The 55,008-nt window shown below is 75.3% G+C and carries 54 protein-coding genes (2 of these 54 running past the window's edge); 29 read left to right on the top strand and 25 right to left on the bottom strand.

From position 1 onward, the window contains the following. Window positions 1-376, bottom strand: the 5' portion of a protein-coding gene (locus tag ACIQUR_RS30110) for a hypothetical protein (protein WP_403670957.1). 65 nt of this gene lie to the left of the window's left edge; the window shows 376 of its 441 coding nt (coding positions 1-376); its start codon is at window positions 374-376; the stop codon falls past the left edge of the window. Between the two features lie 136 nt (window positions 377-512). Further along, window positions 513-992 (bottom strand): cupin domain-containing protein, encoded by a 480-nt coding sequence (locus ACIQUR_RS30105; RefSeq protein ID WP_403670953.1) that lies wholly within the window; start codon window positions 990-992, stop codon window positions 513-515. A 179-nt stretch (window positions 993-1,171) separates the two neighbouring features. Between ACIQUR_RS30105 and ACIQUR_RS30100 the strand changes: the two genes are divergently transcribed. Beyond that, the gene (locus ACIQUR_RS30100; protein ID WP_403670950.1) at window positions 1,172-2,128 is read left to right on the top strand and encodes a GlxA family transcriptional regulator; all 957 of its coding nucleotides are present in this window, start codon (window positions 1,172-1,174) and stop codon (window positions 2,126-2,128) included. 141 nt (window positions 2,129-2,269) lie between these two features. Then, window positions 2,270-3,268 carry a type I glyceraldehyde-3-phosphate dehydrogenase gene (gene gap / locus ACIQUR_RS30095; protein WP_403670947.1) on the top strand — a complete coding sequence of 333 codons (999 nt, stop codon included), beginning with the start codon at window positions 2,270-2,272 and terminating at the stop codon, window positions 3,266-3,268. Window positions 3,269-3,411: 143 nt separating this feature from the next. Here the strand turns inward: gap and ACIQUR_RS30090 are convergent, their stop codons facing one another. Beyond that, on the bottom strand, window positions 3,412-3,648 hold the full coding sequence (locus ACIQUR_RS30090) for a hypothetical protein (RefSeq protein WP_403670944.1): 237 nt from the start codon (window positions 3,646-3,648) through the stop codon (window positions 3,412-3,414). A gap of 145 nt (window positions 3,649-3,793) precedes the next feature. On the opposite strand from ACIQUR_RS30090, the gene ACIQUR_RS30085 reads away from it, so the two are divergent. After that, on the top strand, window positions 3,794-3,988 hold the full coding sequence (locus ACIQUR_RS30085; RefSeq protein WP_403670941.1) for a hypothetical protein: 195 nt from the start codon (window positions 3,794-3,796) through the stop codon (window positions 3,986-3,988). Between the two features lie 67 nt (window positions 3,989-4,055). Here ACIQUR_RS30085 and ACIQUR_RS30080 read toward each other — a convergent pair whose 3' ends face one another. Further along, window positions 4,056-5,105 (bottom strand): helix-turn-helix transcriptional regulator, encoded by a 1,050-nt coding sequence (locus ACIQUR_RS30080; protein WP_403670938.1) that lies wholly within the window; start codon window positions 5,103-5,105, stop codon window positions 4,056-4,058. Between the two features lie 80 nt (window positions 5,106-5,185). Between ACIQUR_RS30080 and ACIQUR_RS30075 the strand changes: the two genes are divergently transcribed. Beyond that, window positions 5,186-5,635, top strand: a complete 450-nt coding sequence (locus tag ACIQUR_RS30075) for a DUF3224 domain-containing protein (RefSeq protein WP_403670935.1) — start codon at window positions 5,186-5,188, stop codon at window positions 5,633-5,635. A gap of 399 nt (window positions 5,636-6,034) precedes the next feature. Here ACIQUR_RS30075 and ACIQUR_RS30070 read toward each other — a convergent pair whose 3' ends face one another. Beyond that, a complete protein-coding gene (locus ACIQUR_RS30070; protein WP_403670933.1) occupies window positions 6,035-6,715 on the bottom strand; it encodes a maleylpyruvate isomerase family mycothiol-dependent enzyme in 681 nt (226 codons plus the stop codon). A gap of 80 nt (window positions 6,716-6,795) precedes the next feature. Between ACIQUR_RS30070 and ACIQUR_RS30065 the strand changes: the two genes are divergently transcribed. Next, a complete protein-coding gene (locus ACIQUR_RS30065; RefSeq protein ID WP_403670929.1) occupies window positions 6,796-7,236 on the top strand; it encodes a MarR family winged helix-turn-helix transcriptional regulator in 441 nt (146 codons plus the stop codon). A 77-nt stretch (window positions 7,237-7,313) separates the two neighbouring features. On the opposite strand, the gene ACIQUR_RS30060 is transcribed toward ACIQUR_RS30065, so the two are convergent. After that, window positions 7,314-8,162, bottom strand: a complete 849-nt coding sequence (locus tag ACIQUR_RS30060; protein WP_403670927.1) for an SDR family NAD(P)-dependent oxidoreductase — start codon at window positions 8,160-8,162, stop codon at window positions 7,314-7,316. A gap of 104 nt (window positions 8,163-8,266) precedes the next feature. Between ACIQUR_RS30060 and ACIQUR_RS30055 the strand changes: the two genes are divergently transcribed. From ACIQUR_RS30055 to ACIQUR_RS30045, 3 genes are all read left to right on the top strand, one after another. Continuing rightward, window positions 8,267-8,902, top strand: coding sequence for a CGNR zinc finger domain-containing protein (locus ACIQUR_RS30055; RefSeq protein ID WP_403670924.1), 636 nt, complete (start codon window positions 8,267-8,269; stop codon window positions 8,900-8,902). A gap of 65 nt (window positions 8,903-8,967) precedes the next feature. Next, on the top strand, window positions 8,968-10,083 hold the full coding sequence (locus ACIQUR_RS30050; protein ID WP_403670921.1) for an LLM class flavin-dependent oxidoreductase: 1,116 nt from the start codon (window positions 8,968-8,970) through the stop codon (window positions 10,081-10,083). Next, window positions 10,080-10,757 (top strand): CE1759 family FMN reductase, encoded by a 678-nt coding sequence (locus ACIQUR_RS30045; protein ID WP_403670918.1) that lies wholly within the window; start codon window positions 10,080-10,082, stop codon window positions 10,755-10,757. Before ACIQUR_RS30050 ends, ACIQUR_RS30045 begins: the two co-directional genes overlap by 4 nt. Here ACIQUR_RS30045 and ACIQUR_RS30040 read toward each other — a convergent pair. Next, entirely contained in the window at window positions 10,681-11,709 is a 1,029-nt protein-coding gene (locus ACIQUR_RS30040) for a LysR family transcriptional regulator ArgP (RefSeq protein ID WP_403670915.1), read from the bottom strand. The two genes, ACIQUR_RS30045 and ACIQUR_RS30040, sit on opposite strands and share 77 nt — an antisense overlap. A gap of 68 nt (window positions 11,710-11,777) precedes the next feature. Here ACIQUR_RS30040 and ACIQUR_RS30035 point away from each other — a divergent pair, with 68 nt between their 5' ends. Beyond that, window positions 11,778-12,401 (top strand): LysE/ArgO family amino acid transporter, encoded by a 624-nt coding sequence (locus tag ACIQUR_RS30035; protein ID WP_403670912.1) that lies wholly within the window; start codon window positions 11,778-11,780, stop codon window positions 12,399-12,401. 28 nt (window positions 12,402-12,429) lie between these two features. Here the strand turns inward: ACIQUR_RS30035 and ACIQUR_RS30030 are convergent, their stop codons facing one another. The 5 genes from ACIQUR_RS30030 to ACIQUR_RS30010 form a co-directional block, all read right to left on the bottom strand. Beyond that, a complete protein-coding gene (locus tag ACIQUR_RS30030) occupies window positions 12,430-13,611 on the bottom strand; it encodes a hypothetical protein (protein ID WP_403670909.1) in 1,182 nt (393 codons plus the stop codon). A 155-nt stretch (window positions 13,612-13,766) separates the two neighbouring features. Further along, window positions 13,767-14,417, bottom strand: a complete 651-nt coding sequence (locus ACIQUR_RS30025) for a hypothetical protein (protein WP_403670907.1) — start codon at window positions 14,415-14,417, stop codon at window positions 13,767-13,769. 127 nt (window positions 14,418-14,544) lie between these two features. Next, complete coding sequence (locus ACIQUR_RS30020) at window positions 14,545-15,903, bottom strand: MFS transporter (protein ID WP_403670904.1); 1,359 nt, start codon at window positions 15,901-15,903, stop codon at window positions 14,545-14,547. A 249-nt stretch (window positions 15,904-16,152) separates the two neighbouring features. After that, window positions 16,153-17,193, bottom strand: coding sequence for a vWA domain-containing protein (locus ACIQUR_RS30015; RefSeq protein WP_403670902.1), 1,041 nt, complete (start codon window positions 17,191-17,193; stop codon window positions 16,153-16,155). A 36-nt stretch (window positions 17,194-17,229) separates the two neighbouring features. After that, window positions 17,230-18,186, bottom strand: a complete 957-nt coding sequence (locus tag ACIQUR_RS30010) for an MBL fold metallo-hydrolase (RefSeq protein ID WP_403670899.1) — start codon at window positions 18,184-18,186, stop codon at window positions 17,230-17,232. 101 nt (window positions 18,187-18,287) lie between these two features. On the opposite strand from ACIQUR_RS30010, the gene ACIQUR_RS30005 reads away from it, so the two are divergent. From ACIQUR_RS30005 to ACIQUR_RS29995, 3 genes are all read left to right on the top strand, one after another. Then, window positions 18,288-19,247 carry an AraC family transcriptional regulator gene (locus ACIQUR_RS30005; RefSeq protein WP_403670896.1) on the top strand — a complete coding sequence of 320 codons (960 nt, stop codon included), beginning with the start codon at window positions 18,288-18,290 and terminating at the stop codon, window positions 19,245-19,247. 156 nt (window positions 19,248-19,403) lie between these two features. Then, on the top strand, window positions 19,404-21,050 hold the full coding sequence (locus ACIQUR_RS30000) for an alpha/beta hydrolase (protein WP_403670893.1): 1,647 nt from the start codon (window positions 19,404-19,406) through the stop codon (window positions 21,048-21,050). Window positions 21,051-21,202: 152 nt separating this feature from the next. Beyond that, on the top strand, window positions 21,203-21,664 hold the full coding sequence (locus ACIQUR_RS29995; protein WP_403670890.1) for a protein kilB: 462 nt from the start codon (window positions 21,203-21,205) through the stop codon (window positions 21,662-21,664). Between the two features lie 29 nt (window positions 21,665-21,693). Here the strand turns inward: ACIQUR_RS29995 and ACIQUR_RS29990 are convergent, their stop codons facing one another. The 3 genes from ACIQUR_RS29990 to ACIQUR_RS29980 all read right to left on the bottom strand — a co-directional run bounded on the left by ACIQUR_RS29990 (window position 21,694) and on the right by ACIQUR_RS29980 (window position 24,211). Continuing rightward, on the bottom strand, window positions 21,694-22,770 hold the full coding sequence (locus ACIQUR_RS29990; protein ID WP_403670887.1) for a sensor histidine kinase: 1,077 nt from the start codon (window positions 22,768-22,770) through the stop codon (window positions 21,694-21,696). Then, a complete protein-coding gene (locus ACIQUR_RS29985; RefSeq protein WP_403670883.1) occupies window positions 22,763-23,473 on the bottom strand; it encodes a response regulator transcription factor in 711 nt (236 codons plus the stop codon). The genes ACIQUR_RS29990 and ACIQUR_RS29985 overlap by 8 nt, the downstream gene beginning before the upstream one ends. A gap of 69 nt (window positions 23,474-23,542) precedes the next feature. Then, window positions 23,543-24,211, bottom strand: coding sequence for a VanZ family protein (locus ACIQUR_RS29980; protein WP_403670881.1), 669 nt, complete (start codon window positions 24,209-24,211; stop codon window positions 23,543-23,545). Between the two features lie 391 nt (window positions 24,212-24,602). Between ACIQUR_RS29980 and ACIQUR_RS29975 the strand changes: the two genes are divergently transcribed. The 4 genes from ACIQUR_RS29975 to ACIQUR_RS29960 are packed head-to-tail and all read left to right on the top strand — an operon-like array spanning window position 24,603 to window position 32,360. Further along, window positions 24,603-28,910 carry a HAMP domain-containing protein gene (locus ACIQUR_RS29975; protein WP_403670878.1) on the top strand — a complete coding sequence of 1,436 codons (4,308 nt, stop codon included), beginning with the start codon at window positions 24,603-24,605 and terminating at the stop codon, window positions 28,908-28,910. Window positions 28,911-28,957: 47 nt separating this feature from the next. After that, window positions 28,958-31,447, top strand: coding sequence for a SpoIIE family protein phosphatase (locus ACIQUR_RS29970; protein ID WP_403670876.1), 2,490 nt, complete (start codon window positions 28,958-28,960; stop codon window positions 31,445-31,447). A gap of 14 nt (window positions 31,448-31,461) precedes the next feature. After that, window positions 31,462-31,854: an STAS domain-containing protein gene (locus ACIQUR_RS29965; protein WP_403670874.1), complete on the top strand. Its 393-nt coding sequence runs from the start codon at window positions 31,462-31,464 to the stop codon at window positions 31,852-31,854. Next, the gene (locus ACIQUR_RS29960; RefSeq protein ID WP_403670871.1) at window positions 31,851-32,360 is read left to right on the top strand and encodes an ATP-binding protein; all 510 of its coding nucleotides are present in this window, start codon (window positions 31,851-31,853) and stop codon (window positions 32,358-32,360) included. Before ACIQUR_RS29965 ends, ACIQUR_RS29960 begins: the two co-directional genes overlap by 4 nt. Before the next feature lie 75 nt (window positions 32,361-32,435). On the opposite strand, the gene ACIQUR_RS29955 is transcribed toward ACIQUR_RS29960, so the two are convergent. The 5 genes from ACIQUR_RS29955 to ACIQUR_RS29935 form a co-directional block, all read right to left on the bottom strand. Then, on the bottom strand, window positions 32,436-32,906 hold the full coding sequence (locus tag ACIQUR_RS29955) for an ATP-binding protein (protein WP_403670868.1): 471 nt from the start codon (window positions 32,904-32,906) through the stop codon (window positions 32,436-32,438). Window positions 32,907-33,088: 182 nt separating this feature from the next. Beyond that, window positions 33,089-33,244 carry a hypothetical protein gene (locus ACIQUR_RS29950; protein WP_403670865.1) on the bottom strand — a complete coding sequence of 52 codons (156 nt, stop codon included), beginning with the start codon at window positions 33,242-33,244 and terminating at the stop codon, window positions 33,089-33,091. Between the two features lie 149 nt (window positions 33,245-33,393). Further along, window positions 33,394-35,877, bottom strand: coding sequence for a SpoIIE family protein phosphatase (locus ACIQUR_RS29945; RefSeq protein WP_403670862.1), 2,484 nt, complete (start codon window positions 35,875-35,877; stop codon window positions 33,394-33,396). 133 nt (window positions 35,878-36,010) lie between these two features. Beyond that, a complete protein-coding gene (locus ACIQUR_RS29940) occupies window positions 36,011-36,427 on the bottom strand; it encodes a CBS domain-containing protein (protein WP_403670859.1) in 417 nt (138 codons plus the stop codon). 599 nt (window positions 36,428-37,026) lie between these two features. Next, window positions 37,027-37,332 carry a hypothetical protein gene (locus ACIQUR_RS29935; protein ID WP_403670855.1) on the bottom strand — a complete coding sequence of 102 codons (306 nt, stop codon included), beginning with the start codon at window positions 37,330-37,332 and terminating at the stop codon, window positions 37,027-37,029. 765 nt (window positions 37,333-38,097) lie between these two features. Between ACIQUR_RS29935 and ACIQUR_RS29930 the strand changes: the two genes are divergently transcribed. From ACIQUR_RS29930 to ACIQUR_RS29890, 9 genes are all read left to right on the top strand, one after another. Beyond that, entirely contained in the window at window positions 38,098-39,222 is a 1,125-nt protein-coding gene (locus tag ACIQUR_RS29930; protein ID WP_403670852.1) for a glycosyltransferase family 1 protein, read from the top strand. Beyond that, on the top strand, window positions 39,219-40,292 hold the full coding sequence (locus ACIQUR_RS29925) for a glycosyltransferase (protein WP_403670849.1): 1,074 nt from the start codon (window positions 39,219-39,221) through the stop codon (window positions 40,290-40,292). The genes ACIQUR_RS29930 and ACIQUR_RS29925 overlap by 4 nt, the downstream gene beginning before the upstream one ends. Next, window positions 40,289-41,296, top strand: a complete 1,008-nt coding sequence (locus ACIQUR_RS29920; RefSeq protein ID WP_403670846.1) for a glycosyltransferase — start codon at window positions 40,289-40,291, stop codon at window positions 41,294-41,296. Before ACIQUR_RS29925 ends, ACIQUR_RS29920 begins: the two co-directional genes overlap by 4 nt. Before the next feature lie 275 nt (window positions 41,297-41,571). Beyond that, on the top strand, window positions 41,572-42,468 hold the full coding sequence (locus ACIQUR_RS29915) for a glycosyltransferase family 2 protein (RefSeq protein WP_403670844.1): 897 nt from the start codon (window positions 41,572-41,574) through the stop codon (window positions 42,466-42,468). A 150-nt stretch (window positions 42,469-42,618) separates the two neighbouring features. Beyond that, complete coding sequence (locus tag ACIQUR_RS29910; protein ID WP_403670841.1) at window positions 42,619-43,086, top strand: hypothetical protein; 468 nt, start codon at window positions 42,619-42,621, stop codon at window positions 43,084-43,086. Between the two features lie 95 nt (window positions 43,087-43,181). Next, complete coding sequence (locus ACIQUR_RS29905) at window positions 43,182-43,664, top strand: SRPBCC family protein (RefSeq protein ID WP_403670838.1); 483 nt, start codon at window positions 43,182-43,184, stop codon at window positions 43,662-43,664. An 11-nt stretch (window positions 43,665-43,675) separates the two neighbouring features. After that, window positions 43,676-45,307, top strand: a complete 1,632-nt coding sequence (locus ACIQUR_RS29900) for a phytoene desaturase family protein (protein WP_403670836.1) — start codon at window positions 43,676-43,678, stop codon at window positions 45,305-45,307. Between the two features lie 108 nt (window positions 45,308-45,415). Beyond that, complete coding sequence (locus tag ACIQUR_RS29895; RefSeq protein ID WP_403670834.1) at window positions 45,416-46,387, top strand: SDR family oxidoreductase; 972 nt, start codon at window positions 45,416-45,418, stop codon at window positions 46,385-46,387. A 57-nt stretch (window positions 46,388-46,444) separates the two neighbouring features. Continuing rightward, entirely contained in the window at window positions 46,445-47,149 is a 705-nt protein-coding gene (locus ACIQUR_RS29890; RefSeq protein ID WP_403670831.1) for a 2OG-Fe dioxygenase family protein, read from the top strand. Window positions 47,150-47,290: 141 nt separating this feature from the next. Here the strand turns inward: ACIQUR_RS29890 and ACIQUR_RS29885 are convergent, their stop codons facing one another. Genes ACIQUR_RS29885 through ACIQUR_RS29870 form a run of 4 tightly spaced genes read right to left on the bottom strand, consistent with a single transcriptional unit; the run spans window position 47,291 to window position 50,482 of the window. Next, entirely contained in the window at window positions 47,291-48,439 is a 1,149-nt protein-coding gene (locus ACIQUR_RS29885; RefSeq protein ID WP_403670829.1) for a YbdK family carboxylate-amine ligase, read from the bottom strand. Between the two features lie 3 nt (window positions 48,440-48,442). Continuing rightward, the gene (locus ACIQUR_RS29880; RefSeq protein WP_403670826.1) at window positions 48,443-49,525 is read right to left on the bottom strand and encodes an iron-containing redox enzyme family protein; all 1,083 of its coding nucleotides are present in this window, start codon (window positions 49,523-49,525) and stop codon (window positions 48,443-48,445) included. Continuing rightward, window positions 49,525-49,809, bottom strand: coding sequence for a CDGSH iron-sulfur domain-containing protein (locus ACIQUR_RS29875; protein ID WP_403670824.1), 285 nt, complete (start codon window positions 49,807-49,809; stop codon window positions 49,525-49,527). The genes ACIQUR_RS29880 and ACIQUR_RS29875 overlap by 1 nt, the downstream gene beginning before the upstream one ends. After that, window positions 49,793-50,482 carry a HemK2/MTQ2 family protein methyltransferase gene (locus ACIQUR_RS29870; RefSeq protein ID WP_403670822.1) on the bottom strand — a complete coding sequence of 230 codons (690 nt, stop codon included), beginning with the start codon at window positions 50,480-50,482 and terminating at the stop codon, window positions 49,793-49,795. Before ACIQUR_RS29870 ends, ACIQUR_RS29875 begins: the two co-directional genes overlap by 17 nt. A 171-nt stretch (window positions 50,483-50,653) precedes the next feature. Here ACIQUR_RS29870 and ACIQUR_RS29865 point away from each other — a divergent pair, with 171 nt between their 5' ends. From ACIQUR_RS29865 to ACIQUR_RS29855, 3 genes are all read left to right on the top strand, one after another. Next, window positions 50,654-51,022, top strand: a complete 369-nt coding sequence (locus tag ACIQUR_RS29865; protein WP_403670819.1) for a hypothetical protein — start codon at window positions 50,654-50,656, stop codon at window positions 51,020-51,022. Window positions 51,023-51,125: 103 nt separating this feature from the next. After that, entirely contained in the window at window positions 51,126-51,323 is a 198-nt protein-coding gene (locus tag ACIQUR_RS29860; protein WP_403670816.1) for a hypothetical protein, read from the top strand. Window positions 51,324-51,508: 185 nt separating this feature from the next. Next, window positions 51,509-52,642: a glutamate--cysteine ligase gene (locus tag ACIQUR_RS29855; protein ID WP_403670813.1), complete on the top strand. Its 1,134-nt coding sequence runs from the start codon at window positions 51,509-51,511 to the stop codon at window positions 52,640-52,642. 190 nt (window positions 52,643-52,832) lie between these two features. Here the strand turns inward: ACIQUR_RS29855 and ACIQUR_RS29850 are convergent, their stop codons facing one another. After that, on the bottom strand, window positions 52,833-53,057 hold the full coding sequence (locus ACIQUR_RS29850) for a hypothetical protein (protein WP_403670810.1): 225 nt from the start codon (window positions 53,055-53,057) through the stop codon (window positions 52,833-52,835). A gap of 563 nt (window positions 53,058-53,620) precedes the next feature. Here ACIQUR_RS29850 and ACIQUR_RS29845 point away from each other — a divergent pair. Further along, window positions 53,621-55,008, top strand: the 5' portion of a protein-coding gene (locus ACIQUR_RS29845) for an amino acid transporter (protein ID WP_403670807.1). 571 nt of this gene lie beyond the right edge of the window; 1,388 of the gene's 1,959 nt are visible here — the first part of the coding sequence; the start codon lies at window positions 53,621-53,623; its stop codon lies off the right edge, out of view.

Here is a 55,008-nt window from a genome sequence, read left to right as displayed (position 1 = left end):
CGCCGCCGTCCGATTCCGGGCCGGGCGGCGGACCGCACGGCGCGGTGATGCACTGCCACTCGGGGTTCTTCGGCGCGTTGATGCGGTCCGGGTTGTGGGGCCGCTTGCCCTTCTTCCCGGGGTGCTTCTTCCCGTCGTGCTTCTTGCCCTGGTCGTGGTGCGTGCCCGAGCCGTCGCCGGGGTCGATGATGATGTGTTTCTCGTTCGTCCGCAGGAACAGGGTGGACTTGCCGTCGTCGCCGGCGTCCGTCACGACCGTGTGCGCGGCCGCGGGGGTGGCGGCGAAGGCGGTCGCGGGGACCAGCACACCGCCGGCGGCGATCGCGGTCGAGGCCGCGAAGAGGACGAAGCGGTGGGGGCGGAAGGGGCGGGTCATGGTGTTCTCCTCTGGTGGAGCGGAAGGGGTGCTTCCAGTACGCCCCGTCGCCGCCCCCGCGTCATGCCCCTGGATCTCGTGTCTTGACAGGAGCCTGTGACCGTGCGGGCGCACGACCACCGGCCCGCGAGGCGCCTCAGCCCGCCGCGCGGCGCTCCGGCAGCGGCGTACCGCAGGCGCTGCAGTAGCGCGCGTCCACCTCGATGGCGTGCCGGTGGCAGCTTCCGCAGACGAGGTGCACGGCGCACTCCGGAGGGCCGGACCGTGCCGGCGAGCGCCGGCCGATGCGCAGACCGGTGCGCCGGCGGTGCGCGGTGAGGAGCGTCAGCCCGTCCGGTCCGGCGCCGATGCCCCGGGCCTTGCCCCGGGGCACCAGGACCACCATCCCGGGCCGCAGCTCACGGGCCGTGCCGCCGACGGTGAGCGTGCCGCCCCCGGCGACCACCACCACCAGGACGTCGACCTCGGTCTCCGTGTGGGCGGCGACCGCGTGCCCGGCGGGGAAGCGGACCACGTTCGCGTCGAGCTGGCGGGTACGGCGCCGCAGCCGCCAGAGCGCGCCGCTCTGCCCCTCCACGGGCTCCCGCACGAGGCTGGTGAGGGTGACTCCCTCCATCTCCGTCTCCGTCAATGCCCGCCTCGCCCCGTTCTCGACTTCCGTTCTCGCCCCGCTCTCGCCCCGCCATGATCCCCTACCCCGACCGGCCCGGGAGGGCGGGCCGGAAGATCGGGGCGGCGGGAACCCGTGAGCCAGGGGGTCCGGGCCGCACGACGGCACCACGTAACCTTCCCTGCGTGTCAGCCTCCCACCCGCACCGTGTCGCCGTCCTCGTCCTCGACGGAGCCAAACCCCTCGACGTCGGCATCCCGGCCCAGGTCTTCACGACCCGCGCGAGCATGCCGTACGAGGTACGGGTCTGCGGCGCGGAGCCCGGGCTGGTGACCGGCGGCGACGGTCTGTCGTACGCGGTCGCGCACGGTCTGGAGGCACTGGCCTGGGCCGAAACCGTCTTCGTCCCCGGCTACCGGTTCCCCGACCGCGACGACCCGCCGGGGGCCGTCCTCGACGCGCTGGTCGCCGCGCACGAGCGCGGCGCGCGCCTGGCGGGCATCTCCACGGGCGCCTTCGCGCTCGCCGCCACCGGCCTGCTCGACGGCAAGCGCGCCACGACGCACTGGCACTACACGCGGGCGCTCGCCGAGAAGCGGCCGCTGGTACGGGTCGACGAGAACGTCCTCTTCGTCGACGAGGGCAGCGTCCTCACCTCGGCCGGCGCGGCCTCCGGCATCGACCTGTGCCTGCACGTCCTGCGCCGCGACCTGGGCATCGCGGCGTCGAACCACGCCGCCCGCCGGCTCGTGGCGGCGCCCTACCGCAGCGGCGGCCAGGCGCAGTACGTACCGCGCAGCGTGCCCGAACCGCTCGGCGAGCGGTTCGCCGCGACCCGCGAGTGGGCCCTTCACCGGCTCGGCGACCCCCTCACCCTCCAGGACCTGGCCCGGCACGCGGCGGTCTCGCCGCGCACCTTCTCCCGGCGCTTCGCCGAGGACACCGGCTACACGCCGATGCAGTGGGTGATGCGTGCCCGCATCGACCTCGCCCGCGAGCTGCTGGAACGGTCCGAGCGCAGCGTCGAGCAGATCGCCGCGGACGTCGGCCTCGGCACCGGCTCCAACCTCCGGCTGCACTTCCAGCACATCCTGCGGACCACGCCGAGCGAGTACCGGCGCACCTTCACCCGCGGGGAGTGACCCCGGGGCCTCGGCCGGGCCGCCGCGGGGCACCCCCGCGCCCCGCGGTCCTGGCGCGATCCTTGCGGACCGTGGCAATCACGCCGCTGTCATGACCGTCCCGTACCGGCGAACCTGATCTCGAACACGGAGGGACACACCATGACTCGCATCGCCATCAACGGATTCGGCCGCATCGGCCGCAACGTCCTCCGCGCCCTGCTCGAGCGCGACAGCAAGCTCGAGATCGTCGCGGTGAACGACCTGACCGAGCCCACCGCCCTCGCGCGGCTGCTCGCCTACGACAGCACCTCCGGCCGCCTCGGCCGCCCGGTGACGGTCGACGGCGACACCCTCGTCGTGGACGGCCGCCGGATCAAGGTCCTCGCGGAGCGCGAGCCGGCGCAGCTGCCCTGGGCCGAGCTCGGCGTCGACATCGTGCTGGAGGCCACCGGCCGCTTCACCTCCGCGACCGCCGCCCGCGCCCACATCACCGCGGGTGCCAAGAAGGTCCTGGTCAGCGCCCCGTCGGACGGTGCGGACGTCACCCTCGCGTACGGCGTGAACAGCGACACGTACGACCCCGAGGTGCACACGATCGTCTCCAACGCGTCGTGCACCACCAACGCCCTCGCCCCGCTGGCCGCGGTCCTCGACGAGCTCGCGGGCATCGAGCACGGCTTCATGACGACGGTGCACGCCTACACGCAGGAGCAGAACCTGCAGGACGGCCCGCACCGCGACCCCCGCCGCGCCCGCGCCGCCGGCGTCAACATCGTGCCGACCACCACGGGCGCCGCGAAGGCCATCGGTCTGGTGCTGCCGAACCTCGACGGCAAGCTGTCGGGCGACTCCATCCGGGTCCCCGTACCGGTCGGCTCGATCGTCGAGCTGAACACCACGGTCGCCCGCGACGTCACCCGCGAGGACGTCCTCGAGGCCTACCGCACCGCCGCGCAGGGCCCGCTCGCCGGCGTCCTGGAGTACTCGGAGGACGCGCTGGTCTCCGCCGACATCGTCGGCAACCCGCACTCGTCGATCTTCGACTCGGAGCTCACCCGCGTCGAGGGCCGCCACGTCAAGGTCGTCGCCTGGTACGACAACGAGTGGGGCTTCTCGAACCGCGTGATCGACACGCTGGAGCTCATCGCCGGTCACTGAACCACCCCCGGGGCCGGCCCGGCCGGCCCCGGACCAAGACCCTGACCGGGGAAAAGGGCCGCACGGAGCGGAACGGGCGTCACGACCCGCACCGCACCGTGCGGCCCCCATCCGTTTCCCGGCCCGCGGAGGCCGGGGAGCGCTCAGTGGGCGCCGCGGTCCTTGCCCTTCCGCGCCGTCTCCTCCTGCGCCTCGGGGCTCGGGGTCAGGGCGTCCCCGCCCTCGCCGTCGCCGCCCGCGGTGCCGCGGGACCGCGCCCGGTCCGCCGCCGTCCGCTCCGGCTCCCGCACGTGCGGGGGCCCGGGCCGCCTGCGCCGGCTCTCCTGGCTGTCGTCGTCGAGCGGCACGCCTCCCGCACCGCCCTGGGGCACCTCGTCCATGGCACGCCTCTCCCTTCGCGTCGCGTACCTGCGGGGACGCGGCTACCCATGCCGTCCCGTCGTATCCGCACCTGCCCGGCCCGCCCGGGCGGGTCCGTCCGGCCCCGGGTCGCGGTGCGGAGCGACCAGGCGTAGAGCTGGGGGCATGAACGAGGACAAGACGTCGTGGCACCCGGGCGAGATCGTGCCGGCCAGCGGGATCTACGAATGCGACTGCGGCGGCGAACACCACTGGAGCACCGACGTGCGGGGCCACCGCTTCCCGCCCCTGCCGGACGTGTGCCTGGGGGAGTACTGGACGCTGAAGACCGAGACCCACCCCGAGGCCGCAGGGTCCTGAGACGGGGCCACCGCCCCGCCTGACCCGGCCGGCTCGCGCGGCGGGCCGCCCCTGCCCGCCCGAGGTCCTACGGCGCGGGAGCGGAACCGCCCGGCTCGGGGCCGTCGGCTGCCGGCCCGCCCGGAACCAAGGAGCCCGGGCCGCCCCCGACCCCGTACATCACGGCGAGTTCCCCCACGGCCCGCCGGACGGCCGCGCGCAGTCCCGGCGGGTCCAGCACCTCCGCCCCGGGGCCCAGCCGCAGCAGGTCGCCCACCGCGACCCGGTCGTTCTCCACCGCCATGGTCACCTCCACCCAGCCGTCGGCGTCCGGGGCCCCCGCCCCGGCCAGCGCCTCGACGCCGGCCGAGCCGAACCGCATCGGCAGCAGCCGCGCCGCACCGGGCGACAGCCGCAGCCGGGCCGTCTGCTGGAGGCAGGCGGCCTCCAGCCGCCGCGCGGACTCCTCCCAGTACGCGGCGAGACCGAACCCCTCCGGCCGGTCGAACGTCTCCCCGAGCACCTCCACGGCGAGGAAGCGCGAGACCCGGTACGTACGGGGCTCGGGAGCCGAGCCGGCCCGCGCCACCAGGTACCAGGCGCCGCCCTTCAGTACCAGCCCCAGCGGCCGCAGTTCGCGCCGCACCTCGCCCCGCCACCGCCGGTAGTCGGCCCGGACCACCCGCTGGTCCCACACGGCCTGCGCGATCGGCGCGAGGTACGGCACCGGGTCGGCGTCGCGGAACCACGCCGGCGCGTCGAGGTGGAACCGGTCCTGGACCACCCGGACCCGTCCGGCCAGCGCCGCCGGCAGCGCGGCCTCCAGCTTGAGCCGCGCCGTGGCCAGGTCGGCGCCGAGCCCCAGCTCCGCGGCCTGCCCGGGCGCGCCCGCGAACAGCAGCGAGTCCGCCTCCGCGCCGGTGAGCCCGGTCAGCCTGGTCCGGTACCCGCCCACCAGCCGGAAGCCGCCCGCCGGCCCGCGGTCCGCGCACACCGGCACCCCCGACGCACCCAGCGCCTCGATGTCCCGGTGCACCGTACGCACCGACACCTCCAGCTCCGCGGCGAGTTCACGGGCCGTCAGCCGGCCGCGGTTCTGGAGGAGCAGCAGGAGCGTGATGAGGCGGTCGGCGCGCATGGCTCATGTATATGACAGAAGGTGTCAGGTACCGCGCGGAGGATGACTGCCCTGAGCCCACCACTCCGGGGAGGAAACCCATGAGCAGCACCCGCCACACCAACACCCGCCACACCACCGGCCGGTTCCGGTACGCGAACTGGACCGAGGAGCCCGTCGCCGGCCCGGACGCCACCGACGGCTCCGGCACCGTGCCACGGCTGGCCGGCGCCACCGTCACGAACACCTTCTCCGGCGGCATCGAGGCCGCCGGCACCCTGTGCCGCTACACCATCGCGTACCTCGGCCCCGCCGACGGCACGTTCACCGGCTTCGAGCTGCTCCACGGCAGCCTCGACGGCCGCAAGGGCGGCTTCGTACTGGCCGAGAGCGGCACCTTCGACGCGGAGGGCACGCACTGCTCGTTCGAGGTCGTGCCCGGCTCCGGCACCGGCGAACTGGCCGGTCTGCGCGGCACCGGCCGCTTCTTCTCGCCGCACCACCCCGAGTCGGTCGCGTACGCCTTCGACTACGAACTGCCCGGGGCCTGACGACCGCAGGCGCCCCCTGCCGGCGTACGACGCAGGGGGCACCGCTCCGGGCGCCTCACGGGCCGCCGCGGGCGGCAGCGGCGGACGACGCCTCGCCCTCGCGGCCATGGTCTTCACGGTCGCGATGGCTGCTGTGCGGCTCCGTGCCGGCCGGCGGCCTCGCCCAGACCTGGCTCGTGGTCTTCCGCGCCACCCAAGGGCTGGGCGCGGCACTCGTGTTTCCCGCCGCGCCGGCCGTGGTCGTCGCCGTCTTCCCGGTCGACGAACGGGCCGGGCGCTGGCAGTGTTCTACGTCCTGGCCGGCGCGCTCACCGCGCTGGGCCGGGCCCGTGGAGCGGCGACGCGCCCGGGCGGCCGGCGCGGATGAGGGGGTCCTCGGCGCCGGGCGCCGGGCGCCGGCTAGACGGACTGCGGGGCGGGTACGCCGTCCCCGGGCGGCTCGGGCCCGGCCGGCCCGGCACCCCGCTCCAGCCGCCCCTCGACCGCGGGGGCCCGGCCGGTCAGCAGCATCAGCAGCGCGGCGACCGGCCCGCGGATCTCCTCGCCCTCACCGCGGCTCCACTCGACGTCCGTGGCGACCAGCCGGGCCTGGGGCAGCGGCCAGGGACGGGGCGGGAACCGCATCGTCCAGACGCGGTCGGCCGCGTCACGGGCGGCCAGCGGGGGCATCGGCCGCTCGCGGCCGAGCGCCAGCGCGATGTCCTGGCCGTGCACGAGGACGTCCAGCAGGGACTCGCGGGGCGTGGTGCCGGGCGCCATCCGGCGGGAGCCGGCGATCTCCCGGAGGTGGGCCGTGATCTCGGCGGTCGGGCGCCCGGCCTCGCGCACCGCGGAGTCGTGGATCATCCGGTCGGTGTTGCCGCGGGCGCGCACGAACTCGCGCAGTGCCCAGCCGACGGTGGCCCGCGCTCCGATGGTCAGGTGCGCGGCCACGTCCCGCACCCGCCAGTCCCCGCACTGCGTGGGGCGCTCCCACTCCTGCGGGCTCAGGCTCTCCAGCAGCTCCGCCAGGCTCGTCCGCTCGCGTTCGACGACCGTCCAGAGTTCGTCGGTCCCCAGGGCAAAGGTCACGGGAATCACCCACTCAAGTGGTAAGCTTCTCTGACCAAATTAGTCAGCCTCTCTGACTGAAGTCAAGGCTGTGGGAGGGGGGTGTCGGGATGGCGGAGCGAGACGGGCCCAGTACGGGCGTCCTGCTGTTCATCCCGTACCGGGCGCTGGAGGACCGGGTCTTCGCGGCGCTCGCCGAGGCCGGGTTCGACGACTTCACGCCCGCCCAGGCGCGGGTGATGCAGCGGATCGGCCCCGACGGGACCCGGCTGACGGAGCTGGCCGCCCAGGCCCAGGTCACCAAGCAGACGGCCGGCTTCCTGGTCGACCAGCTGGAGAAGACCGGCTACGTCCGGCGGATTCCGGACCCGACCGACAGGCGGGCGCGGCTGGTGTGCGCGGCGGAGAAGGCGCATGCGGCCAAGCGCGTCGCGGACGCGGTCGTCGCCGAGGTGGAGGGGGAGTGGGCGGCCCACCTCGGCGTCCGGCGGATGAAGCAGCTCAGGGAGGCGCTGACGATGCTGCGGGAGATCACCGACCCCTGGGCCTGAGCGCCGCTCCGCCGCCGGGGGCACCGTGCGGGGTGCCCCCGGCGGCGCGGAGCGTCCGGGCGGCGTGATCCGACAGGCTAGGCGTCGACGGCCTCCGTCACGTGCCGCCAGGCGTCGAGGTCCGCCAGGCGCGCCTCCAGTGCGGTCCGCATGCCGGTGGCGCCGGCGGTGCCGAGGGCCAGGCGCAGCGGCGGGGTGGGGCTGTCGACCGCGGCCCGGATGCCCGAGGCGATCCGCGCCGCGGGGGAGAACGCGGAGGCCGGCAGCTCTCCGATGCCCTTCTGGACCTCGCGGACCGTCCCGTCGTAGTCGGCCAGGCCGGCCGCGACGTCGAGGTTGGCCAGGAACGGGGTCGCGGTCATCCCGGGCTGGACGAGCGTGACCTTGATGCCGAGCGGTGCGACCTCGGCCACCAGCGCCTCCGACAGGCCCTCGACCGCGTACTTGGTCGCGGCCAGCAGCCCCACGCCGGGATGGGCGTACTGCCCGTAGACGGACGACCCCTGGAGCACGTGCCCCGACCGCTGGGCGCGGAGCACCGGCAGTGTCGCGCGGAGCACGTTGAGCACTCCGAAGACGTTGGTGTCGAACACGGCGCGGGCCTGCGCGTCGGAGGCCTCCTCGACGGCGCCGAAGAGTCCGTAGCCCGCGTTGTTGGCCACCACGTCGATGCGGCCGAACCGCGCGAGCGTGCGCTCGACCGCCTCCCGGACGGCCTGCTCGTCACGTACGTCGGCCTGGACGGGGAGCAGCCGGTCGCCGTGGGCTTCGGCCTGCTCGGCCAGCGGAGCGGTGTCGCGGGCGAGTGCCGAGACGGAGTCGCCGTTCTGGAGCGCCTGGAGTACCAGTTCGCGGCCGATGCCGGACGTGGCGCCGGTGATCAGCCAGATGCGGGGATGTGTCTGCTGCTTCGGTGTCGTGTTCATGTTGCGACCGTATGGAGTTAGCACGCAACGCGTCAAGCCTGTTCGTGGATCCAGTTGCTTGTTAACTCCCTTAGCAACTCATCTTGTTGCGGTAGGGTGGCGGCATGACCAGTGCACCAGCCGGATCCCCGAAGGGCGGCCCGCGGGCCGTCGCGCCGACGGTGGAGGCCGTCCTCGCGTTCGTGAACACCCGTGCGGACGGGTCCGGCCGGCAGGAGGCGTTCGGGGACGGGGACGCGTTCACGGCGTGGCTGGCGGAGTCCGCGGCGTCCGGCGCGTTCGGTGGGCCCGGCGCGCTCGGCGAGGAGGCCGGCGGCATCGTGGCGACCGACGCGGACGCCGCGGCCGCGCGCGAGCTGCGCGACGCCCTCGTGACCGTCCTGCTCGCACACTCCGGCGACGAGGAGGGGCGGGGTGAGTCCCTGGAGCGCGCCGAGCGGCACCTGCGGCGCGCGGGCTCGCTCTACCCGCTGGCGACGGTGGTCACGGCCGGCGGGGCCGAGCTGGCCTCCCCGCAGGCGGGGGTGGAGCGGGTGTTCGGAACCGTCCTGGCCGCGGTGACGACCTTCGCCCAGAGCGGCGACTGGGGACGCGTGAAGGCGTGCCGGAACCCCCCGTGTCACTTCGGCTTCTTCGACCGCACCCGGAACGGGGCGGGGCTGTACTGCAGCCCCGGCTGCGGCTCCCAGGTGTCCATGCGCAACTACCGCCGGCGACAGCGTCCGGGCGGCGGGGAATAGGTCGGCGGAACCCCCGGTTGGAGGGTATGGTTGAACAATCAACAATCTTGCTAGGGGAGCCAGCCATGCAGTTCGGCATCTTCACCGTCGGCGACGTCACGCCCGATCCGACGACCGGCCGCGTGCCGAGCGAGAACGAGCGGATCAAGGCGATGCTCGCGATCGCGCAGAAGGCCGAGGAGGTCGGCCTGGACGTCTTCGCCACCGGCGAGCACCACAACCGGCCCTTCGTCCCCTCCTCGCCGACGACCATGCTCGGCTACGTCGCGGCACGCACCGAGAAGCTGGTCCTCTCCACCTCGACGACCCTGATCACCACCAACGACCCGGTGAAGATCGCCGAGGACTTCGCGATGCTCCAGCACGTCGCCGACGGCCGCGTCGACCTGATGATGGGCCGCGGCAACACCGGCCCCGTGTACCCCTGGTTCGGCAAGGACATCCGCGACGGCATCGACCTCGCCATCGAGAACTACGCCCTGCTCCGCCGGCTGTGGGACGAGGACGTGGTCACCTGGAAGGGCAAGTTCCGTACGCCGCTCCAGTCCTTCACCTCCACCCCGCGCCCCCTGGACGGCGTCGCGCCCTTCGTCTGGCACGGCTCCATCCGCTCCCCGGAGATCGCCGAGCAGGCCGCCTACTACGGCGACGGCTTCTTCCACAACAACATCTTCTGGCCGGCCTCCCACACCGAGCAGATGGTGAACCTGTACCGGCAGCGCTACGCCCACTACGGCCACGGCACCCCCGAGCAGGCCATCGTCGGCCTCGGCGGCCAGGTGTTCATGCGGAAGAACTCCCAGGACGCCGTCCGCGAGTTCCGCCCGTACTTCGACAACGCGCCCGTATACGGCCACGGCCCCTCCCTGGAGGAGTTCACCGAGCAGACGCCGCTGACCGTCGGCTCGCCCCAGCAGGTCATCGAGCGCACCCTGTCGTTCCGCGACTACGCCGGCGACTACCAGCGCCAGCTCTTCCTGATGGACCACGCGGGGCTGCCCCTGAAGACCGTCCTCGAACAACTGGACCTCCTCGGCGAAGAGGTCGTACCCGTCCTCCGCAAGGAGTTCGCCGCCCTGCGCCCGGCCGGCGTGCCGGACGCCCCGACCCACTCCGCCCGCGTGGCGGCCGCCCGTCGGAACACCCGGCACGAGACTCAGGAGCAGGAGGTACGGGCATGAAGCTCGTCGTCGTTTCGGCAGGGCTCGGCTCCCCGTCCTCGACCCGCCTGCTCGCCGACCGCCTGACGGCCGCCACGCTCGGCCGGGTGGAGGCCGAGCCCCAGGTCGTCGAACTGCGGGACCTGGCCACCGAGATCGCCCAGCACTTCGTCACCGGCTTCCCGCCCGCCCGGCTCGCCGCCGCGCTCGACGCGGTGGCCGCCGCGGACGGCCTGATCGCCGTGACACCGGTCTTCGCCGGCTCGTACAGCGGCCTGTTCAAGTCCTTCTTCGACCTCATCGACAAGGACGCCCTCACCGGCAAGCCGGTCCTGCTCGGCGCCACCGGCGGCACGGCCCGGCACTCCCTGGTCACCGAGCACGCCCTGCGCCCGCTGTTCAGCTACCTCCGCGCCCTCGTCCTGCCGACCGCCGTCTACGCGGCCTCGGAGGACTGGGGCGAGGAAGGGCTCGCCCAGCGCATCGCCCGCGCGGGCGCCGAACTGGCCCGCTTCATGGCCCCCGGGGCCCGGGACACCGTCCCGGCACCCACCATCGAAGCCGCGCCGGACGTGGACACCAGTGCCGCGATCGCGCCGCGCTCGCTGACCGGAGCCATCACCTCGATGGACCCCACGGCAGCCTTCGGCCTGGTCCCGTTCGAACAGCGCCTGGCGGCACTCCGGGCCGACTGAGGCCCGGGGCCTCCGGATCATCCCCGGCCCGCGGGCCGGGACGGCCGGCCCCGGCCGGCGGCAGCAACGCCGCGGCGGCGGTCTCCGCCACCGCCGCGGCGACCGCCGAGAGGGCCGGCGAGTCGAGCTTCCACTGCTGCCAGTACAGCGGCACGTCCATGGGCGGGGCGGGGGCCAGCCGCACCAGCCGGCCGGCCCGCAGCAACGGCTCGGCCTGCGGTTCCGGTACGAGGCCCCAGCCGAGCCCCGCTGCGACCGCGTCCCGGAACCCGTCCGACGCCGGCACCAGGTGCCGGATCCGCCCGGCCCCCGACCGGCCGCGGGTGAGCGACCGTACGAAGGCGTCCTGGAGCTCGTCCCGGCGGTCGAACACCACCGTGGGCGCCACCCGCAGATCCTCGGCGAGGGTCCCGGTGAGGTGCCGTGCGGCGAACTCCGGCGTGGCCACGGGCAGGTAGCGGGCCAGCCCCAGCGGCCGCACCGTGCAGCCCGCCACGGGATCCGGCGAGGAGGTCACCGCCGCCATCACCTGCCCCTCCCGCAGCAGGGCCGTGGTGTGCGACTCGTCCTCGCGGTAGAGCTCGAAGCAGACGGGAGGGTCCTGCGGCACCCGGGTGAGCGCGGGCAGGAACCAGGTCGCCAGCGAATCGGCGTTCACGGCCACGGGGACGCGCGCCGGCCCCCCGTCCTCCGCCAGGCCCAGCTCCGCCCTGGCGTCCCGCTCCAGCCGGGCCAGCTGGCGCGCGAACCGCACCACCACCTCGCCGGACCCGGTGGGCCGCACCGGCTTGGTGCGCATCAGCAGCACCCGCCCGGTCCGCTGCTCCAGGGCCTTCACCCGCTGGCTCACGGCGGAGGGGGTCACGTGCAGGGCGGCGGCCGCGGCGTCGAAGGTGCCCTCGTCGACCACCGCGAGCAGGGTCCTGACCTGGTCCAGAGGAAGCTCGTCCATAAGTACTGCTAACGGTACCTAAGAATCTTTAGCTGTACTCATCCCCACGTGATCCATACGGTCGGACCATGACCAGCAGCACCCTCGCCGCCGTACTCGCCGGCTTCGGCACCGGACTCTCCCTCATCGTGGCCATCGGCGCCCAGAACGCCTTCGTCCTCCGGCAGGGCGCCCGCCGGCAGGCCGTCCTGGCCGTGGTCGCCGTCTGCGCCGTCTCCGACGCGGTGCTCATCGCGCTCGGCGTCGCCGGGGTGGGAGCCTTCGTCACGGCCTGGCCGGCCGCGCTGACCGCGGTGGCCCTCGCGGGCGGCGGATTCCTCCTCTGCTACGGCCTCCTCGCCGCCCGGCGGGTGCTGCGCCCGGACCCGGCGGCCGCGCTCACGGCGAGCGGACCGGACACCGGTTCCGCCCGCCGCGCGGTCCTGGCCTGCCTGGCCATGACCTGGCTCAACCCGCACGTGTACCTCGACACGGTCCTGCTGCTCGGCTCCCTCGCCTCCGACCGCGGCGACCTGCGCTGGGCCTTCGGCGCGGGGGCGGCCCTGTCCAGCCTGACCTGGTTCTTCGCCCTCGGCTTCGGCGCCCGCCTGCTGAGCCGCGCCCTCTCCCGGCCCAAGGCCTGGCGCGTCCTCGACGGACTGGTGGCGGCGACGATGCTCGCCATGGGCGGCATGCTCGTGGCCGGCGCCTGAGCCGGGCCGGACCGGCCGCCACCGGGCGCTACCGGGCGTCGAGCAGGGCGACGGCCTCGGCGAAGTCGGCGTACGCGGGCCCGAAGTCCCCGGCGGCGGTGCGGAACATCGCGCGGTCCGTCAGGGCCCGGGCCAGGCGCCCCGGGTCGCCGGACAGACGGCGGGCGAGCGCCACACCCTCGTCGAAGCAGGACGCGTAGCGCTCCGTGAACAGGTACGGGTGGTCCCCGCCCCGGACCGCCAGCCGGACGGTGATCCGGCGCCGGACGTCGACCAGTTCGGGCAGCCGGCCGGCCTCGCGCAGCCCCGCCGCCTCCGCTTCGAGCCCCGGCAGACCGCCGAGGAAGGCCTCCCGCACGTCACCCGACCACCCGGTGCCCGTGCCCGTGCCGGTGGCGGTGCCGAACGGCGGCATCGGCGAGTCGGCGCTCGCGGCCGGTTCGCCGGCCCGCCCGGACAGGACGAACAGGGTGAGCCAGGACGAGATCCGGCCCGGACCCTTCGGACCGCCCGCCGCCAGCTCCTCCAGGACGGTCAGGGCCTCCCTCCGCGCGGCCGCCGCCCCCGCCCCGTCGCCGGCGGTCTCCCGCATCCGGGCGTGGTGGACGAGCGCCCAGACCAGCTCGTCCCGGTCCACCCGCCGCTCGGTGACGAAGCGGCGGATCGTGTCGAGGAACGTGCGGAAGACGGCCGACGCCTCGTCGTGCCGCCCGGCGCCCTCCAGGTTCGCCGCCCACTCGACCAGGTTCCCGAAGGAGTCCTCCAACGAGTCGCTCCGGGCCTCCTCGTTGAGCTCCGCGGCCTCCCCGAAGCGGCCCTCCTCGGCCAGGACGGTCGCGGACCGCACGCCGCCGCGGGCCTCGGCCAGCTCCCCGCGGACCGCCCGCCCCTCCGCCCGGCGCCCGAGGGCGAACAGCGCCGCCTGGTGGGAACCCAGCGCCCGGCACAGCCGCTCCGTCCGGGACGGCGCGCCGGCCTCGATCGTCCGCGCGACCTGCACCGCCTCGGTGGTCAGTGCCAGGCCCACCTCCGGGTTCCGGCTCCGGCCGGCCATCGTGAGGAGCGCGTCCACCAGCTTCGGGGCGTACGCCTGCCGGTTCACCCCCAGCAGGACCCGGTACGCGGACACCTGCTCGCCGACGGACGGCAGGCCGGACCCCAGCAGCAGCACACGCGCCTGGAGCACCGCGTCGTGATCGGTCTTCCCCATGTTCCCCCCCTGGCTCCGGATGATCCGAGAAGCAGATTCTGGGAGTCGGGACACGGACCGGACAAGGCGTGCGAACTGTGCGTTCCGTCCTAGGAGAAACGCGCCTGACCTGCGATGATGAACACGCCACTACCTCAGGCCCGGCAGCGTCGGCCTCAGACGGCCGGTGCGGCCGCCGCGAGCAGGCCGGACCGCTCCAGTGCGCGGACGACGGCCGCCGCGTCCTCCGGTGCGTACGCCGGGGCGAGGGCGGTCTCCGTCTCGTCGCGGGACAGGGCGCGCCGCTCCGCCCCGTCCAGCAGGAGGGCGGCCGCCTCGCGTGAGCGGAGATGGTCGAAGTCGGCCAGCACGAACAGCATCCGGTCCCGGTCGACGAGTTCGCTCATGCCGCAGTCCAGGCCGTCGTCCCCCAGCGTGTCCGGGTACGGGGCGCGCGCCCAGGCGCCGTCCTCGTACCAGTAGACGCAGCCCAGCTGCCAGCTCTCGCGCAGCTCGTGGAGCGTCTCGTACGGCAGCCAGTCCGGGCCGCCGGCCAGCATGTCGATGGCCGGCTCGTGCCACTTGACCCCGCTGGACTCGTCCTCGCCGTACAGCACCCAGCGGCCCGGCCCGAACGGGGCGAAGGTCCACCAGGTGCAGCCGCAGTCGTCGTACCGGAGCCCGTCCTCGTCGAGCCAGTGCCCGGAGTCCCGGCCGGCCGACTCCTTGGCAGCCGTGGTCTCCAGCGCGGCGAGCAGCGCCCACCGCGCCCACAGCAGCTCCGCCGCGGGCAGGTCCTCCGGCCGTCCCGGCCGCTCGATCGCCATGTCCCGTAAGCTCCTTCACTCGTACCGGTCGGTCGTCGGCTCGATCGTACGGCCCGTCAGTGACACTCCCCGCCGGCATCCGCCGCCCCGCTCAGGGCACCCCCACCCCACCCGGCGCATCCGTCCGTCATGCCGGCCCGGCGGGCGCCTGGGCGGGCGACCGCCTCGGCAGCAGCGCGGCCGCGAGCAGCAGGGCCGCTGCCAGGACGCAGGTCGCGATCACGAAGGCGGCGGTGGCGGCCGGCGCGGTGACGGTGCCGGCGAGGTCCGCCGCGTCGTCGTTGACGCCCAGGACGACGGCGCCCGCGCTCGCCAGGCCGATCGCGCCGCCCAGTTGCCCGAACGTCTGGCGGAGTACGGACGCGTCGGTACGGGACGCGGCCGGGACCGCGCCCATCATCTCGGCGCTCAGTGCGGGGACGGGGAGCCCCATCCCCAGCCCCGCGAGGAGCATCCCGGGGACCAGGCAGGGATGGTCGGGCGCCGGCAGCGCGACGGTCCACGCGGCCGCGCCGAGGGTGGCCGCGGCCAGACCGCCGACGGCCGGCACCCGGACCGACCGGGAGCGGTCCAGCAGGAACCCGGACAGGAAGGTGCCCACCGCCAGGCCGGTCACCAGCGGCAGCAGCCGGACGCCGGTGGCCGGCAGCGACAGGTGCAGCACCTGCCGGAGGAACAGGGTGCCGTGCACGAGCAGGACCAGCTGCGCGGCATGGACCAGGAAGGTGAGGGCCACCGGCACCGCGTACCGGCGGATCCGCAGCAGCCGCAGGTCGACCAGCGGCCGCGGCGACCGCAGGAGGAGCCGCACCGCCAGGGCCAGCGCCACCCCGCCGCCCACCAGGGCCGCGAGCGTCCGGGGGTCGGCCAGACCCCACACCCCGGACAGGTAGAGGCCGGACACGAACACGGCCAGCGGCAGCACCACCGCGACGGGCCGGCCGGCGGACAGCCGCCCGCCCCCGGCGTCCCCCGTTACCCGCGCCCGGCCGATCGCCCACAGCGTCACCACCCCCACCGGCACGTTGGCCAGGAAGACGGACCGCCACCCGAGCGACTGCACGAGGAACGCCCCCAGCACCGGCCCCGCCACGAAGAACAGCTGCGCCAGCCCCGCGTAGACCGCCAGCGCCCGCCCCCGCTCCCGCGCCCCGTACACGTTCGCGATCAGCGTCGTGGCCACCGGCAGCATCAGTGCGGCCCCCGTGCCCTGCACCGCCCGCGCGGCGAGCAGGTACGGCTCGGCCGCCTCCCCGGTCGGGGTCAGCCCGCACAGCACGGACGCGACGACGAACACCACCGTCCCGCACCGGAACGTGGCCGGGAGGCCGAACCGGCGCGAGACCATGGCCCCCACCGGCGTGAACGCCGCCAGGGCGAGGCTGTACACGAGCACGATCGCGTGCATCACGAACGTCGTGAAACCGAGGCTCCGGGCCAGCGGAGCGAGGGCGATCGCGACCACGGTCTGGTCCAGCATGACCATGCCGCCGGCACACCCCATGGCGGCGACGACGAACCGGCCCCGGGGCGACGGCGGGCCCCCGGCCACGCGCCCGCCCGGGAGGGACGGGCGGCGCCGGGGTTCCCGCCTCCGCTGACGCGACATCACCGGCCGACGCTAAGCGCGCGAGCCCGCCGCCCCCGCCCACCGCACCTGCCCGCGGGGCCGTACGGCCGAGCCGGTTGCCCCGTACGGCCCCCGCCGCCGGCCGTCGCCGCCCGCCGCCCGGCCTCAGACCATCAGCAGCAGCCGCGTCGACGGTATGAGCTTGCGGTTGACGCTCGTGCTCTGCACGAAGATCGTGAAGTCGTCGTTGTGGTCCGGCCGGATCCGGACCTCCGAGTCCGGCAGGCCGAGCAGCGTCCGCGCCTCGGGACCCGTGTACACCTTGTCCGTCCCCTTCTCCAGCACCGCGATCCGCTTCCGCGCCTGGATCTTCTCCGGCTTGCTCAACTGGTAGAAGGCGCAGCCCGTGCGGTACGTGTGGCCGCTCTCGACGACCCACTCCCGGATCGCCGTCTCGCGGGCCACCGGGATCAGCTCGTACCCCGATGGGTCCACCGCCGTCAGGCCGGCCGCGGCGATGGTGTCCTTGTTGACCGCGTCCGCGCCCGTGGAGAACACGGCACGCGAGCCCCGGATGCCCTTCGTGCGGCCCACCATGAACTTCTCGGTGGCCTCCTGGATGACCTGCCCGGCCTCTTCCATGCCGCGGGTGCTCGTGGCGTCCCAGACCGCGATGTTGTCCTTCGGGAAGCCGTACTGCATGGCCTCCCGCTTGCCCATCTGGTCCGGGACCAGCACCGCCAGCGTCCAGTTGTCCTGCTGCGTCTCGATCATCGTGGCCACGGCCCGCACCAGTGCCCGCGGATCCTTGGAGGGAGCGCCGGGGCAGCGGTGGCTCGCGTTCTCCTGACCGTCGGTCAGCACGAAGGTCAGGAAGCTGTGGTCGCCGTACAGCTGGGCCGTCTGCGCCAGCTCGTGCTGCGACTTGAGCGTCGCCGCCAGCAGCGACGTCATGCCGCCCGCGCGGTAGAGCTGCTTCAGGGACGGCATGCGCAGCACGTCCTTGTCGTAGATGACGCACTCCACCTGGTTGGAGAACACGTACACCGTGACGCGGGTCTCCTGCTCCAGCTCCTGCGAGCGGCGCGCCAGGTACGCGATCTGCTGGTCGGCGACCTCGACGACCTTGCCGCTCAGGTGCGACATCGACGAACTGGCGTCCAGCACGAGCGCGACGTGGTTGATGTAGTTCTGGCTTCCGGACATGTGGGCCCCCCTCTTCGAAGCGATGATCCGATCCTGTCAGCCACCACTGACAACCGGCCGCGGCCCGCTTCCACGCCCCCGCCGCTCCCCGAAGCCCGCCCACGGCCCCAGCGCGAAGCCCGCCCCGGCCCGCCGCACCTCCACGGCGCCGGCCCCGCCGAAGTGCGCGGGCACGACCAGCTCCCGCCGGTCCGCGGCCCGTTCGAGGATCCGCCGCCTCGTGGCCGCCGCCCGCGCCGGGTCGAGGCAGAAGCAGCTGTTGCACGACGGCGCCAGGACCTGCACCGGACTGTGCAGCACGTCGCCCGCGAAGACCGCCCGCTCGCCCCCGGACTCCAGCCGCAGCACGCTGGAGCCGGGCGTGTGGCCGGGCGCCGCCTCCAGGGTGAGGTGCCGGTCGACGCGGTGCGCGCCGTCCCACAGCACGGCCTGCCCCGACCGGTGGACGGGCGCGATGCTGTCCTCGTGGATCAGCCGGTCGTCCACGCGCACGCCGCCCCCGTAGGCGTTGTCCGGCCCGAAGTGGAAGTCGTCCGCGGCCGGCAGCAGGTACTGCGCGTTGGGGAACGCCGGCACCCATTCCCCGTCCTCCCACCTGGTGTTCCAGCCGACGTGGTCCGCGTGGATGTGCGTGTTGACCACCACGTCGACGTCCTCGGGCCGGACCCCGGCCCGGGCCAGCGCGCCCGGGAAGTCGCCCTGCCACCGGTGGAACGCCGGACTGCCGGGCCGCTCGCGGTCGTTGCCGACGCCCGTGTCGACCAGGACGGTCCGGCCCTCGCTGCGCAGCACCCACGTCTGCAGGGCCATCACCGCGCGCCCGCCCTCCGGATCCCAGTGGTCCGGCGCGAGCCGGGCCGCCTCGTCCCGCCACAGCTCTGCCGGCGCGTCCGGCACCAGCTCGCGGGCCGGCGCGAAGGCCCCCCGGAACTCGACCACCCGGATGACCTCGACGTCGCCCAGCACGATGCCCTGTCCGCTCTCGTTGTCCATGGCCACGACCCTAGGAAGCCCCCGATGAGGCTCTCAATGCCCGTCCGGCTCAGCGGAATACGCGTACGTCTCACCGGCGCGCCGGCGGATACGCTGCCCCGATGGACGTGGTGAGCGATGCGATCTCCGCCGTACGCATCGGCCGGGCCTCCTCCCGGCGCGTGCGGGTGGACGGCACCTGGTCGGCCCGGCTCGCACCGTACGCGGGCGCGGGTTTCCACGTGGTGCTGGAGGGCGGGTGCCGGTTGCTGACGGGTGCCGGGGAGACGCTCGCCCTCGGCCCGGGGGACGCCGTGCTGCTGCCGCACGGCGCGGAGCACGTGCTGGCCGACGCCGGTGCGGACGCGGACGCGGCGGCGCGGGCCGTCCCCTTCGAGTCCTGGCACGCCGTCAGCCGGACCCGGGAACGGCCGGATCCGTCGCCCCGGGGCACGGAGCCCGGCACCCCTGGCGGGCCGGGAGGCCCCGGCGAGGTGGAGCTGCTGTGCGGCAAGTACCGGCTCGACCGCAGCCGCGCGCACCCGCTCATGGCCGAGCTGCCGGAGGTGGTCCACCTCCCGAACCGCCTCGGCAGGCACCCCGAACTGCGTTCGGCGATCGACCTGTTGGGGCGGGAGCTGGGCCAGTGGCGGCCGGGCGGCGGCATCGCCGTGCCCGGTCTGCTCGACCTGCTCCTCGTCTACATGATCCGCGCCTGGCTGGACCAGGACACGGCCGGCGCCTGGCCCGCCGCACTGGGCGACCCCGTGGTCGCCGCCGCGCTGCGCGCCCTGCACGAGGAACCCGCCGCCCCCTGGAGCAACGACCGGCTGGCCGCAGCGGCCGGAGTGTCCCGCGCCACCCTGGCCCGCCGCTTCTCCGCACGGGTCGGCCGCCCTCCCATGGCCTACCTCACCTGGTGGCGCCTCACCTCCGCCGCGGCGCTGCTCCGCGGCACCGAGGACCCCCTCGCGGCCGTGGCCCGGCAGGTCGGGTACGGCACCCCGTACGCCTTCTCCCACGCCTTCCAGCGGGAGTTCGGCACCACCCCCGGCCGCTACCGCGCACGGACGGCGGCGTAACGCGCGGAGCGGCACCGGACGCGGAGGTGCACCCCGCCGCATCGAACCGCGCTCGCGCGCACCCCCGGGCAGCAGCCGGAAACCGCCGCCCGCGATCTTTACCGCCTCCCCAACTCCTGCGATCCTGACCGGGTTTGAGCAGCCGAAGGAGGTTCCTTGTCTCGCATATCCACTCTGGCGGTGGCGTTCAGCAGCGCGTTAGCCCTGCTCTCCGGCGTCGCCACCACGGCATCGGCGGCGCCCGTCGGAGCGACGGCCACCGCCCCGACCGCCCCGACCGCCCCGGCCACCGCCGGCCCGCGGGTCGCACCGGTGGAATGGACGCCCTGCAACCCGGACCCGTCCAAGCCCGACCCCAAGATCTACGACTGCGCCGTCTACCCCGTCCCGCTGGACTACGCGAACCCGTCCGGCGAGCAGATCGGCATCGCCATGATGCGGCGGCGGGCCGGCGACCCGGCCAAACGCATCGGCTCGCTGTTCCTGAACCCCGGCGGCCCCGGTGGCAGCGGCTACCTGTGGGCCACCACCGCCCGCTTCGAGCCGCGCGTCCAGGAGCACTTCGACGTGATCGGGTTCGACCCCCGCGGCGTCGCCCGCAGCAACCCCCTGCGCTGCTTCACCACCAACGAGGAGGCCGACGGCGTCTTCGGCCGGATGACCGGGGTTCCCGTCACCCGCGCCGAGGTCGACGGCACGCTCGCCGCCACCCGCGACTACACGGACGCCTGCGGCCGCAACGCCGGGCCGCTGATCCGCCACATGTCCACGATCAACGTCGTCCGCGACCTCGACCGGATGCGCCAGGCGGTCGGCGACGACCAGCTGACCTTCGCCGGCTTCTCGTACGGCACGCTGATCGGCTCCACGTACGCCAGCATGTACCCGGACAAGGTCCGCGCGATCATCATCGACGGCAACGTCGACCCCAACCTGCGCCTGCACAACGGCCTGGAGTACGACCGCCAGCGCGCCACCGGCGGCTTCGAACTCGCCCTGGCCGAGTTCCTCAAGCGCTGCGCCGCCGCCGGCACACCGCGCTGCGCCTTCGCCGAGGGTGACACCCGCGCCAAGTTCGACGCGATCCGCGACCACCTGCGCACCTCCCCGGTGACCCTGCCGAGCGGCGCCGAGGTCACCCTCAGCAGCTTCACCAGCCAGGTCGCCAACGCCCTCTACGCGCAGAGCCGGCTGGCACCGCTCGCGGCCGCCCTCGAAGCACTGCACCAGGTCATCGGGCAGCAGCAGGGCCTGGCCCCCGGCGCCCGCGGCACCGCGGCCGGCGCGGCGGACCGGCTGGCGACGGTCGTCCCGGCGGCGCTGCGCGAGGCCCCGGCGGACTCCCCGTACACCTCGGACGACTCGTACTACGGGGTCAACTGCCAGGACAAGCCGTACCCGTCGAACCCGAGGGCCTTCGCCCTGGTGGCCCGCGCCTGGGAACACGGCGCGCCGACCTTCGGCCGGTACCAGGCCTTCGACGCGCCCGCCTGCGCCACCTGGCCGTCGCCCGCGCGCAGCGCCGAGCGGTACGCCGGGCCCTGGAACCGGCGGACCGCCAACAAGGTGATGGTCATCGGCAACACCTTCGACCCGGCCACCCAGTACCGGTTCTCGCAGCGGATGCAGCGCCAGCTCGGCAACGCCGTGCTGGTCACGGTCGACGTGATCGAGCACTGCGCGGTCGGCCGGAGCAAGGCGCTGAACGCGCTGGTGACCGCGTACCTGGTCGACGGCACCGCCCCGAAGCCCGGCCAGGTCCTCAAGCCGGACCTGGACCCCTTCCCGGCCCCCACCCCCTGACCCACCCGACCGCCCACGGCGGACACCGGCCCGCCCGGGCGCGGCGGGGCACCCACCCCGCCCCGCCGTGCCCGGTCGGCCGGGTCGGCCGGTCGGGCAATCGGGCATGATCCGCTTGTCCGACCGACCGACCGAGGAGACCCGGAAGTCCGATGTGGCCTTCGATCATCGCCGTGCTCGGCACGCTGGCCGGGGCGCTGACCGCCGGGATGCTCCAGCAGCGCACCGCGCGGACCGCGCGTGCCGAGCAGCGGGCCGATGCCCACCGGCAGGACCAGCTCGGTGCCGTCACCGAGTTCGCCGCCGCGCTGGACGCGCACCGCTCGGCGATGTTCCACCGGGAGCGGCTCGCCCTGACCGACGCCGGTGCCGAGCACAGGCTGGAGGCGCAGACGGCCTCCCACGACACGCGGACGGCGATCACCGCGCCCCACGTCCGGCTCCAGGTCCTGGTGCCCGAGCTGGCCGTCCCGGCGCAGCGGGCCGCCGACGCCACGTACGCCCTGCGCACCGCCACCACGCGCGCCGAGCTGGACGCCCTGCGGCGGACGGCCAAGGAGGCGGCCGCGGCCTTCGTCGCCGCGGCCGCCGCCCACCTGGACCCCCGGCGCTGACCGGCGCTCCGGGGCGCGGCCCGGCCGGGTCACGCCGCCGGCAGCCGGACCGTGACGGCGAGGCCGCCGTCGGGGCGCGGGGCCAGGTCGAGGGTCCCGGCGTGGGCGCGGACCACGCTGTGCGCGATGGCGAGGCCGAGGCCGACGCCGGCGTGCTCGTCGGTGCGGGCGCGTTCCGTACCGCGCTGGAAGGGCTCGGTCAGCGTCGGCAGCAGTTCCGGCCGCACCGCGGGACCCGTGTTCTCCACCCGCAGGAGGCTCGTGTCGCCGTCGGCCGCGGTGTGGACCGTCACGGTGCCGCCCGCCGGGAGGTTGTGGACCACGGCGTTCTGGACGAGGTTCGTCACCATCCTCAGCAGCAGCTCGGCGGAGCCGCGGGTCCGGGCCTCCCCGCCGGTGACGGCGAGCGAGATCCCACGCCCCTCGGCCGTCGGCAGCAGCGTTTCGGCGGCCTCCTCCGCCACGAGGGACAGGTCGACGTCCTCGCGATCGAAGGTCCCGCGGTCGCTGCGGCTGAGCAGCAGCAGCGCCTCCGTGAGGCCGATCGCGCGCGCGTTCACGGTCTGGAGGCGTGCGAGGACCTCGTCTCGGTCGCGCGACGGGTCCCTGCGGGCCACGTCGAGCAGCGTCCGCGAGATGGCCAGCGGGGTGCGCAGCTCGTGGGAGGCGTTGGCGGCGAACCGCCGCTGCTCGGCCACGTGGGATTCGAGCCGTTCCAGCATCGAGTCGAAGGTGTCGGAGAGCTCCCGGAACTCGTCCTGCCGTCCCTCCATGCGGATCCGGTGGGACAGCGATCCGCTCCCGGCCAGCCGCGCCGCGGCCGTGATCCGCGTCAGCGGTGCCAGCATCCGGCCCGCCAGGAGCCAGCCCCCGACGAGGCCGAAGACGAGGAGGAAGCCCATCGCCACGGCCGCTGCGGGGGCGAAGGTGTGCACCAGCAGGTACCGGTTCGGCGAGACGCCGAGCAGACCCTGGGAGTTGTCGGGCACGTAACGCAGCAGGAACAGCCACACCACGGCCAGCAGCAGGGCGCCGGCGACCGCGAGGAAGCCGGCGTAGCTGAGCGTCAGCTTCAGCCGGGCGCTCAGCCCGGGACGTCTAACCACGCGCGGAGCCGGAGCCGGTGGCACCCGTACCGCCGCCGCCCGGAACGGCGGCGATGCGGTAGCCGACGCCCGGCACGGTGGCGATGACCCAGGGCTCGCCGAGCCGCTTGCGCAGCGCGGACACGGTGATCCGGACGGCGTTGGTGAAGGGGTCGGCGTTCCCGTCCCAGGCCCGCTCCAGCAGTTCCTCGGCGCTCACCACCCCGCCCTCGGCGGCGACCAGCACCTCCAGCACGGCGAACTGCTTGCGCGTGAGCGCCACGTACCGCCCGTCCCGGTGGACCTCGCGGCGGAACGGGTCGAGTCGCAGGCCCGCGATCTCCCGGACCGGCGGCCGGGCGTACGCGCGCCTGCGGTCGAGCGCCCGCAGCCGCAGCACCAGCTCCCGCAGGTCGAACGGCTTGGTGAGGTAGTCGTCGGCGCCGAGCGCGAAGCCCGAGGCCTTGTCGTCGATCCGGTCGGCCGCGGTCAGCATGAGGATCGGGATGCCGCTGCCGGACGCGACGATCCGCCGGGCCACCTCGTCGCCGGAGGGGCCCGGGACGTCGCGGTCGAGCACGGCCAGGTCGTACGCGTGGACGCCGAGCAGTTCCAGGGCGGAGTCGCCGTCGCCGGCGATGTCGGCGGCGATCGCCTCCAGGCGCAGGCCGTCGCGCACGGCCTCGGCCAGGTACGGCTCGTCCTCCACGATCAGTACACGCATGCCCGCAGCCTAGGCAGCCACACGTATCGGCGGCATATGCGCGACCGGCACGCCCCGCTCCCCGTCCGCTCAGGGCGCCCCCGCCGGCACGGGCACGGGACGCCCGGACGGAGCGTCCGGCGCGGCCGTGGCCCACCAGGGGCGCGACGCCAGCGCGGCCAGCCCGGCGCCTGCCGCGTTCACCAGGACGTCGTCCACGGAGGACACCCGGTCCAGCCGCAGCACGTACTGCGCCGTCTCGACCAGGACCGAGCAGCCGGCCCCCAGCGCCAGCAGCCGCGGCACGGACGCGAGCGCGGCGTACCGCACCGGCGCGAAGAACCCGAGCGACGCGAACACCAGCAGGTTCCCGGCGATCCCGAGCGTCCCCATCGTGACCAGGTCCCGCAGCGGTACGAGGCTCACCCGGCCGGGCACCGTGCCGGCCGCGCCTCCCGGCATCAGGGTCAGCCACAGGAACGGCACCGTCCCGTGGACCATCCCCACCTCGGCCAGCGATCTCCGCCACGCCCCCTCCACACCGGCCGCCCTCCGGCGGCGCGCCGCCGCCCAGGCCACCAGCACGGCCAGCGGGATGGTGGCCAGCGTCACCAGCACCACGCCGTTGAACGTGTCGAGGCAGCCGTGCCACCGCCCGGCCAGGCACGCGGGCGCGGACATCACGAGCGGCCGCCGCAGTACGAACAGGCCGGCCGCCAGCCCGCCGACCGCGAGCCCCGGGCCCACGACCCGCAGCACACGCCGGAACGGAAAGGATGAACCCGATGAACGGGACGAGCAGGATGAACCGTGCGAACCGCCTGAATCGTGTGATCCAGACGAAACGGAGGACGGGAAGGGCCAGGATGACGGGAACGCTCTTCGCTTCACCCCTCCATTGCGCCCCCACGCCCGTTGCGGCGGCGTATGCGATTTCCGGTACGCCCGCGATACCCGGGTTGCCGCGACCGCAATTGCCGCGACCGCAATCCCGTGTGTTTTCCTGATCCTTTACGGCGTGGGGTAACCTCCTGCGCGGTACGTGCCCGCCCCACGCACCTGCATGGCGGCCGCCGCCCGACGCCTCTGGCGGCGAGTCGCGAGCGTGGTGCCGAGGCCGGGTCCGGCGTTCTACGGAAGGCGACGTTCGATGGCTGCCTCAACCCTCCCCGACGGCTCCCGGGCACCAGCGGGACCGGACCTCGGGGCCGCGCAAGTCGGGGAGCCGGAGCTGAGACTGCTCCTCGCGGGCCTGACCGCGGTACGCGACGGCGACTTCGGCACCCGGCTGCCGGGCGACTCCGACGGGCTGCTCGGAGAGATCGCCACGGTCTTCAACGGCATGGTCGACCAGCTGTCCCGGTTCACCTCCGAACTGACCCGCGTGGCACGCGAGGTCGGCACCGAGGGCCGCCTCGGCGGCCAGGCGCAGGTGCCGGGGGTGTCCGGGACCTGGGAGGACCTCACCGACTCCGTCAACGCCATGGCCGGCAACCTCACCACGCAGGTCCGCGACATCGCGCAGGTCGCGACCGCCGTGGCCAAGGGCGACCTCTCGCAGAAGATCACCGTGACCGCGCGGGGCGAGATCCTGGAGCTGAAGAACACCGTCAACACGATGGTGGACCAGCTCAGTTCCTTCGCCGTCGAGGTGACCAGGGTGGCCCGCGAGGTCGGCACCGAGGGGATCCTCGGCGGCCAGGCCGACGTCAAGGGCGTCTCGGGCACCTGGCGCGACCTGACCGACTCGGTCAACTTCATGGCGGGCAACCTCACCAGCCAGGTCCGCGCCATCGCGCAGGTCGCCACGGCCGTCGCCGAGGGCGACCTCTCGCAGAAGATCACCGTGACCGCGCGGGGCGAGATCCTGGAGCTGAAGAACACCATCAACACCATGGTGGACCAGCTCAGTTCGTTCGCCGGCGAGGTGACCCGGGTGGCCCGGGAGGTCGGTACGGAAGGCCGGCTCGGCGGCCAGGCCGACGTACGGGACGTCTCCGGCACCTGGCGGGACCTCACCGAGTCCGTCAACGTCATGGCGGACAACCTCACCGCCCAGGTGCGCTCCATCGCCGAGGTCACCACGTCCGTGGCCCAGGGCGACCTGACGCAGAAGATCCGGGTGGACGCGCGCGGCGAGATCCTGGAACTCAAGGAGACCATCAACACGATGGTCGACCAGCTCTCGGCGTTCGCCGACGAGGTGACCCGGGTGGCCCGCGAGGTGGGAACCGCCGGCAACCTCGGCGGCCAGGCCACCGTACGCGGCGTGTCGGGCACCTGGAAGGACCTGACCGACAACGTCAACGTCATGGCGTCCAACCTCACCGGACAGGTCCGCTCCATCGCCCAGGTCGCCACCGCCGTGGCCCGCGGAGACCTCTCCCAGAAGATCACGGTCGAGGCGAAGGGCGAGGTCGCCGAGCTGGCCGGGGTCATCAACACCATGGTGGACACCCTGTCGGCGTTCGCGGACGAGGTGACCCGCGTGGCGCGCGAGGTCGGCACGGAGGGCATCCTCGGCGGCCAGGCACGGGTCCCGAACGTGGCGGGCACCTGGAAGGACCTCACCGACAACGTCAACTTCATGGCGCACAACCTGACCAGCCAGGTGCGCAACATCGCCCAGGTCACCACGGCGGTGGCCAACGGCGACCTCACCCGCAAGATCGACGTGGACGCGCGCGGGGAGATCCTGGAGCTGAAGACCACCATCAACACGATGGTGGACCAGCTGAGTTCCTTCGCGGCCGAGGTGACCCGCGTCGCGCGGGAGGTCGGCAGCGAGGGACGGCTCGGCGGACAGGCCGAGGTCGAGGGCGTCTCCGGTACCTGGAAGCGGCTCACCGAGAACGTGAACGAGCTGGCCGGCAACCTCACGCGGCAGGTCCGGGCCATCGCCGAGGTCACCGGCGCCGTCGCGGAGGGCGACCTCACGCGCTCGATCACCGTCGACGCCTCCGGCGAGGTCGCCGACCTCAAGGACAACATCAACTTCATGGTGGAGTCGCTGCGCGAGACCACCCGGGCCAACGAGGAACAGGACTGGCTCAAGACCAACCTGGCCCGGATCTCCGCCCTCACCCAGGGCGGCCGCGACCTCGCCGTCGTCGCCGACGCGATCATGGACGAGCTGACCCCGCTGGTGTCGGCCCACTGCGGCGCCTTCTACCTGGCCGAGGACGACCCGGACGGCACCGTCCTGCAGTTCGTCGCCTCGTACGCCTTCCCGGAGGGCGCCCGTCCGACCCGCTTCCGGCTGGGACAGTCGTTCGTCGGGCAGGCCGCGCGCAGCAAGAGCCCCATCGTGGTCGACTCCCTCCCGCCGGACTACCTCGCGGTCTCCTCGGGACTCGGCCGCACCGAGGCACTGCACCTCGTCGTGCTGCCCATCGTGGTCGAGGGACAGGTGCTGGGTGTCATCGAGCTGGCCTCGGTCCACCCCTTCACCCAGGTGCACCGGGACTTCCTGCACCAGCTGACGGACGTGATCGGGGTCAACCTCAACACGATCATCGCCAACGCCCGCACCGACGAGCTGCTCGGCGAGTCCCAGCGCCTCACCGCGGAGCTGCAGACCCGCTCCAAGGAACTCCAGGCACGGCAGGAGGAACTCCAGGCCTCCAACGCCGAACTGGAGGAGAAGGCGGAGCTGCTCGCCGCGCAGAACCGTGACATCGAGACCAAGAACCTCGAGATCGAGCAGGCCCGCCAGGAGCTGGAGGCCCGCGCCCACCAGCTCTCCCTGGCGTCCAAGTACAAGTCCGAGTTCCTCGCGAACATGAGCCACGAGCTGCGCACCCCGCTCAACAGCCTGCTCATCCTGGCCCAGTTGCTCGCGCAGAACCCCACCCGCAACCTGACCACCAAGCAGGTCGAGTACGCCGGCATCATCCACTCCGCCGGCTCCGACCTGCTCCAGCTGATCAACGACATCCTCGACCTGTCCAAGGTCGAGGCCGGCAAGATGGACCTCAACGCACAGCCCGTCCCGCTGGGCCGGCTGCTGGACGACGTCGAGGCCACCTTCCGCCCGATGACCAGCCAGAAGAACCTGTCGTTCAGCGTGCGCTCGGCCCCGGACGTGCCGGACGAGCTGCTCACCGACGACTACCGGCTCCGCCAGATCCTGCGCAACCTCCTCTCCAACGCGGTCAAGTTCACCGAGAGCGGCAGCGTCGAGCTGAGCATCGCGCCCGCCGACGAGGACCGCATCCCCGAGGTCGTCCGGCGCCCGGGACCGGTACTGGCCTTCCGGGTGGCCGACACGGGCATCGGCATCGCCCCGCAGCACCTGGAAACCGTGTTCGGCGCCTTCCAGCAGGCCGACGGCACCACCAGCCGCAAGTACGGCGGCACCGGGCTCGGCCTGTCCATCAGCCGTGAGATCGCCTTCCTGCTCGGCGGCGCCATCACCGCCGAGAGCACGGTCGGCCAGGGGAGCACCTTCACCTTCTACCTGCCCGTCACCCGCCCCGAACTGCCGGAAGGGGACACCCCCGGAGCCTCCACGGCACCGGCGGCGATCGAGCGCGCGGGCGACCAGGCCGGCCGCGCGGAGGGCCGGGGCCCCTCGGACACCGGCCCCGACACCCCCGCCCGGCCCCGCCGCCTCCTGGTCGTCGAGGGACGCCCGCGCGGCCTGCTGTCCCTCGTGGCCGAGAACGCCGTGACGGACCTCCCGGGCCACATGGATTCCGCGGGCCACCGCGAGGTCGAACTCATCACCACCGTCGGCGCCCACGAGGCGGCGGCCGCCCTGGCGACCAGCCCGTGCCACTGCGTCGTCCTCGAACTCGACCTGCCCGACGGGGCCGCCGTCGGCCTCCTGGAGGAGATGGAGCGCGACCCGGCCCTGCACGCCGTCCCGGTCCTGGTCCACAGCGGCCGGGGCATCGCGGCCGAGGACGAGCGGCTGCTCCAGGAGCGGAGCGGCACCCAGCTCGTCGAACTCCTCACCAGCCTCGACGAACTCCGCGAGCGCATCGCCCTGCACATGAGCGCGGACCGCCCCGGCGACCTCCTGCCCCTGGTCCGCCGGCCCGAGACGGGAGGGAGCTGGGAACCCGGCCACATCTCCCCGCTCACCGGCCGCACCGCCCTCGTCGTCGACGACGACGACCGGAACCTCTACGCCATCACCGGCATCCTCGAACTCCACGGCATGCGCGTGCTCCAGGCGGAGAACGGACGGGCCGCCCTCGACGCCCTCCGCGCGCACCCCGGCATCGACGTGATCCTGATGGACGTGATGATGCCGGAGATGGACGGGTACACCGCCACCGCCGCCATCCGGGCCATGCCCGAGCACGCCCACCTGCCGATCATCGCCGTGACCGCGAAGGCCATGGTCGGAGACCGGGAGAAGAGCCTCGCCGCCGGGGCCTCCGACTACATCACCAAACCCGTCGACGCGGGCGACCTGGTCGGCCGGATCCACCGCCACCTCACCTCGTGACCCCCACGACGTCCACGAGCCGCCGGCCGACCCCCAGGAGCTGAAGAGTGCGCAACCCCCACGAGCCGCGCGGTGCGGACACCCGCGCCCGGATCGCGGCCCCGCCCGGTGCGCGCCGCGTCGGGGCGCAGCGCGACGCGGAGTCCGGCCCGCTGCACCGGGCCGACGCCGGCCCGGACACCGGGGCCACCGCCGTGGGGCGCCTCGCTTCGACGGTCGAGCGGCTCCAGCGCGAGCTGGAGCAGGCCCACGCCGACGCCGCCGGCCGTGCGCTGGCCGAAATGGCCGTCGGCGTGCTCGTCGAACGGCTGCGCTGCGGGCCCACCGAGGCCGCCGCGCAGTTGTCCACGCTCGCCGAGCAGGCCGGCGTACCCGTCATCGAACTGGCCGCCGACCTGGTCAACCAGGTGGCCTCCGACACCATCTCGGCGGCCGCCCGGGAATTCGTGGCCGCGCAGGCCGCCCCCGCCGCCGGATCCGTCGGACTGCGGCTGCGCAGCGCCGAGGCCCACGCCCTGGTCGCCGCCGACACCGAGGCCGCGGCCCGCTCGATGCTCGACCACGCGCTGCGCCCCCTGGGCGCGGTCGCCGTCGCGGTCTGGGCGGCCCACCCCGACCAGTCGCTGTCCCTGGCCGGCAGCGCCGGGTTCACCCCCCAGGAGGCCCACCGCTGGCGCCACGTACCCCCCGGCGTCACCACGCCCGCCCGCCGCGCCCTCGACGAGCGCACGGCGGTCGGATACCGCACGCTCGCCGAGGCGGGACTGCCGTCCGTCGGCCAGCACGAGGTGGCCGGCGGCCGGCTGGCCGTACCCGCCGGCATCGGCGGTCGGCTCACGGGCGTGCTGGAGATCTGCTGGCGGGACGAGCTGCCGGACCGCTCCCAGCCCCTGGAGCGGCAGTTCGAGGCCCTGGCCGAACTCGCCGCGGCGACGCTCGAAACCTGGGCGGACAGCGGCTCGCCCACCCCCGGCGCACCGGACGCACAGCTCGAAGGGCTGCGCCAGCTCACCGACGGCCTGGCCGACCCCTGCCTGATCCTGCACGTCGCCCCGGACAGCGGTGAACTGCCCCTCCAGTTCACCATCGGGCACGTCAACCCGGCGTTCGTCGACTTCGCCGGGCGGCCGCGCAGCGCCGTCCTCGGCGCTCGCCTGCTGGAGGCCTACCCCCTGGCGGCGGAGTCCGGCGGCCTCCTGGAGAAGGTCGAGCACGTCTTCGTCACCGGGGAGCCCTTCAGGACCCCCAACATGACCCTCACCGCCCTGGTCGACGGCGTCCCCATCAGCGCCCAGGCCAAGGTCGGCATCAGCCGGCACGGCGGCTACCTGGTGGTCGTCTGGCGGCTGGACGACGGCACCCCGCGCGTGGCGCGCCTGCTCCAGCACGCCCAGCGCCTCGGCCGCATCGGCGGCTTCGAGGAGAACCTGCTGACCCGGCAGATCGTGTGGAACGAGACGATCTACGAGCTGTACGGCCTGCCGGTGTCGGCCCCGCCCGTCCCGCTGGACCAGCTCGCCGACCACGCCCACCCCGACGACCGGCCCGCCATCGGCCGCTTCCTGCGCACGCTGCTGCACCACCAGCGGCCGGCCTCCACCGCGTTCCGCCTGCAGCGCCCCGACGGCGTCGCCCGCCACATCCGGGTCGTGGCCGAGCCGGTGCACGACCCCGACGGCCGCCTGGGCGTCGTACGCGGCGCCTACCAGGACATCTCCGCCCAGCACTGGACCGAGGTCGCGCTGGCCGCCACCCGGGACCAGCTCGCGCAGACCGAGCAGCAGGCCGCCGAACGCAGCCGTCTCGTCCTGCAGCTCCAGCACGCCATCATGCCGCCGGCCCGCGGCCCGCAGGACCTGCACGACCTCCAGGTCGCGGTCCGCTACCGCCCGGCGGAGAAGGAACACCTGGTCGGCGGCGACTGGTACGACACGCTCACCCTCCCCTCGGGCGCGGTCCTGCTCTGCGTCGGCGACGTGGCGGGCCACGGCATCGAAGCCGCGACCGGCATGGTCGCCCTGCGCAACGCCCTGCGCGGCCTCGCCGCCACCGGAGCGGGCCCGGCCCAGCTGCTGACCTGGCTCAACAGCATCACCCACCACCTCACGGAAAGCCTCACGGCGACCGCCGCCTGCGGCCTGTACGACCCCGCCACCCGGCGGCTGCGCTGGGCCCGCGCCGGGCACCCGCCGCCGGTCCTGCTCCGGGACGGCCGGGCGGAGACCCTGCCCCAGATCGGCGGGATCCTCCTCGGCGCCCTGGACCAGGCCGAGTACGACGAGGACGAGTTCACCCTGCAGCCGGGCGACACCCTGGTCATGTACACGGACGGCCTGATCGAGCGCCGCGACCAGTCCCTGCACACCTCCCTGGCCAACCTGCTCGCCCTCACCGAGCAGGCCGTCGGGGAGTGCGACGGCGGCCCCGGAGCACTGGAGGCACACCTCGACCACCTGCTGCGCTACAGCGCTTCCGACACCGACGACGACACGTGCCTGGTCGGGGTGTCCGTACGCGACGGGGCGGACCGGTTGTGAAGGAGGAGACGAGCATGCGTGCCGAGAACGATCCGGAGACCTCCGGGCAGTGGCCCGACGAGGAGGTACGGGGAGTGGTGGTCGACGTGACGCACACCGAGGCGGGGGCCGCCCTGTGCGCGGTGGCCGGCGACCTCGACATCGAGATGATGGAACCGGCCGAGCAGGCGCTCGCCGCGCTGGTCGGAGAGCGTCCGCCGCTGCTCGTCGTCGACCTGGAAGGCGTCGGGTTCTGCGACTCCTCGGGTCTCAACCTGCTGTTGCGGACCCGGGCGGCGGCGGCGAACGCCGGGATCGCGTTCCGGCTGGCCGCGGTGCCCCCGGCGGTGATGCGCGTCCTGGAACTCACCGGCGCGCAGTCCGTGTTCTCGCTCCACACGACCGTCGAGGAGGCCGTCGCGGCGTGAACCCGACCAGCCGGGAAGACGGCGCCGGAGGGGCCGGAGGAGCCGGAGAGGCCGGTCGGCGGCCGGGGGAGGGCGCCCGGGCCCCCGCGGACCACAGGCTGCGGCGCCTGGAACTGGCGGGTTCGGCCCGCCCGTGCGCCAGGGCCAGGGCATTCACTCGCCGGGCGCTGGCCGACTGGGCGTGGTCCGGCGGCTCCGCGCACGCCGCCGAGGACGCCGTCCTCGTGGTGGCCGAACTCGTCGCCAACGCCACGGCGCACGGCGGAGGACCGCTGGACGTCACCCTCGACGCCCGGGGGCCCCGGCTGAGGATGGAGGTGGGCGACCGGGCACCGGAACTGCCGGTCCCGCGCCGGCCGCACCGGCAGGACCTCCCCGGCGGCCACGGCCTGTTCATCGTGGAGCGGGCCGCCGCCCGGTGGGGCGTGCTGCGGCGGGGCTCGGGCAAGGTCGTCTGGGCGGAGCTGGACGCCGTACCCGCGTCGCCGCGTCCGGGCGGGGCGTGACGGCTCCGCCGGCGCCCGCCGGCCGGTGCCGTCGGCGCGGCACCCGCCGGGGCATCCGTACGCGGCGGACCCGCGTCACCAGCCCCGGGACGCGCCCGTCCGCAGCCGGTCGGCCTCGAACTCGGCCCAGACCACCTTGCCGTGCGCGTGGGCCTCGGCGCCCCAGCGGTCGGAGAGGCGCCGCACGATGTGCAGGCCGTGCCCGCCCGGCACCCCGGGCCGCGGGGCCGGCTGAAGCCGCGGCAGGTCCCGTGCGCCGTCGTACACCTCCACCCGGAACACCTCCCCGGCACTCAGGACGAGTTCGTGGCAGCCACCCGCGTGGAGACTGGCGTTGGTGACGAGTTCGGACACCACCAGCAGGGTGTCCTCGGCCGCGTCACCGGTGTCCCAGCCCCAGTCGGTGAGTGCCGAGCGGGCGAACTCCCGGCCGCGCGTGACCTGTCGGCGTGCGCCGCGCAGCAGGAGGATGCGGCGCTGGCACAGGGTCAGGCCCCGCTCGTCCGGCGCGGGCTCGCCGGAGGTCCCCGGTCCGATGGTCTGCACGGCGGTCTCACTCCGTCCTCTGGTCGGTCGTTGCGGCGCAGGCGGGCGCTCGGCACGTTCGCCGCGCCCGCCCTCCGCGCGAAGCCACCCTACGGTGCGGGCCGCGCGAGGCGCAGCGGCGGGCGTCACCGCCCCCGCGGCCGAGCCGGGAGGCCCGGGCGTCCGTCACGGGGCGGCTCCGCCTACGGCGCGCCCGCCAGCCTACGCCCGGGCGGGCGCGCGTGGCGGCGGCTGTGCCGGCCACCCCCGGCCCCCGCGTGCCGGCCGCGCTCACGTCGGCCCACGGTGAGCAGCAGCGCCAGCAGCATCGGCACGGTGAACAGCGCGAGGGTTGCCATGACGGACCCTTCCTGTCATCGGGGGCGATGCCTGACGTCTGGCCGCTGAGCAGGCGGGCAAACCCCGGATCCCCCGTACGAGCGGTGCCGCCGGGTGCGTACGGGTGGGGGCACGGGGGCGCACGGGGGCCGCACCGGGCGGACCGCCGCTACGGCAGGTGCAGGCGCACGACGCAGGTGTCGTCCCGCCGCGCGCCGCGCCCCACCAGCGGTGACAGCAGTGCGCCGAGCGTTTCGCCCGGACCCGGCGCGCAGGTGCGCGCCGCGGTCGACGCCAGCCTGGCGAAACCCTCGTTCAGGTGCTCCGCGGGTTTCTCGACGAGGCCGTCGGTGTAGAAGAGCACCTGGTCGCCGGGGAGGAGGCGGCACCGCGCCTCCTCGAAGCGGGGGTCGGCGGTGGCGCCGAGCAGGACCCCGGCCGGCCGGTCGAGGTAGCCGGCCCGGCCGTCCCGGACCAGCAGGGGCGGAGGGTGTCCCGCCTGGGCCCAGGTGAGGCACCGCGCGGCGGGATCGTAGACCGCAATGATCATCGTGGCCGTGCCGAACCGGGCGTCGCCGGTGTGCAGCAGCAGCGTGTTCAGCCGGTGCAGTGCCTCCACCAGCGGGCTGCCGGTGACGATCATCCCCTTCGCGGTGAACCGCAGCTGCGCCATCGTGGCCACCGCGTCGAGCCCGTGGCCGGCCACGTCACCGACCACGAACAGGGCGTTCCCGTCCGGGAGTTCGATGGCGCTGTACCAGTCCCCGCCCACGTTGACCCCGTCCTCGGCGGGCCGGTACGCCACCTCCACGTCCAGCCCGGCCAGCCGCAGCGACTGCCCGGGGATCGGCAGCAGCGCGTGCTGGAGACGGGCGGCCAGGGTGCGCTCGGCCCGGAGCAGACCGCGCTGGTGCGCCACGGCCCGCTCGGAGCGCACCAGTTCGTCCTCGGCGTGCCGCTGGCGCGTCAGGTCCTGGAAGAGGCCGTGGACCTCGACGGGTGCGCCGGTGGCGTCGGCGACGGCCTCGGCGACGACGCGTACGTGCCGGACGCCGCCGGGGGCGGCGATGCGGACCGTGCGGTCCAGCGGTTCGGCGCGGTGCAGCAGGCGGTCGACGGCGTCGGCCGTCCCCGGCGCGTCCTCCGGGACGAGGTGGTCGGGGAGGTCCTTCCAGTCGACCGGTCCCAGGGACGGCTCCCGCTGGAAGATCGTGTAGACCTGGTCCGACCACTCGGCGGCCCCCGTGGCCGGATCCCACTGGCTCCAGCCCAGGTTGCCCAGCCGCTGCATGTCCGCCAGCCGGGTGGCCTCGCGGTCCTCCGCGTCGTGCGGGAGCCAGGAGACGACCAGGCGCCGGCCGAGCGGGACCGCCCGTACGGAGAAGGTGGTGTGCCGCGGACGGCCCGCGGTGACCTCCTCGTACGCGAACGGATCGCCCTCGTAGGCGGTGCCGGTCTCCAGGGCCTCCAGGAAGCCGCGCCACAGCGACGTGCCGAGGATCGTCGGGTACCGCTCCAGCAGGCGGGTGCCGGTCAGCTCCTTGCCCCGGCGGCGCGCGACGTCGAATGCCCCGGGCGACGCCGCGTCCACCCGGAAGTCCTCCACCGTGCCGTCCGGGCGCCGGAGCGGGGTGGCCACGATCACCGCGCCCGGCAGCGCGTCGAGCATCCGCTGCGCGTCCGCGTCCGCGTCCGCGTCCGGGCCCGCGTCCGGGGCCGTGCCCGGGGCACCTGCCTCCGCGGGCGCGGGCAGCGCACCGAGCGCCGCTCCGCACAGCCGCGCCGCGTGTTGGAGCAGGTCGCGGGTGGCGGGGTCGAACGGCTCGGCCCGGCCCCGGAGGAAGCCCACGGCCGCGATGTTCGCGCCGGGCGTCGGGCAGGGGAGCCAGGCACGGGTGGGCCACCGCTCCGGCTGCCCGATGAGCGTGTAGCGCTCCGCGTCCCGGCCGGGGTCCTCCAGCCACACGGGACGCCCCGTCTCCAGCGCACGCAGCGGTGCCACGGCGACGCCGGGCGGCAGGTGGCGCCACCGTCGGGCCAGGTCGGGGTCGAGTCCGGCGTCCCCCCACAGATCCGCCCCACCGCCCTCGGCGGCCGCGTAGATCACCACGCAGTCGACGCCGGTCGCCGCCCCGAGGTGCCGGTGCAGGCCCGCGGCCGCCCCGTGCGCGGAGCGCACCTGAGCCAGCGTCCCGGCCAGGGCGCTGGGGATGACGGTGCGTTCCACGTGGGCCGTACGCTCCGAGCGGTCGGTACGCTCCGTGCGCTCCTCACGTTCCACGGGGCGCGGGGGGCGCTCCGTACGGGTCCCCCCGCGGCCGGGAGGCCCGACCGGGGCGGTGGCGCGGACCGGTCCCGCCCCGAGGGCAGGCCGGTCCGCCCGGGGCGGCCGCGCGGCGTGTCCGTCGAGCACGGCCGAACACTCCACGGCCAGGGAGTGCCCGTACAGCTCCGCCCGGGCCACGAGGGCCGCGTACGCCTCGTGCGCCGAGAGGCACTCGGCGCCCATGAGCAGGCCCTTCGCCCGTTCCACGACGGCCCCTTCGGCCGCCGCGCGTCTCGCGTCGGCCAGTTCCTCGCGCAGCCTGGCCACGACTCTGGCCAGGGCGAGCGTTTCGGCCGGTCCGTGGGACTTCTCGGGGCGCCGGGTCATGATCCGAGCATCGCACGTGAACGGGCGACGGACGGTACGCGTTCGCGCCAGGGTCGACGCGGGCCTGCCCCGGCCGGTGGCCGCCGGCCGGGGCGTGGGCCGGAGGTGTCGGCCGGGGGTGTCGGTCGGGGCGTCAGTCGGAGGAGAGCGCCTGCAGGAGGTCGCCCACCTGGGGATCGGGCAGCGCGCGGGCCACGTCCGCCTGGGCGACCATGCCGACGAGGACGTGCCCGTCGATCACGGGCAGCCGGCGGACCTGGTGCTCGGCCATGGTGCGCATGATCTCGGTGGCGTCGTCGTCGGCGCCGATGGTGACGGCCTCGCCCTGGGCCAGCTCCCCGGCGGTACACGTTCCCGGGTCCTTCCCGGCGCCGAGGACCTTCACGACGATGTCGCGGTCCGTGAGCATGCCCTTGAGCTTGTCGTCGCTGCCGCAGATCGGCAGCGCGCCCACGCCGAGTTCGGTCATCTTCCGTGCGGCCGTCAGGACGCTTTCGTCCCAGCGGACGCAGGTGGCGTCGGGCGTCATGATCTGGCGTGCGGTGGTCATGCGGATGCCTCCAGTCCTTCCCGGCGCCCGCCGGGCGCCGGATCGCGGTGATCCGTGACCGGGCCGGGCAACGGGCACCCGACCCGGACCAGGCGCATGCCCGCGGGGCGCAGAGCCATGCGGCGGGTTCCGGCAAAGGCGACACGGCCTCTGGGGAGGGGCCCGGAGAGGCCGGACCGGGGCACTGCGCGACGGGCTGTGACGGCGTCCCGCGCACGGCGGTTCACCCCGCGGGGCGGGGATGCGCCACACGGTGCCGACGACCGCGGCGCGAGGGACGGGCACGGGCCTCGTCGGTCACCGCGCGGCCGGGGCGCCGGTCGGGCCCCGCCGATTCCCGATGGGCTCCATCGCGGGGTCCAAGCCGTTCCCCCAGGCAGACCCCTCCACGTGTCTGGCACCAGGGGTCGGCGGGGGCCGCCCGGGCCCGCGACGCCGCAGCCACCACGAGGGGTACCCCGCGTCCACGGGCGTCGAGACGCCGCCGACCATGCCGCCGCCGTCGGACTGTCGTCCCGGGCGCCCGGCACGAATCGGCGGGGGAGGCGGCGGACGCGCTCCGCGCCGGCCCGGCCGCACACCGGGCCGGCAGCCCCGCCCTACAGGTCCTGCGACTCCGCCACGTCGCAGTCGGTGAAGGCCGGCGGCCGGGTGGAGAGAGCGGCGAGCCGCGCCGCGAGCTCGCTCGTCTCCGGTGCCTCGCTGTTGGCCATGGCGTCCTCGTACGAGTCGAACTCCACGACGGCCAGGAAGCGGTTCGGGTTGGCGCGGTCGCGCAGCAGCATGCGGTGGGTGGGGCCGAGCTTGCGGCCCGACGCGCGCGCCGTCTCCTCGTACTGGTGGATGAGTTCGCGCATCTCGTCGGCGCGCTCGGTCTCGAATTCGATGATCTGCGCGAACTTCACGAGGTCCTCCAGCGGGCGGGGCCCTCAGGGGGGGGCCGGGACGTTTCCTGCGACCAAGCAAGCACCGGACGACGGCCCCGGCAACTCCGCGCACGGCCGAACGCAGCACGCGCCGGTACGGATGCGTCGAGCGCCCCCGGCCGGCACGCGCAGGAGGGAGGGGCCTCCCCGCGCCGGCGGCGCGGCCCCGCCCGGCCCCCGGCCGCGCCCGGTCGCGTCCGGCCGCGATGGCGGAGCGTCGTACGCCCGTCAGACCTCCGGCCCCGTTCCACAACGGCGCGCGGCCCCTCGCGGGCAACGGACAGGTCCGGAGGCCCGGTTCGGCCGACGCCCCGGAGGCCGAACCGCGCATCGCTCTGCCGGGCCGGACGGGGCGGCGCCGCCCTTCCGCCCGTCGACGCGTCGCCGGTCGCCCCGCAGCGACGAAGAGGGCCGTCCCTCCGTCGCGGACCGGTGGGGCCGCCCCGCGGCCCCACCGCATGGGCCGGTCGGGCGTGGGTAGCCGCTCAGCGACCAGGCGGGCCGTACGGCCGGCCATCCACGTCAGACGGGGAGGTGCCGGCCGTGGAAACGCAGGCGGACACCCAGCCGATCAGCAGTAACATTCCGGCCGACGAGCGCGTCCGCACGTGTCGTCCCGCGGTCGTCCGGCGGGCCGGGCCCCCCGGCGGCGCCGTCAGGGCACGCCCCGGCAGCCGGCCCGAGGCACCCCCCGACGGCCCGGAGTGGAACATCGTCCGGGGCGAGGACTAGGCGGCGCGGGCCGTGGCCCCCGCCGTCCCGCCGGCCGGCGGCACCCCGTACCCGCTGCTCCGCCGCCCCGCCCGGCGGCGTGAGATCCGGGTGGCGTCGGTGCCGTCCGGGCACGTGTACGTACGCCACATCCACGCCTCGGACGGCTCCGACGGCGTCACGCTGCTGCCGGACCCCCGCCCCAACGGCGCCCCCAGCACCTCCCAGCAGTGGTGGCCCCCCGTCATGCTCGACCCCGCGTGGGTCCGGGCCCACCACCCCTCCTTCGACGTCTACCACCTGCACTTCGGCTTCGACGCCCAGACACCGGAACAGCTGGCGGACCTGGTCGGCCAGCTGCGCCGGCACCGCAAGCCCCTCGTGCAGACCGTCCACGACCTCCGCAACCCCCACCACCCCGACCGCCGCGCCCACGACGCGGCCCTCGACGTCCTCATCCCCGCCGCCGACTGCCTGATCACCCTCACCCCGGGCGCGGCGGAGGAGATCGCCGCCCGGTGGGGCCGCGCCGCCCACGTGCTGCCCCACCCCCATGTCGTCGACGAGCCGGCGCTCTCCCGCCCCCGCGGAACCCGCGCCGGCTTCGTCATCGGCGTACACGCCAAGAGCCTGCGCCCCAACATGGCGCCCCTGCCCGTGGTGGCGGCCCTGGCGCGGATCACCGCCGCCCTCCCCGACGCCGTGCTCCGGGTGGACATCCACCCCGACACCCACGACCCCGGCTCGCGGGCGCACGACCCGGAGGTGGTCGCGGGCCTGCACGCGCTCGCCGCCCACGACCGGCTCGACCTGCGGGTGCACGACTACTTCGACGACGACACCCTCTGGACGTACCTCCAGTCCCTGGACCTGTCCGTGCTGCCCTACACGTTCGGCACCCACTCCGGCTGGCTGGAGGCCTGCCACGACCTCGGCACCGCCGTCGCCGTGCCGGACTGCGGCTACTACGCCCAGCAACGCCCCTGCCACACCTACCGGCACGGCCGGGACGGACTCGACGAGGAATCGCTGGAGGCGGCCGTCCGGCAGGCGTACGCCCACCGGCCCGCCTGGCGCGCGCACCCGCCCTCCCGCGCCGCCGAACGGCAGGCCCTGGCCATCGCCCACCGGGCGCTGTACGAAGCCTGCCTGCCATGAGCCGGCCGCTGCGCATCGCCCTGATCGCCTCGGCCCGCTACCCGATCCGCGAGCCCTTCGCCGGGGGGCTGGAGGCGCACACGTGGGCCCTGGCCGCGGCGCTGCGCAGCCGGGGCCACCGGGTCGCGCTGTTCGCCGCCCCCGGCTCCGACCCCGCCCTCGGCGTCCGCGAACTGCCCGTCCACACCCCCCGGCTGAGCGACGCCGCCCGGGCCGACCTGAGCATGACCGACCCGCTCGCCCTGGCCGAGCACCACGCGTACCTGCGGCTCATGCTCGACCTGTCGCCCAGCCGCGGCGGAGTCCCGTACGACGTCGTGCACAACAACAGCCTCCACTACCTCCCCATCGCCATGGCCCCGGCCGTGCCCGCCCCCGTCGTGACCACCCTCCACACGCCGCCCACCCCCTGGCTGGAGTCCGCGATCCAGGCCGACGCCACCGGCTCGGTGGTGTTCACCGCCGTCAGCGCCCACACCGCACGCGCCTGGCGGCCGCTGGTGAGCGCCGCGCGCGTGGTGCGCAACGGCGTCGACGTCCGGCGCTGGCCGGCCGGCCCCGGCGGGGGCGGCCTCGTCTGGTACGGCCGCATCGTGCCCGAGAAGGGGCCCGCCCTGGCCATCGCCGCGGCCGAGGCCGCCGCGCTGCCGCTGACGCTGGCGGGACCGGTCGTGGACCGGGCGTACTTCCGCGAGCGCGTCGTGCCGCACCTCGGCGGCCGGATCCGGTACGCGGGCCACCTGGCCGGCGCGGAACTCGCCGCCCTCGTCGGTTCGGCCTCGGCCACCCTGGTGACGCCCTGCTGGGACGAGCCGTACGGGCTGGTGGTGGCGGAATCGCTGGCCTGCGGCACCCCGGTGTGCGGCTTCGACCGCGGCGCCCTGGGCGAGATCCTCACCCCCGACTGCGGCCGGCTCGTCCCCTTCCCCGACGTACAGGCACTCACCGCCGCGATCGCGGGGGCCCGCGCGCTGAGCCGCCGCGCCTGCCGCGAGCGGGCCGAGTCCTTCTGCTCGGTCGGCCACATGACGGACCGTTACGAGGCCCTGTACGAGGAGCTGCTGTCGTGATCGGCTACTACGTCCACCACCAGGGGCTCGGCCACCTCCACCGGGCGCTCTGCGTGGCCGGGCAGGCCCGCAGCCCCCTCACCGGCCTGTCCAGCCTGGACCCCCCGGACGGCTGGCCGGGGGAGTGGGTGCGGCTGCCCCTCGACACCGGGGCGGAACCGGTGATCGACGTCCGCGCGCAGGGCCGCCTCCACTGGGCCCCCCTCCGGCACCCGGGCTATCAGGAACGCATGGCCGCCATCGCGGACTGGCTCGCCAGGACCCGGCCCGCGCTGCTGGTCAGCGACGTGTCGGTCGAAGTGGCCTGCCTGGCCCGGCTGATGGGCGTACCGGTGGTGGTGGCCGCCATGCGCGGGCGGCGCCGGGACCCGCCGCACCGGCTCGGCCACGACATCGCGCTGCGCCTGCTGGCACCCTGGCCCGCCGCCTTCCCGGAACCCGGCTGGCCCGCCCACTGGTACGAGAAGACCGTCTACACCTGTGCCTTCTCGCGGTCCGACGGCCGGACCGCGACCCGCCCACCGCCGCCCGTGCCGGGCGGACGGCGGCGGGTGCTGCTGATGCTGGGGGCCGGCGGCAGCCGCATCACCGCCGCCGAGGTGCGCGAGGCCCGCGCCGCCACCCCGCAGTGGGAGTGGGACGTGCTGGGCGGGCCCTCCGGGGACTGGTCGGGCGACCCGTGGCCCCGGATCTGCGCCGCGCACGTCGTGGTCACCCACGCCGGGCAGAACGCCGTCGCCGAGTGCGCGGCCGCCCGGCGGCCGGCGGTGATCCTCCCGCAGCCCCGGCCGTACGACGAGCAGTACGGCACCGCACGCGCCCTGGCGCTGGCCCGGCTCGCTGTGGTCCGGCCGGCCTGGCCGCCGGCACCGGAGTGGCCCGCCGTCCTGGCCGAGGCGGCCGCCCTGGACGGCGACGCCTGGGCCCGCTGGGCGCCCGGCGACGGCGCCCGCCGCGCGGCCCGCGCCCTCGACGAACTGGCAGGCACCCGATGGGACCCGTGACCCCGCCGGTCGGGACCCCGGCCTCCGGCACCGCACCTGCGTCCGGCGTCGCACCGCAGCCCCCTCCGCCGCCGTGGCCCCCGGGGGTGCCCCCGCCCGAACCGGCCCCCGACCCCACCGTCCGGCCCGGCGAGGCCCTCGTGCCCCCGCGGGACCGTGAGACGCCGGTGCGTGAGCCGCGGGACGGCGGCGCGCCGTTGCCCGGATGTCCCGACGAGGACCCAGGGTCCATTCGTACGGCTCCCTTGTCCCGCCGGGCCGGTGCGGGAGCCGGGGTGTCTGCTGCCGGCCCGGACCAGGGGGCGGTCGTGCGGGCACGGGAGTCCGCGTCGCCGTGCACGCCCGGCGGCGGCGGGCGGGTCGCGGTGGTCACGCCCGTCTCGGGGCGCCACCGGCACCTCGCCTTCCAGCAGGCCGGACTGGCCCGCGGCACCCGGCGGCCCGACCACTACGTCGTGGTCGCCATGGCCGACCCCGAGGCCGGCCGGATCGCAGCCGACGGCGATCCGCGCGGCGACGCCGTCCCGGTGCCCGTGCCCCGCGCCGGCCGGCTGCCGCTGGCCGCCGCGCGCAACGCGGGCGCCCGCCACGCCCTCGAAGCGGGGGCGCGCGTGCTCGTCTTCCTGGACGTGGACTGCGTGCCCGGCCCCGGCACCGTCGCCCGGTACGCCGCCGCCGCACGCGACGGCGTACTGCTCTGCGGCACGGTCGCCTACCTGCCGCCCCCGCCCGCTGCCGGATACCGGCTCGCCGACCTCCCGGAACTCGCCTCGCCGCACCCCGCCCGCCCCGACCCCGGTCCCGACGAGCTCGTGACCGGCGGCGACCCGGACCTGTTCTGGTCGCTGTCCTTCGCGGTCACGGCCGCCACCTGGGCCCGGATCGGCGGGTTCTGCGAGGAGTACACCGGGTACGGCGGCGAGGACACCGACTTCGCCCGCCTCGCGGACCGCGCCGGGGTGGGACTGGGCTGGCTGGGCGGCGCCCCGGCGTACCACCAGTACCACCCCGTGGAGGACCCGCCGGTGCGGCACCTGGACGACATCCTGCGCAACGGCGCGCTGTTCCGGCGGCGTTGGGGCCACTGGCCGATGCGCGGCTGGCTGCGGGAGTTCGCCCGCCTCGGACTGGCCCGCCACGACCCCGCCACCGACACCTGGTACGCCGCCTGAGCCGAACCGCCGGAGGCCCGGCCCGACGCCGGGTCCGCCCCGCGGGCCCGGCCCGGTGCCCGGCCACCCTGGAGCGGGCCCGTACCGCCCCGGAACGGGTGCCCGGAGCCCCAACCGGTTGAGCACGGTGAACGGGGGCAGCAGCGGGGCATGGACCGAAGACCGGCCGCGCGCTCCTCCACGGCGCTCCCGGCGCCCGAGGAACTGCTCGGCATCGCACGACAGGTGGGCCGCGACTACCCGCGCTGGCGCGAGCGGCTCAGGGCCTCCGCGGACGAGGGCTGCTGGGTCCAGCTCTTCAAGGCCGGCCCGCTCGGCGTCTGGGCGGTCGGCTGGGACCACGTACCGCCCGGCACCTGCTACCTGGACCACGAGGACGTCCGCGGCGCCGTCTACGTGGCCCGCGGCACCCTCCTCCACGAACGGGTCCGCTTCGGCAGCGCCCCCCACTCGACCCAGGTCTCCGCGGGCGACGGCTTCTGCTTCGACGAGACCTTCTACCACCGGATGCAGGCGGCGCGCGAGCACGGTCCGACCGTCAGCGTGCACGTCTTCGCCGTGGAACGCCCGGACGACGACGCGCCCCCGCCCGGCCGGCACCCGTCCCCGTTCGGCTGAGCCCCGCTCCGCCGCGGGAGTGTGCTGCGGGCGCGCCGGGGTAGGCGCAGCCTCACGACCCCCGTAGACGGCACGCAGGCGAAGGAGGACGAGGGATGGCGCTGAGGCACCAGCTCGTCGAGGCCCCTCCCGAACGGTTGTGGGCGGTCCTGGCCGACCCCGGCCTGTACGGCCGGTGGGTGGTCGGGCCCACCGGATCGCGCCCCGTCGACGGCGACTGGCCGGACCCGGGAGCGCGCCTGGAGTACACCGTCCGGCTGGGCCCGTTCTCCGGCTCGGGCGTCACCACCGTCCGGGCGGCGGATCCCGGCCGGCTCCTGGAACTGGAGGCGGACAGCGGCCGGCTCGGCACCGCGAGGATCGCCATCGAACTCAGGCCCTGGGGCGAGCACACCCTCGTCATCGTCGACGAGCACCCGCTCCGCGGCCCCGGCGGCGCGCTGCACAGCGCACCGCTGGACACCCTGCTGCACGTACGCAACCGCCGCATGCTGCGCCGGCTGGCCGAGCTGGTCGAGGAGCGGCCGCACACCGGGGTGCGGTCCGCCGCCGCCCCGGCCGGCGGCGGCGGACCCTGAGAGGAGAGCCGATGCCCGACGCGGTGGTGATCGGTGCCGGCCCCAACGGACTCGTGGCGGCGAACGTGCTGGCCGACGCGGGCTGGAGCGTCGAGGTCCTGGAGGCCCAGCCGGAACCGGGCGGAGCCGTCCGCAGCGACCGCCGGGTCCACCCCGACTACGTGTCCGACGTCTTCAGCGCCTTCTACCCCCTGGCGGCCGCGTCCCCCGTGCTCGACCGGCTGGAGCTCGGCCGGCACGGGCTGCGCTGGTCCCGGGCGCCCAGCGTCCTGGCCCATCCGCTGCCCGACGGCCGGTGCGCCGTGCTGGAGGACCGGGTGGACGCCACCGCCGCCGGCCTGGACGCCTTCGCGCCCGGTGACGGAGCCGCCTGGCGCGACCTCTGCGCGACCTGGGACAGGATCGGCCCCGATCTGCTGCGGTCCCTCTTCACCCCCTTCCCGCCCCTGCTGCCCGCCCTGCGACTGCTTCCCCGGCTCCGCGCCGCCGGCGGCCTGCACCTGGCCCGCAGCATGCTGCTGCCGGTGCGCCGGCTGGGGGAGGAGGAGTTCGGCGGGGACGGCGGACGGCTCCTCCTGGCGGGCAACGCGCTGCACGCCGACCTGGCCCCGGAGGCCGCCGGCAGCGGCGGCTTCGGATGGCTGATGTGCATGCTCGGGCAGACGTACGGGTTCCCGGTCCCCGTCGGCGGCGCCGGCGCCCTGACGGCGGCCCTCGTCCGCCGGTTCGAGGCCGCCGGGGGAGTGCTGCGCTGCGGGACCCCGGTCCGGGAGGTCGTCGTCCGGCAGGGCCGGGCCGTGGGGGTCCGTACGGCCGACGGCGGCGGGGTCGCCGCCCGCCGCGCGGTCCTGGCCGACGTGGCCGCCCCCGCCCTGTACGGCGGGATGGTCGACGAGGCCCTGCTGCCCGGCCGGCTGCTGGCGGACCTCAAGGCCTTCCACTGGGACTTCGCGACCGTCAAGGTCGACTGGGCGCTGAACGGTCCGGTGCCCTGGACGGCCCCCGGCGCCGCCGGAGCCGGTACGGTCCACCTCGCCGACGGCGTCGACGCGCTCACCCGCTTCGCCGCCCAGATCGCCATGGGCCAGGTGCCGGACGAACCGTTCCTCCTGATGGGCCAGATGACCACCGCCGACCCGGCCCGGTCACCGGCCGGCACCGAGTCGGCCTGGGCCTACACCCACGTCCCGCAGCACGTCCGCGGGGACGCCGGCGGCCAGGGGCTGAGCGGGACCTGGGACCACGGGGAGCAGGAGCGGATGGCCGACCGGGTCGAGGACCAGATCGAACGCCACGCGCCCGGCTTCCGCTCCCGGGTCCTGGCCCGGCGGGTCCTCGCCCCGCCCACCCTGGAAGGGCTCGACGCCAACCTGCACGGCGGTGCGATCAACGGCGGCACCGCCGCCCTCCACCAGCAGCTGTTCTTCCGACCGCTGCCGGGCACCGGGCGGCCCGAAACCCCAGTACGCGGCCTCTACCTGGCCTCCGCCAGCGCGCACCCCGGCGGCGGCGTGCACGGCGCGCCCGGCGCCAACGCCGCCCGCGCCGCCCTGCGAGGCCGCCACACCGGCCGCCTGCTGACCCGCACCCAGCGCGCCCTGACCCGCCGCGACCGCAAGGGCCGACCGACGAGCCCCCCATGACCACCCCCACCCCCGGACCGGGCACCATCCCCGTCCCGGCCAGGGTCCGGTGCGGGGCCGCGCGGGGAGGGCCCGCACGGGCCGATCCCGCCCCCGAAGGAGGCGTACATGGGACCGCATGACAGTCCGCTGCGCGGCCGGGTGGCCGTCGTCACCGGCGCGGCCCGCGGGCTGGGCGCCGGGCTGGCGCGGGAGCTCGCCGGCCGCGGCGTCCGCACGGCGCTCGTCGGGCACGAGGGAGACCGCCTCGCCAACGTCGCCGCGCCCTTCGGCGCCCTGGCCGCCTGCTGGGAGGCCGACGTCACGGACGACGCGGCCATGGCCCGCGTCGCGCGCGAGGTGACGGCTGCCCTCGGACCGCCGTCCGTCGTGATCGCCAACGCCGGACTCGCCGAAGGCGGCCCCTTCCCCACCTCCGACCCCGCCACCTGGCGACGCGTGGTCGAGGTCAACCTCACCGGGAGCGCCACGACCGCCCGCGCGTTCCTGCCCGCGCTCCTGGACACACACGGCTACTTCCTCCAGATCGCCTCCCTCGCCTCCTTCGGCGCCGCACCGCTGATGAGCGCGTACTGCGCCTCGAAGGCCGGCGTGGAGGCCTTCGCCCACTGCCTGCGCGCCGAACTCGCCCATCGCCACGTCGGCGTCGGCATCGCGTACCTCAACTGGACCGCCACCGACATGATCGAGGACGGCGACCGGTACCCGGTGCTGCGCGAACTCCGCGCGCACATGCCGCCCCCGGCCCGCCGGGTGTACCCGGTGGCCACCGTCGCCGCCCGCCTGGTGGACCGTACCGAGCGCCGCGCCGCGGCCGTCTACATCCCCGCCTGGCTCCGGGCGGTCCAGGTGGTGCGCGCGGGCCTGCCGCCCCTGGTCACCCGGGTGGCACGCCGCGACCTGCCGCGCCTCGCGGCCGCCGGGGACCTCGGATCCACGGGCCTGCTGGGCGCGGGCGGCCGGGCGGACGCCGTGGCAGCCGACCGGCAGACCGGAGGCCCCGGCACCGCGGCCGCCGCCACCACCGCCACCGCCACCGGCGGCCGGCCGGGCGGAACGGACCCCCGCACCCGGAGCTGACCAGCCCGCACCCGCCCCGCACCGCATGGGCGGCGCCGGCCCGGGCACACGCCCGCCATGGACCACACACGCACCCTCGACGCGCTGGCCGGCCCCGGATACTGCCTGCTCCCGCCCGACGAGGTCGGCGGGCGCCTCGGCGCCGACCGGCACCGCTGGGCCGAGTTCGACCGGCACTGGGACCACCTGGTGACCGACCCGTACACGGAACCGGCGGGCACGCACCGGCTGCGGCGCTACGGCCACTTCGGCATGAGACCGGGCCGCCCGGCGGAGCCCCGCCCGCACGGGGACTTCCTGCAACCGGAGGACAGCAACCCGCTGTACGTCGGCAAGGGCCGTGCCTTCGCCCCGCTCACCGGCGAGTTCACCGCCGATCCGCTGCTGGCGGGGCTGCTGGACCTGCTCGCCGAGGCGGCCGCCGTCCTCGCCGAGCCTCCCGAGTGGACGGTGAAGGTTCACCCCTTCCGGGTCACGGCCACCGGCGGCCGGGGCGGCGAACCCACCCCGGAGGGCGTCCACCGCGACGGAGTCACCCTGGTCTCCTCCCTGCTGGTGTCCCGGGTGAACGCGGAGGGCGGCGAGAGCACCGTCTACACCCCCTCCGGAGACCCGCTGCTCAGCACCGTCCTGAGCGAGCCGGGCACGCTGCTGCTGGGTGACGACCGGCGCACGCTCCACGGGGTCACCGCGGTCACCCCCGGCGACCCGGACCACCCCGCCCACCGCGACGTCCTGGTCATCACCTTCGCCACCCCCTGAGCGGCCCGCCAGAGCGGGCCCTGAGTGGGGGGCCCTGAGCGGGCCCCGAGCGGTCCCCTGAACGGCCCACGCCTGGCGCCCCGTTCGCAGGCCCCGTCCGCACACTCCGCCGGAGCCCCACGCCCCCCGGCGCCCACCCCCTCACGGGAGGCCCGCCCCGCCCTCCTCCGGCACCCGCTCCGTCGCCTCCACCAGCCACCGCACCGCTGCCCCGAGCCCGCCGGGCCCCGCCGCGGCCGCGCGCTGGGCGGCCGCCCCCGTCACCCGCCCGCCCCCGACGACGCCGGACAGCACGGACCGTACGAAGTCCAGCTCACCGGTCTCGGACAGGGCCTCCCCGACGTGCTCCAGCAGCCCCCGCAGCAGCTCCGCGCCCGGCCCGAGGCGGCCGGCGAGCAGATCGACGCCGGGGGCCGTCGGCCCGTCCCTGGCCGCCTTCCAGTACGCGGCCCGCACCTCCTCCGCCGCGACCGGCGGCCCCACGTCACCGGCCCGCACCGCCCGCAGCGACACCCGCACGAGGGCGCGTACCAGCCCCGCCAGTGCCACCGCGTCGTCGAGTTCCGGCACCACGTCCAGGCACCGGACCTCCACGGTGGGCAGCCGGGGGTTGGGCCGCACGTCCCAGAACGGCAGCGCGGCGTCCAGCATGGCCTCCGAGGCCGCGATCAGCCGCGCCGTCCGCCCGGCACCGGCCGCCGAGGCGGCGTACGGAGGGGGCCCCAGGCACGGGAACCGCAGCCGCACCACCGAGCGCCAGCTCGCGTAGCCGGTGTCCCGGCCCTGGTGGTACGGGGAGTTGGCGCCCAGCGCGACGAGCAGCGGCAGCCAGGGGCGCAGGTGGTTGCCGACCAGCAGCGCCTCCTCCGCGTCGGGGCAGTGGACGTGGACGTGCTGGGCGGAGACCGCGAAGTCCGCCATCATGCCCCGGTACTGGTCCGTCCCGGCCCGGTACCGGGGGTGGTCCGCGACGGCCGCCGGGTCCACCCGGCCGAGCACCGGAGTGCCGGAGGCGCACAGCCGCAGGCCGTGGGCGCGCGCGGCGCCGGCGGCCGCCCGCCGCGCCGCGGCCAGTTCGGCCCGGAGCCGGTCGAGGCCGGCGCACGGCGGGGTGCGGGTCTCCACCTGGTAGAGCGTGAACTCGCCCGTGACGGTCCCGCCGTGACCGGCGGCGCGCGCCGCGGCCACCACCTCCGCCGCGCGCGGCCGGATCCGCCCGGTGCCGGGGTCGACCAGGAAGAACTCCTCCTCGACCCCGAGCAGCGGTGCTCCGGAACCGCCGCCGGGCACCGGTCACTCCCCGGGCAGCGGGCGGCGCAGCGCCGACGTCCCGGCGGTCCAGCGGGCCCGCAGGTGGTCCGCGAGGCGGTCCTCCAGCAGGCCGGTGGCCGCGCACCCGAAGGCGACGTCGGCCTCCAGGGCGGGTTCGGACCGGAGCAGTCCGCCGACCACGCCGTGCCGCACGACCTGTTCGTGCACGGCGTCCGCCTCGACGTGCTCGGCGTAGAAGTGCTCGGCCGCCGGCCCCGCGCCGCAGCGCCGCATGGCACCGGCCAGCCGCCGCGAACCGGGCGAGGACGTCACCTCGACCCAGGCGAAGTGGCCGACCAGCGCCCCGCGCAGCTCCCGGTGCAGACCGAACAGCGACATCAGGTTGACCGTGGCGAGGACGGCGGCGGGCGCCTGCTCCAGGTAGCCGCCGTACGCGGGATCCAGCCCGAGACCGGCCATCAGGTCCGCGAACAGGCGGGCGTGCACCCGCTCGGCCCGGCCGGCGCCGAACTCGTCGTACTCGATGGCCGCCATCGCCGCCTTGGCCTCACCCGTGAGCCGCGGCAGCACCCACGCGTGCGGGTCCGCCTCCTTGAGGTGGTACAGGGAGCGCAGGGCGGCGTACTCGCGCAGCTGCCACAGCTCGCCCTCGGTCTCCAGGAAGTGGCTCAGGCTCCCCTCGGGGTCGGCGGGCTCCTCCAGCAGCGGGCCGAACGCCGCGTCCACGGTCGCGGGTACGTCGTCCAGCGCGGCGCGCAGCGCGGTGAGCATCCGGAACTCCAGCCGGGCGCGCAGCCGCAGCAGGTCCGGGTCCCACTCCAGGGCGTCGGACACGCCGGCGAAGCCGCGGTAGTGCAGCTCGTAGAGGACGTACAGCGCCAGCTGGAGGTCCTCGCCCCACGGGTCCGCCGCCGCCACGCCGCCGGCCGCCGTCACGTCCCGTCCGGGCCCGTCCGGCACCGGCGCGGTACCGGTGCGCAGGGCGTCCAGCACGGACGCGGACAGCGGCCCGCGGGCGCCGGGAAGCGGCGGCGGGCCGCCGTCCGGCCCGGCCACTCCGCTCCGGCGCTCCGCCGGGCTCTCGGTCGCGGTGGGCGGGGTCATCACTCGTCCTCCTTCTCCTCGGAGCCGGTCGCCGCGGTACGCGCGGGGGCGCGCCGGCGGCGACGGTGACTGGTGTCGCACCACGGCGGGGTGCGCGTGCGCCGGCAGGTGCACAGGGCCACGGCGAAGCGGTCGGAGACCGCGGTGCTCCCGTCCGGCATCAGCACCTCGACGGGCCCTTCGAGCAGCACCGGCCCGCCGGGCTCGAACCGCACCCGGCAGACGTCCCCGGCTTCCTCCGGCGCGGCTTCGGGGGCCCCGGGGGTCTCAGGCGTACCGGCCACGGATGACCACCAGTTCCTCCCGGTCCTCGCCCGGCGCGGCGAAGCCCTTCTCCGTCAGCCACGCCCGGCGCCCGCGCAGCACGGGCCCCCAGCCGATCCGCCGGCGCACCTCGACCCGCGCCGAGATGCCGCCTCGCGCCAGCATCGCCAGGGTGCGCTCGCTGTCGCACATGGCGGAGTGGACCATCAGCAGCACACCACCGGGCCGCAACAGGGACGGGGCAGCCGCGCAGATCGGGTCGATCACGGCCCGGCCGTCGCCGCCGGCGTCCCACGCGCGCCGTTCCCCGCGGGCCGGCAGCTCGGGGTCCGGCGAGGGCACGTAGGGGGGATTGGCGAGGACGAAGTCGTAGCGGGGCCCGCGGCCGGCGTGTACGGCGAAGTCGCCGTGCCGCACCTTCACGGGCAGGCGGCGGCGCCGCGCGTTCAGCCAGGCGGCCAGCACCGCCGCCCACGACGCGTCGACCGCCGTGACGGCGGCACCGGTCTCGGCGGCGCGCAGCGCGACCACTCCCGTCCCGGTCCCGATGTCGAGAACCGACCGGCCGGGCCCGAGGTCCTCGCGGGCCACGGCAGCCTCCAGCAACCGGCTGTCGGCCTGCGGCCGGTACACCCCGGGCAGGGCGACCAGCCGGTCACGGACGGCACCCCCGGCACCTGCGGCAACGGCCATCGTCCACCTCCATGCGCACGGAAACTCCAGTGATCACCGCGCCTACCCCGAACCCCGGTCCGCATCCCACCCACCTCGCGCCCACCACCGGCAACGGATTGCCCGACGTCCCCCGGGGCAGGCGCAGGGCCGGAACGGACGCGCACCACGACGCGAACCAGGAGGCCCCCGATGGCCGCACACCCGAAGTCACACCCCCCGCACGGCGAGGGCCCCAGCCGCCACGAAGGCACGGAACAGCACGGCTGGGCGGTCGACGTCGACTCGACGCACACCGAGGAGAACCCGAGCGCCCGGCGCTCCTTCGACACCCCGCCCCGGCGCCCCGAGCGCACGGGCCCGCCGCCCGAGCCGGACGAGGGCGTCCCGGTCGAGAGCACGAGCACGAGGGGCGAGGACCACGCCCGCCGCCCCCAGAAGGGCCACCACGACACGGGCCCCCGCGGCCGCTCCCAACGCCCCAGCGGCACCAAGGACGCCTCCGCGTACACCGGCATAGCCCCGAAGAACACCCCCCACGACCCACCCCCCGAGGACTGAGCGCCGCCGTCTCGCTCCTCCCCGCGCGCAGCGGCCCCGGCGCACGTCCCGGCTGACGGGGCCCGCCGTCCGGCCCAGTACGCTCCCCGCGGGAGGGGGTGTCGTGGAGTCACTCGGAAGTCTGGTCGTGGCCGTGGTCTGGGGCGTTCCGCTGGTCGCTCTGGCGGGCGGCGTCCTGGCGGGCGTCGCCGTCACGCGCTGGCGCCGCCGCGCGATCCGGTCGATGGAACGCGCCGAGGCGGAGCACGACGGGCAAAGGGAACGCGCCTGGGCGGAGCACGACGGGCCGTCCCGGACCTGACGCGAGCCGGGCCCGGCGTCCGGGTTTGGGCGGGGGGAAAGCGGTCAGACGACTGCCATCGTCGCCTCGACAGGAAGGTTCGGGATGGGGACCATGATGCTGCTCACCGCTCCCGCGTTGCTCGCACTGCTGCTGGCCTGCTCCGGCGGCGGCCGGCACGCGCGGCACCGTAGCGGGGGGTCGCGATGACGGCCGCCGTGCGGAGCGTCGGCGTCGAGGAGGAACTGCTGCTCGTCGCCCGCAAGACCGGCGAGCCGCTCGCCCTCTCCGCGGCCGTGCTCGCCGCCGCGTCCCGTGCGGCGCCCGACGGGCAGGACGAGGCGTTCGAGAAGGAGCTCAAGAACGAGCAGGTCGAATTCGCGACCCGTCCCGTCACGTCCATGGGCGAGCTGGCCGAGGAGATCGGCCGCTGGCGGGCGGAGGCGGCCCGGCACGCCGCCGGCGTCGGTGCGGGCGTCGCCGCGCTCGCCACCTCCCCGCTGCCCGTCCAGCCGTCGATGAGCCCGGGGGAGCGGTACCGGTGGGTCGGCGAGCAGTTCGGGCTGACCGCCCAGGAGCAGTTGACCTGCGGGTGTCACGTCCACGTGTCGGTCGAGTCCGACGAGGAGGGCGTCGCCGTCCTGGACCGGATCCGACCCTGGCTGCCGGTCCTCACGGCCATGAGCGCCAACTCACCCTTCTGGCAGGGCGCCGACACGGACTACGGCAGCTACCGCAGCCGCGTGTGGAACCGCTGGCCGTCCGCCGGTCCCACCGAGGTCTTCGGCACCGCGGACCGCTACCACCGGCAGGTCGCGGACATGCGCGCCACCGGGGTGCTGCGGGACGCGGGCATGGTCTACTTCGACGCCCGGCTGTCGGCGAACTACCCGACGGTGGAGATCCGTACGGCCGACGTCTGCCTCCACGCCTCCACCGCCGTCCTGCTCGCCACGGTGTCCCGCGCCCTGGTGGAGACCGCGGCCCGCGCCTGGCGGGCGGGCGACCCGCCGCCGCGCATCGGCGTCGGCCTGATGCGCCTGGCGTCCTGGCGGGCCGCCAGGTCCGGGCTCGACGGGCCGCTGATCGACCCCCGCTCCATGGCGCCGGCCCCGGCCGCGGCCGTGGTGGAGGCGCTCCTGGAGCACGTACGGGACGCGCTGGAGGACAGCGGAGACCTGGAGGACGCGCGCAAGGGCGTCGCGTACCTGCTGGAGCGGGGCAACGGCGCCCGCGCGCAGCGCGACGTCCTGCGCGAACGCGGCGACCTGGCCGCGGTGGTGGAGGAGTGCTGCCGCATCACCACCGAGGTTCCGTACCATCCGCGCGGGGGCGGGTGAGCGGGGAGACGGGTCACAGGCCCGGGCGGCGGCCCGTCACGCCGCGCCGCGGCCCTCCGCCCGGGCCCGCTGCCCTGCGCGTCGGGCAGCGGTCCCACACCTCAGGGCCGCGGTCCCACCCCTCGGGCCGCGGTCCCACACTTCGGGCCGCGGCCCCACCCCTCGGGCCGCGGCCCTGAACGTCGGGCCCCTACACGTCGGGCAGCGGGTCCTGCGCGTCGTCTTCGCGCGCGTCCCCGTCCCCGTCGCCGCGCTCGCGCCGCCCCTCGTCGTCCCGACGGCGCAGTTCCTCCGGGCTCTTGCCCTCCTGGCGGGAGGAGCGCGCCGGGCCTTGCCCGGGCTCCCGGTCGGGCTTCCGGTGCTGCTCCTCCCGGCCCTTGCCCGGCTGCGGCTTCCTGTCGTGCGTTCCGCCCATGACTGGTCGACTCCTAGGGGACTTCGGGACCACCTGGCGCGACAACCGTGGCACGTGACGTGGCAGGCCGCACCATTTCGGTCACGTCGGGCGGGGGCGCCGACGGTGGGGCCGCCGGGGCGAGCGTTAACGATGCGTCAAGATTTTCCCGGGGCGGATGCACCGGGCCTCCCTCCCGCCGGCACCCCGAAGGCACCCCGAGGGCACCGAGCAGACACCCGGCCGGCACCCCGCGGGCCCCCGCGCCGCGCCCCATGGCCTGGGCTTTCCGGCCGTACCGGGCCACCGCCGCCCGGATTCCGCCGTACCGCCCGGTCGCGCGGCGCACCGGCCCCGCGGCTCGGCGTGACCGGCGGCGGCACCCAGGCCTCGGGCGTCCCGGGACGGGCGGGGCCGGCGGCGGGCCCATACTCGGTGATCGTTGTCAGGGCCTCTGCCGCCGCGGCCGCGGCGCGTCCGCCGCCGCAGCCGGGGGCAGCCAGGGGGCAGCCGGCGCGCGTGCGCCGGACGGATCGGGATGGATTTAATTTATGGGGGACATGGGCCAGGCGAACGAGCCGGCGATGCCGGAGGTAGTGGACAAACCGGTGCTGCGGCCGCAGCCCACGGGCAGGCTGGCGCAGTGGATGCTCCGGCACCGCGTCCAGCCCGTCGGCCCGGCGGCCGGAGAGGCCCACGCCGAGCCGCACGCCTGGTGGAAGGTGATGTGCCTGACCGGCGTGGACTACTTCTCCAGCCTCGCCTACGTCCCCGCCATCGCCGCTCTCGCCGCCGGCGCCGTGTCCCCGCTCGCCACCCTGCTGATCGTGGCGCTGACGCTGCTCGGCATGCTGCCGATGTACCGCCGGGTCGCCAAGGAGAGCCCGCACGGCGCCGGTTCGGTCGCGATGCTGGAGGACCTGCTCCCGTTCTGGTGGGGCAAGCTGTTCGTCCTGGTCCTGCTCGGCTTCGTCGCCACGTCGTGGATCATCACGATCACCCTCTCCACCGCCGACGCGTCCGTGCACGTGGTGGAGAACCCCTTCTTCCCGGCCGCCCTGCACGGCCACGAGGTCGCCCTCACCGTCGTGCTCCTGCTGGTGCTCGGCGGGGTCTTCCTGCTCGGCTTCAGCGAAGCGGTCAGCGTCGCCATCCCGCTCGTCGCCGTCTTCCTCGCCCTGAACGCCGTGGTCATCGGCGTCGGCCTGGTCCACGTGATCAGCACCCCCGGCGCCTGGTCCGCGTGGACGGACGCCCTCGCCGACACCGGCGGCGGCTTCGGCGACCTGATCGGCCCGGCACTGCTCGCGTTCCCGCTCCTCGTCCTCGGCCTGTCCGGCTTCGAGACCGGCGTGAGCATGATGCCCCTGGTCGCCGCCGAGGGGGCCGACGCCGAGCAGCGCCTGCGCTCGCGGATCCGGAACACCCGCCGGCTGCTCACCACCGCCGCCGCGATCATGAGCGTCTACCTCCTCGCGGCCGGCTTCGTCACCACCGTCCTCATCCCGCACGAGGCCTTCGAGCCCGGTGGCGCCGCGAACGGCCGCGCCCTGGCGTGGCTGGCCCACGAACACGTCGGCGAGGGCTTCGGCACCGTCTACGACATCAGCACGATCCTGATCCTCTGGTTCGCCGGCGCCTCCGCCATGGCGGGACTGGTCAACATCGTCCCCCGCTACCTCCCGGACTACGGCATGGCGCCCGAGTGGGGACGCGCCGTCCGGCCGGTCGTGATCGTCTACACGGTGCTCTGCGTCCTCATCACGATCGCCTTCGACGCCGACGTGGACGAGCAGGCCGGCGCCTACGCCACCGGCATCCTGGCCATGATGGTCTCCGGCGCCTTCGCGGTCACCGTCTCCGTCGCCCGCCACCGCCGGCGCCCGGCCACCGTCGGCTTCGCGCTCCTGACCGCGGTGCTGCTCTACGCACTCGTCGCGAACATCGTCGACAAGCCCGACGGCATCCTCAT

This window comes from Streptomyces sp. NPDC101132, from assembly GCF_044759225.1.
In the GTDB taxonomy this organism is placed as follows: domain Bacteria; phylum Actinomycetota; class Actinomycetes; order Streptomycetales; family Streptomycetaceae; genus Streptomyces.
This window is presented reverse-complemented; position numbering and strand designations above follow the sequence as displayed.

Coding starts and splice junctions, on each gene's coding strand:
- ACIQUR_RS30015 (WP_403670902.1), bottom strand. CDS start 17,193: ATGTCCGGAAGCCAGAACTACATCAACCACGTCGCGCTCGTGCTGGAC.
- ACIQUR_RS30075 (WP_403670935.1), top strand. CDS start 5,186: ATGAGCAGCACCCGCCACACCAACACCCGCCACACCACCGGCCGGTTC.
- gap (WP_403670947.1), top strand. CDS start 2,270: ATGACTCGCATCGCCATCAACGGATTCGGCCGCATCGGCCGCAACGTC.
- ACIQUR_RS30090 (WP_403670944.1), bottom strand. CDS start 3,648: ATGGACGAGGTGCCCCAGGGCGGTGCGGGAGGCGTGCCGCTCGACGAC.
- ACIQUR_RS29910 (WP_403670841.1), top strand. CDS start 42,619: ATGGACCGAAGACCGGCCGCGCGCTCCTCCACGGCGCTCCCGGCGCCC.
- ACIQUR_RS30050 (WP_403670921.1), top strand. CDS start 8,968: ATGCAGTTCGGCATCTTCACCGTCGGCGACGTCACGCCCGATCCGACG.
- ACIQUR_RS30020 (WP_403670904.1), bottom strand. CDS start 15,903: ATGGTCATGCTGGACCAGACCGTGGTCGCGATCGCCCTCGCTCCGCTG.
- ACIQUR_RS30080 (WP_403670938.1), bottom strand. CDS start 5,105: ATGCGCGCCGACCGCCTCATCACGCTCCTGCTGCTCCTCCAGAACCGC.
- ACIQUR_RS29905 (WP_403670838.1), top strand. CDS start 43,182: ATGGCGCTGAGGCACCAGCTCGTCGAGGCCCCTCCCGAACGGTTGTGG.
- ACIQUR_RS29925 (WP_403670849.1), top strand. CDS start 39,219: ATGAGCCGGCCGCTGCGCATCGCCCTGATCGCCTCGGCCCGCTACCCG.
- ACIQUR_RS29975 (WP_403670878.1), top strand. CDS start 24,603: ATGGCTGCCTCAACCCTCCCCGACGGCTCCCGGGCACCAGCGGGACCG.
- ACIQUR_RS30065 (WP_403670929.1), top strand. CDS start 6,796: ATGGCGGAGCGAGACGGGCCCAGTACGGGCGTCCTGCTGTTCATCCCG.
- ACIQUR_RS30045 (WP_403670918.1), top strand. CDS start 10,080: ATGAAGCTCGTCGTCGTTTCGGCAGGGCTCGGCTCCCCGTCCTCGACC.
- ACIQUR_RS29995 (WP_403670890.1), top strand. CDS start 21,203: ATGTGGCCTTCGATCATCGCCGTGCTCGGCACGCTGGCCGGGGCGCTG.
- ACIQUR_RS29950 (WP_403670865.1), bottom strand. CDS start 33,244: ATGGCAACCCTCGCGCTGTTCACCGTGCCGATGCTGCTGGCGCTGCTG.
- ACIQUR_RS29865 (WP_403670819.1), top strand. CDS start 50,654: ATGGCCGCACACCCGAAGTCACACCCCCCGCACGGCGAGGGCCCCAGC.
- ACIQUR_RS29850 (WP_403670810.1), bottom strand. CDS start 53,057: ATGGGCGGAACGCACGACAGGAAGCCGCAGCCGGGCAAGGGCCGGGAG.
- ACIQUR_RS29890 (WP_403670831.1), top strand. CDS start 46,445: ATGGACCACACACGCACCCTCGACGCGCTGGCCGGCCCCGGATACTGC.
- ACIQUR_RS30030 (WP_403670909.1), bottom strand. CDS start 13,611: ATGGGGAAGACCGATCACGACGCGGTGCTCCAGGCGCGTGTGCTGCTG.
- ACIQUR_RS30005 (WP_403670896.1), top strand. CDS start 18,288: ATGGACGTGGTGAGCGATGCGATCTCCGCCGTACGCATCGGCCGGGCC.
- ACIQUR_RS29880 (WP_403670826.1), bottom strand. CDS start 49,525: ATGACCCCGCCCACCGCGACCGAGAGCCCGGCGGAGCGCCGGAGCGGA.
- ACIQUR_RS30085 (WP_403670941.1), top strand. CDS start 3,794: ATGAACGAGGACAAGACGTCGTGGCACCCGGGCGAGATCGTGCCGGCC.
- ACIQUR_RS29940 (WP_403670859.1), bottom strand. CDS start 36,427: ATGACCACCGCACGCCAGATCATGACGCCCGACGCCACCTGCGTCCGC.
- ACIQUR_RS30105 (WP_403670953.1), bottom strand. CDS start 992: ATGGAGGGAGTCACCCTCACCAGCCTCGTGCGGGAGCCCGTGGAGGGG.
- ACIQUR_RS29870 (WP_403670822.1), bottom strand. CDS start 50,482: ATGGCCGTTGCCGCAGGTGCCGGGGGTGCCGTCCGTGACCGGCTGGTC.
- ACIQUR_RS30010 (WP_403670899.1), bottom strand. CDS start 18,186: ATGGACAACGAGAGCGGACAGGGCATCGTGCTGGGCGACGTCGAGGTC.
- ACIQUR_RS30025 (WP_403670907.1), bottom strand. CDS start 14,417: ATGGCGATCGAGCGGCCGGGACGGCCGGAGGACCTGCCCGCGGCGGAG.
- ACIQUR_RS29945 (WP_403670862.1), bottom strand. CDS start 35,877: ATGACCCGGCGCCCCGAGAAGTCCCACGGACCGGCCGAAACGCTCGCC.
- ACIQUR_RS29985 (WP_403670883.1), bottom strand. CDS start 23,473: ATGCGTGTACTGATCGTGGAGGACGAGCCGTACCTGGCCGAGGCCGTG.
- ACIQUR_RS29855 (WP_403670813.1), top strand. CDS start 51,509: ATGACGGCCGCCGTGCGGAGCGTCGGCGTCGAGGAGGAACTGCTGCTC.
- ACIQUR_RS30060 (WP_403670927.1), bottom strand. CDS start 8,162: ATGAACACGACACCGAAGCAGCAGACACATCCCCGCATCTGGCTGATC.
- ACIQUR_RS30040 (WP_403670915.1), bottom strand. CDS start 11,709: ATGGACGAGCTTCCTCTGGACCAGGTCAGGACCCTGCTCGCGGTGGTC.
- ACIQUR_RS30035 (WP_403670912.1), top strand. CDS start 11,778: ATGACCAGCAGCACCCTCGCCGCCGTACTCGCCGGCTTCGGCACCGGA.
- ACIQUR_RS29900 (WP_403670836.1), top strand. CDS start 43,676: ATGCCCGACGCGGTGGTGATCGGTGCCGGCCCCAACGGACTCGTGGCG.
- ACIQUR_RS29895 (WP_403670834.1), top strand. CDS start 45,416: ATGGGACCGCATGACAGTCCGCTGCGCGGCCGGGTGGCCGTCGTCACC.
- ACIQUR_RS29965 (WP_403670874.1), top strand. CDS start 31,462: ATGCGTGCCGAGAACGATCCGGAGACCTCCGGGCAGTGGCCCGACGAG.
- ACIQUR_RS30055 (WP_403670924.1), top strand. CDS start 8,267: ATGACCAGTGCACCAGCCGGATCCCCGAAGGGCGGCCCGCGGGCCGTC.